Origin of the sequence: Veillonella caviae (genome assembly GCF_003992125.1) — a bacterium.
GTDB classification, from domain to species: domain Bacteria; phylum Bacillota; class Negativicutes; order Veillonellales; family Veillonellaceae; genus Veillonella; species Veillonella caviae.
On sequence record NZ_RQUY01000012.1, the window covers coordinates 1 to 57671 of the forward strand.

Annotated in this window: 48 protein-coding genes and 4 tRNA genes (1 of these 52 running past the window's edge); 46 read left to right on the top strand and 6 right to left on the bottom strand. The window is 39.2% G+C overall.

What is annotated here, in order from left to right:
* Nucleotides 1–19 precede the first annotated feature (19 nt).
* Nucleotides 20–562, bottom strand: coding sequence for a MerR family transcriptional regulator (locus EO120_RS05470; RefSeq protein WP_127134474.1), 543 nt, complete (start codon nt 560–562; stop codon nt 20–22).
* Between the two features lie 313 nt (nt 563–875).
* Here EO120_RS05470 and EO120_RS05475 point away from each other — a divergent pair, with 313 nt between their 5' ends.
* From EO120_RS05475 to mmuM, 14 genes are all read left to right on the top strand, one after another.
* On the top strand, nt 876–2630 hold the full coding sequence (locus EO120_RS05475) for a 1-deoxy-D-xylulose-5-phosphate synthase (RefSeq protein ID WP_127134475.1): 1755 nt from the start codon (nt 876–878) through the stop codon (nt 2628–2630).
* Nucleotides 2631–2907: 277 nt separating this feature from the next.
* Complete coding sequence (locus tag EO120_RS05480) at nt 2908–3597, top strand: carboxymuconolactone decarboxylase family protein (protein WP_127134476.1); 690 nt, start codon at nt 2908–2910, stop codon at nt 3595–3597.
* A 128-nt stretch (nt 3598–3725) separates the two neighbouring features.
* On the top strand, nt 3726–4379 hold the full coding sequence (gene trmB, locus EO120_RS05485; RefSeq protein ID WP_127134477.1) for a tRNA (guanosine(46)-N7)-methyltransferase TrmB: 654 nt from the start codon (nt 3726–3728) through the stop codon (nt 4377–4379).
* A gap of 1 nt (nt 4380) precedes the next feature.
* Entirely contained in the window at nt 4381–5709 is a 1329-nt protein-coding gene (locus EO120_RS05490; RefSeq protein WP_127134478.1) for an FtsW/RodA/SpoVE family cell cycle protein, read from the top strand.
* A 121-nt stretch (nt 5710–5830) separates the two neighbouring features.
* Nucleotides 5831–7114 (top strand): uracil permease, encoded by a 1284-nt coding sequence (gene uraA, locus EO120_RS05495; protein WP_127134479.1) that lies wholly within the window; start codon nt 5831–5833, stop codon nt 7112–7114.
* A 221-nt stretch (nt 7115–7335) separates the two neighbouring features.
* A complete protein-coding gene (locus EO120_RS05500; RefSeq protein WP_127134480.1) occupies nt 7336–7800 on the top strand; it encodes an NfeD family protein in 465 nt (154 codons plus the stop codon).
* A 45-nt stretch (nt 7801–7845) separates the two neighbouring features.
* Complete coding sequence (gene floA, locus EO120_RS05505) at nt 7846–8802, top strand: flotillin-like protein FloA (protein ID WP_127134481.1); 957 nt, start codon at nt 7846–7848, stop codon at nt 8800–8802.
* Nucleotides 8803–8810: 8 nt separating this feature from the next.
* Complete coding sequence (locus tag EO120_RS05510) at nt 8811–9380, top strand: hypothetical protein (protein WP_127134482.1); 570 nt, start codon at nt 8811–8813, stop codon at nt 9378–9380.
* 162 nt (nt 9381–9542) lie between these two features.
* Complete coding sequence (locus tag EO120_RS05515) at nt 9543–10259, top strand: sortase (RefSeq protein ID WP_127134483.1); 717 nt, start codon at nt 9543–9545, stop codon at nt 10257–10259.
* A gap of 145 nt (nt 10260–10404) precedes the next feature.
* The gene (locus tag EO120_RS05520) at nt 10405–11343 is read left to right on the top strand and encodes a hypothetical protein (protein ID WP_127134484.1); all 939 of its coding nucleotides are present in this window, start codon (nt 10405–10407) and stop codon (nt 11341–11343) included.
* A 133-nt stretch (nt 11344–11476) separates the two neighbouring features.
* Nucleotides 11477–12106 (top strand): DNA glycosylase, encoded by a 630-nt coding sequence (locus tag EO120_RS05525; protein ID WP_127134485.1) that lies wholly within the window; start codon nt 11477–11479, stop codon nt 12104–12106.
* Between the two features lie 370 nt (nt 12107–12476).
* Nucleotides 12477–13727 carry an MFS transporter gene (locus tag EO120_RS05530; RefSeq protein WP_127134486.1) on the top strand — a complete coding sequence of 417 codons (1251 nt, stop codon included), beginning with the start codon at nt 12477–12479 and terminating at the stop codon, nt 13725–13727.
* Between the two features lie 389 nt (nt 13728–14116).
* Nucleotides 14117–14899, top strand: coding sequence for a basic amino acid ABC transporter substrate-binding protein (locus EO120_RS05535; RefSeq protein WP_127134487.1), 783 nt, complete (start codon nt 14117–14119; stop codon nt 14897–14899).
* Nucleotides 14900–15078: 179 nt separating this feature from the next.
* A complete protein-coding gene (mmuM, locus tag EO120_RS05540; RefSeq protein ID WP_127134488.1) occupies nt 15079–16098 on the top strand; it encodes a homocysteine S-methyltransferase in 1020 nt (339 codons plus the stop codon).
* 298 nt (nt 16099–16396) lie between these two features.
* Here the strand turns inward: mmuM and EO120_RS05545 are convergent.
* The 3 genes from EO120_RS05545 to EO120_RS05555 all read right to left on the bottom strand — a co-directional run bounded on the left by EO120_RS05545 (nt 16397) and on the right by EO120_RS05555 (nt 21869).
* Nucleotides 16397–16487, bottom strand: a tRNA-Ser gene (locus tag EO120_RS05545).
* A gap of 167 nt (nt 16488–16654) precedes the next feature.
* Complete coding sequence (locus tag EO120_RS05550; protein ID WP_127134489.1) at nt 16655–17890, bottom strand: FprA family A-type flavoprotein; 1236 nt, start codon at nt 17888–17890, stop codon at nt 16655–16657.
* A gap of 235 nt (nt 17891–18125) precedes the next feature.
* Nucleotides 18126–21869, bottom strand: coding sequence for a phosphoribosylformylglycinamidine synthase (locus tag EO120_RS05555; RefSeq protein ID WP_127134490.1), 3744 nt, complete (start codon nt 21867–21869; stop codon nt 18126–18128).
* Between the two features lie 237 nt (nt 21870–22106).
* Here EO120_RS05555 and EO120_RS05560 point away from each other — a divergent pair, with 237 nt between their 5' ends.
* The 25 genes from EO120_RS05560 (at nt 22107) to EO120_RS05680 (ending at nt 52666) form a co-directional block, all read left to right on the top strand.
* A complete protein-coding gene (locus EO120_RS05560; RefSeq protein WP_127134491.1) occupies nt 22107–23012 on the top strand; it encodes a LysR family transcriptional regulator in 906 nt (301 codons plus the stop codon).
* Nucleotides 23013–23225: 213 nt separating this feature from the next.
* Nucleotides 23226–23801, top strand: a complete 576-nt coding sequence (locus EO120_RS05565) for a xanthine phosphoribosyltransferase (protein WP_127134492.1) — start codon at nt 23226–23228, stop codon at nt 23799–23801.
* Nucleotides 23802–23916: 115 nt separating this feature from the next.
* Complete coding sequence (locus tag EO120_RS05570; protein ID WP_127134493.1) at nt 23917–24354, top strand: hypothetical protein; 438 nt, start codon at nt 23917–23919, stop codon at nt 24352–24354.
* A gap of 322 nt (nt 24355–24676) precedes the next feature.
* On the top strand, nt 24677–25171 hold the full coding sequence (purE, locus tag EO120_RS05575) for a 5-(carboxyamino)imidazole ribonucleotide mutase (protein ID WP_127134494.1): 495 nt from the start codon (nt 24677–24679) through the stop codon (nt 25169–25171).
* A gap of 121 nt (nt 25172–25292) precedes the next feature.
* Nucleotides 25293–26021, top strand: a complete 729-nt coding sequence (gene purC, locus EO120_RS05580; protein WP_127134495.1) for a phosphoribosylaminoimidazolesuccinocarboxamide synthase — start codon at nt 25293–25295, stop codon at nt 26019–26021.
* A gap of 14 nt (nt 26022–26035) precedes the next feature.
* A complete protein-coding gene (gene purF / locus EO120_RS05585) occupies nt 26036–27454 on the top strand; it encodes an amidophosphoribosyltransferase (protein ID WP_127134496.1) in 1419 nt (472 codons plus the stop codon).
* Complete coding sequence (purM, locus tag EO120_RS05590) at nt 27441–28502, top strand: phosphoribosylformylglycinamidine cyclo-ligase (protein WP_127134497.1); 1062 nt, start codon at nt 27441–27443, stop codon at nt 28500–28502. The genes purF and purM overlap by 14 nt, the downstream gene beginning before the upstream one ends.
* A complete protein-coding gene (gene purN / locus EO120_RS05595) occupies nt 28495–29184 on the top strand; it encodes a phosphoribosylglycinamide formyltransferase (protein WP_127134498.1) in 690 nt (229 codons plus the stop codon). The genes purM and purN overlap by 8 nt, the downstream gene beginning before the upstream one ends.
* Nucleotides 29185–29194: 10 nt before the next feature.
* Nucleotides 29195–30724: a bifunctional phosphoribosylaminoimidazolecarboxamide formyltransferase/IMP cyclohydrolase gene (purH, locus tag EO120_RS05600; protein ID WP_127134533.1), complete on the top strand. Its 1530-nt coding sequence runs from the start codon at nt 29195–29197 to the stop codon at nt 30722–30724.
* A 96-nt stretch (nt 30725–30820) separates the two neighbouring features.
* Nucleotides 30821–32086, top strand: a complete 1266-nt coding sequence (gene purD / locus EO120_RS05605; protein ID WP_127134499.1) for a phosphoribosylamine--glycine ligase — start codon at nt 30821–30823, stop codon at nt 32084–32086.
* 78 nt (nt 32087–32164) lie between these two features.
* Nucleotides 32165–32950 (top strand): uracil-DNA glycosylase, encoded by a 786-nt coding sequence (locus EO120_RS05610; RefSeq protein WP_127134500.1) that lies wholly within the window; start codon nt 32165–32167, stop codon nt 32948–32950.
* A 463-nt stretch (nt 32951–33413) separates the two neighbouring features.
* The gene (locus tag EO120_RS05615; RefSeq protein WP_241234899.1) at nt 33414–35558 is read left to right on the top strand and encodes a ribonuclease J; all 2145 of its coding nucleotides are present in this window, start codon (nt 33414–33416) and stop codon (nt 35556–35558) included.
* A 221-nt stretch (nt 35559–35779) separates the two neighbouring features.
* Complete coding sequence (locus EO120_RS05620; protein WP_127134502.1) at nt 35780–36739, top strand: DUF2232 domain-containing protein; 960 nt, start codon at nt 35780–35782, stop codon at nt 36737–36739.
* A gap of 16 nt (nt 36740–36755) precedes the next feature.
* A complete protein-coding gene (locus EO120_RS05625) occupies nt 36756–38780 on the top strand; it encodes a DHH family phosphoesterase (RefSeq protein WP_127134503.1) in 2025 nt (674 codons plus the stop codon).
* Nucleotides 38780–39226, top strand: a complete 447-nt coding sequence (gene rplI, locus EO120_RS05630) for a 50S ribosomal protein L9 (protein ID WP_127134504.1) — start codon at nt 38780–38782, stop codon at nt 39224–39226. Before EO120_RS05625 ends, rplI begins: the two co-directional genes overlap by 1 nt.
* Nucleotides 39227–39287: 61 nt before the next feature.
* Nucleotides 39288–40646 (top strand): replicative DNA helicase, encoded by a 1359-nt coding sequence (dnaB, locus tag EO120_RS05635; RefSeq protein ID WP_127134505.1) that lies wholly within the window; start codon nt 39288–39290, stop codon nt 40644–40646.
* Between the two features lie 156 nt (nt 40647–40802).
* Nucleotides 40803–43004: a heavy metal translocating P-type ATPase gene (locus tag EO120_RS05640; protein ID WP_127134506.1), complete on the top strand. Its 2202-nt coding sequence runs from the start codon at nt 40803–40805 to the stop codon at nt 43002–43004.
* A 181-nt stretch (nt 43005–43185) separates the two neighbouring features.
* Nucleotides 43186–44139, top strand: a complete 954-nt coding sequence (locus EO120_RS05645; RefSeq protein ID WP_127134507.1) for a magnesium transporter CorA family protein — start codon at nt 43186–43188, stop codon at nt 44137–44139.
* 281 nt (nt 44140–44420) lie between these two features.
* Nucleotides 44421–45563, top strand: a complete 1143-nt coding sequence (locus EO120_RS05650; RefSeq protein ID WP_127134508.1) for an isochorismate synthase — start codon at nt 44421–44423, stop codon at nt 45561–45563.
* A gap of 144 nt (nt 45564–45707) precedes the next feature.
* Nucleotides 45708–47672, top strand: coding sequence for a 2-succinyl-5-enolpyruvyl-6-hydroxy-3-cyclohexene-1-carboxylic-acid synthase (menD, locus tag EO120_RS05655; RefSeq protein WP_127134509.1), 1965 nt, complete (start codon nt 45708–45710; stop codon nt 47670–47672).
* Between the two features lie 13 nt (nt 47673–47685).
* Nucleotides 47686–48546 carry a 2-succinyl-6-hydroxy-2,4-cyclohexadiene-1-carboxylate synthase gene (gene menH / locus EO120_RS05660; protein WP_127134510.1) on the top strand — a complete coding sequence of 287 codons (861 nt, stop codon included), beginning with the start codon at nt 47686–47688 and terminating at the stop codon, nt 48544–48546.
* A gap of 4 nt (nt 48547–48550) precedes the next feature.
* Entirely contained in the window at nt 48551–49393 is an 843-nt protein-coding gene (gene menB / locus EO120_RS05665) for a 1,4-dihydroxy-2-naphthoyl-CoA synthase (protein WP_127134511.1), read from the top strand.
* 177 nt (nt 49394–49570) lie between these two features.
* Nucleotides 49571–51028 (top strand): o-succinylbenzoate--CoA ligase, encoded by a 1458-nt coding sequence (gene menE / locus EO120_RS05670; RefSeq protein WP_206512470.1) that lies wholly within the window; start codon nt 49571–49573, stop codon nt 51026–51028.
* Nucleotides 51021–52160, top strand: coding sequence for an o-succinylbenzoate synthase (gene menC / locus EO120_RS05675; RefSeq protein ID WP_127134513.1), 1140 nt, complete (start codon nt 51021–51023; stop codon nt 52158–52160). Before menE ends, menC begins: the two co-directional genes overlap by 8 nt.
* 128 nt (nt 52161–52288) lie before the next feature.
* Nucleotides 52289–52666, top strand: a complete 378-nt coding sequence (locus tag EO120_RS05680) for a PaaI family thioesterase (RefSeq protein ID WP_127134514.1) — start codon at nt 52289–52291, stop codon at nt 52664–52666.
* Nucleotides 52667–52819: 153 nt separating this feature from the next.
* Here the strand turns inward: EO120_RS05680 and EO120_RS05685 are convergent, their stop codons facing one another.
* On the bottom strand, nt 52820–53455 hold the full coding sequence (locus EO120_RS05685) for a hypothetical protein (protein ID WP_127134515.1): 636 nt from the start codon (nt 53453–53455) through the stop codon (nt 52820–52822).
* A gap of 244 nt (nt 53456–53699) precedes the next feature.
* Here EO120_RS05685 and EO120_RS05690 point away from each other — a divergent pair.
* From EO120_RS05690 to EO120_RS05705, 4 genes are all read left to right on the top strand, one after another.
* Nucleotides 53700–53775 (top strand) — tRNA-Asp (locus tag EO120_RS05690).
* Between the two features lie 18 nt (nt 53776–53793).
* Nucleotides 53794–53869 (top strand) — tRNA-Phe (locus EO120_RS05695).
* A 12-nt stretch (nt 53870–53881) separates the two neighbouring features.
* Nucleotides 53882–53967 (top strand) — tRNA-Leu (locus EO120_RS05700).
* A gap of 364 nt (nt 53968–54331) precedes the next feature.
* Nucleotides 54332–54544, top strand: a complete 213-nt coding sequence (locus EO120_RS05705; RefSeq protein ID WP_127134516.1) for a hypothetical protein — start codon at nt 54332–54334, stop codon at nt 54542–54544.
* Between the two features lie 176 nt (nt 54545–54720).
* On the opposite strand, the gene EO120_RS05710 is transcribed toward EO120_RS05705, so the two are convergent.
* Nucleotides 54721–55512, bottom strand: coding sequence for a carbon-nitrogen family hydrolase (locus EO120_RS05710; RefSeq protein ID WP_127134517.1), 792 nt, complete (start codon nt 55510–55512; stop codon nt 54721–54723).
* A 147-nt stretch (nt 55513–55659) separates the two neighbouring features.
* Between EO120_RS05710 and EO120_RS05715 the strand changes: the two genes are divergently transcribed.
* The 3 genes in view from EO120_RS05715 to EO120_RS05725 are tightly spaced (at most 11 nt apart) and all read left to right on the top strand, a layout consistent with a single transcriptional unit that may run on beyond the window.
* Entirely contained in the window at nt 55660–56460 is an 801-nt protein-coding gene (locus EO120_RS05715) for a polysaccharide deacetylase family protein (RefSeq protein ID WP_127134518.1), read from the top strand.
* Nucleotides 56461–56471: 11 nt separating this feature from the next.
* Nucleotides 56472–57410 carry a phosphodiester glycosidase family protein gene (locus EO120_RS05720; RefSeq protein WP_127134519.1) on the top strand — a complete coding sequence of 313 codons (939 nt, stop codon included), beginning with the start codon at nt 56472–56474 and terminating at the stop codon, nt 57408–57410.
* Nucleotides 57411–57418: 8 nt separating this feature from the next.
* Nucleotides 57419–57671 carry the beginning of a hypothetical protein gene (locus EO120_RS05725; protein WP_127134520.1) on the top strand. Its footprint extends 710 nt past the window's final position, so 253 of the gene's 963 nt are visible here — the first part of the coding sequence; the start codon lies at nt 57419–57421; the stop codon falls past the right edge of the window.

Sequence of the window (57671 nt, forward strand, 5' to 3'; positions counted from 1 at the left end):
TGGAATGAGCTACATATGTCTACAAATTTTCCAACTTATTGGGATTAGTCACACACACTTTTTGTCCTATAACCCTAAATTGCTTTGGTTTCGTACCTGTTTTAGCAGCTTTTGTATCTTCTTTCCATTTTTTTTCAAAATAAGAGTGATATTTTTTTGGGACTTCTTCTGGTGTTACTGTTTTGTAGAAGAGTGCTGTGCCACGACGTTGGGCTTCTTCGTAATACCATGTTTTGAAATTAAGCATTTCTAAACGCTTTTTGAGGTTTTCGATTTCTTTAATTACTCGGTCTCGTTGGTTGCGGATAATATGCAATCTATCGTCAATACGACTATCGCCTTCTACACAACAGTCGATGAAGTGCTTGATTTCTTTGATAGGCATACCTGTATTTTTGAGGCAGTCAATAATAAGTAGCCATTCCATGTCTTCATCGCGGAACATACGAATGCCCCCTTCAGAGCGTTCCACAAAGGGGAGTAGCCCTTCTTTGTCATAATAGCGAATTGTAGAGGCTGCTACATTCATTTTCTTGGCGATTTCGCCTACTGTATATACCATAGTATCTCCTTTATAAATGTGTTATTAGTATATGTGGGTAATTTATGTGTTATTAGTTTGTGAGGTTATATATGCATTATCACTATATACGAGGTGTTAGGCCTAGGTTTCGTGTACTTGGTGTATATAGTAACTAGATACATATGATATAGATATGAGTTTTAATAATATTTTACTATAGGAAAAAGTTGAATTAAAACCATTGACTTAAATCTAACTTTAAGTTATAGAATATAAACATACTTGAAGTAAGAAAAGTATAACATGCTTATGTATAGAGTTCAATGAGAATTAATATATCAAAGGAGTTATTATGAAATTAATTGATGTTACATCCCCTGCGGATATTAAAAATCTTTCCTTAGAAGAATTACAAGATTTGACAACACAAGCTCGTCAAGCGTTGATGACAAAGGTGTCTGAACACGGCGGACATTTTGGACCACCAATGGGCGTTGCAGAGATGATTGTAGCCCTTCATTATGTATTCAATTCGCCAGTAGATAAAATTGTATATGACGTATCTCACCAATCTTATGTTCACAAAATGCTTACCGGTCGTGCATTAGCATTCCTTGATCATGATCATTATGATGATGTCACTGGTTATACTGATCCTAGTGAAAGTGAACATGATTTCTTTAATATCGGCCATACATCTACATCTATTTCCTTAGCATCAGGCCTTGCTACTGGTCGAGATTTGAAAGGGGATACAGAAAATATCATCGCTATTATTGGTGATGGCTCTTTATCCGGTGGTGAAGCGTTTGAAGGCTTTGACTATGTGGCTACATTGAATAGCAATTTTATTGCTATCGTAAATGACAATGATCAATCTATTGCTGAAAATCATGGTGGCTTGTATACAGGTCTTCGTCAGTTGCGAGAAACGAATGGCGAAAGCCCTAACAATATCTTCAAAGCGATGGGATTGGATTATAGATTTGTTGCAGACGGCAATGATTTAGAAACATTAATCAATGTATTTAAAGAAGTAAAAGATATTGAGCATCCAATTGTATTACACATTGTTACACAAAAAGGTAAAGGCTATAAAATCGCAGAAGAAAACAAAGAACAATTTCATTGGTCTATGCCTTTTGATTTAGCGACTGGCAAACTAAAAGTAGAAAATAATGGTCCTAGTTATGCAGGGAAATTGGCCGATTATTTGATGGAACAAATCAAAGCAGACCCTACAGTTGTAGCTATCAACGCTGGTACACCAAGCGGTTTTGCTATGATGGAAGAGTGGCGCAAAGAAGCTGGTCGTCAATACATTGATGTTGGCATTGCAGAAGAACATGCGGTGGCTATGGCTTCTGGTATCGCTAAAAACGGGGGTAAACCTGTATTTAGTGTATTCAGTACATTCTTGCAACGGACATACGATCAGCTGGTACAAGATTTGTGCGTGAATAACAATAGCGCGGTTATTTTGAACCATTATGCATCCGTATACGGTTTGAATGATGTAACCCATTTGGGCTTCTTTGATATTCCAATGTTAACTAATATACCAAACCTTGTGTATTTGGCACCAACGAACTACGAAGAATTGATAGCTATGACTCATTATGCAGTTCATCAAAATGAACATCCAATCGCTATCCGTGTGCCAGTAGGCCCATTCATCTCTACAGGTCTTGAAGATACCACTGATTACAGCGAAATAAATAAATCTAAAATAACTCGTGAAGGTTCTAAAATTGCATTACTTGGCTTAGGTAATTTTTATCATATGGCTAACGAAGTAGCTGATGAATTGGCTAAACAAGGCATCGAAGCAACCGTGGTGAACGGTGTATTCGCATCTGGTATTGACAAAGAATTGCTTGAAGGTTTGAAAGCTAATCACTCTGTTGTGTTTACATTAGAAGATGGTGTTATCGAAGGTGGTTGGGGTGAACGCATTGCAAGCTTCTATGGCCCTTCTCATATGAAAGTGAAAAACTATGGTATTGCAAAAGAATTCCACGATCGTTACAACCCTGCTGAATTGTTGAAACAAAACGGCACGTCTGTAGAACAAATCGTAGCTGATGCAGTGGCTATGGTGAAATAATTTCCCTAGGAAATTCCATACTATATCAATAATGTTGAGAGATACTATTGTTAATATATAATCCCCGAGGGATGGTAGTTGTATGGTGGCAAACCCAATTCATATCTAATATTCAAAGAGTAGAGCATTGATGGGCACATTGATGCTCTGTTCTTGGTGATTCTTTCAGAAGCTATACTATAAAATTTAGAACAATTATTATATAATAGATAACAGTACACTAAAAAGTAATATTGTATGATGTGAGTTATAGTCTGTTTAAGGGAGATTAGAAATAGTGAAACGAATTGTGTCTGTAGTATTAGGCATTGCAGTTCTAAGCGGTAGTTATGTGTTGGCCGCATATGATGTAAAGGAGCCGATTACGAAAAATACACCATCTATTTCAGAGTTAAATGCCTATGTGCCAAAGGAGCTTAACGATCGTCAAAAGGATTTGGTTGATATTGGTCGTTTTACTGCTGCTGGTGATCAAGAGGCGTTGCGTGAGACCATCGCATCTGCTATTGAAAGAGGCACATTAACGCCTACAGAAATTAGCATTGCTATTCGTCAATTGTATGCTGCAGCAGGGTTAAAGCAAATGAAAGCAGCCCTAGCTACATTTGAGCAATTGCGCGAAGAACGTCCTGAATTTGGTGTTGACTATGATAAATTTATTCCTAAACGTATTGGTCTCAGTAGATTGTTTAGCGATGGCAATAGTAGTGCAGTGGTGACAACCGGTAAGAGTGATGATTCCCAAGAAGTGGTGAAATATAATACATTCCGTATTAAAAAACCAAAACCACGAAACCGCAATCATTCTCGTCTTGATAAATTAGATAAACAACTAGTAGAAGCGGCGGCAGTGGGGACGCGGTCAGGTAATACCAATGTTGTATTTGATTCTTCTAAGAAGAGCCTTGCAGAACTTGGTCTTAATCCACAACAAATTAAATATTTGGAAAATATGCTCAACAATTAACAAGAAGGCTCATGCATCTAGAGTGCATGAGCTTTTGTTATTGACCTACCTTTTTCGTTTTTCTATAATAATAAGGATAGATAAAAGCTAAAATTAAAACTTTTATAAAAGAAAGATAAGGAGTTATGATGCGTCTTCGTAGAAAGCCGTGGATTGATGAAGCCATCCACGAATATGATTCACATATTATTTTATCCGGTCAAGAGGATTATAAGGGAAAATGGCGAGAAGCATTTGCGCATCCTGAACGGCCTCTCTATATGGAATTAGGTACTGGTAAGGGCCGTTTCATTGCAGGTATGTCCGAGAAATATCCAGATGCCAACTTCGTTGGCTTTGAAGTACAAATCGGTGTTATTTATTATGCGGCACAAAAGATTTTTGAAGGGGAGAGAGATAATGCGAAGGTATCCCTATTCGATATTGCTGGCATTGAGGATATTGTAGCACCTGGCGAGGTAGACAGATTTTATATCAATTTCTGCGATCCTTGGCCTAAGGCAAAACATGCAAAACGCCGTTTAACATATCACACATTCCTCGATCGTTATGCGCGTCTTTTGAAAGATGGTGGAGAGGTGCATTTCAAAACTGACAATGAAGGTTTGTTTATGTTTTCCCTCGAAGAATTCCAAAATTGCGGTTGGGAGCTGAAAAATGTAACTTATGATTTACATAGTACGGATTTGCCAAATGTAAAAACAGAATATGAAGAGAAGTTTAGTGCCAAAGGTCAACCAATTTTCCGATTAGAAGCGGTAAAACCTACTAAGGAGGCCTAAAATGGAAGAAAAGGGGGCGCGCCGGCAGGTGTTCAAAAATGATTTGCAAGGCATGCTCTTGCCAGTGTTTATCATTTCTATTATTGGTAGTTTTAATATTTTTAGTGCTACTTATGTGGATTCTATTACTAATGATGCGGGATTGTTAGGCTATTTTCCAAAACATTTATTGTTCTTGGGATTATCGGTCTTTGTAGGCGGGCTGTTGTATCGATTTGATTATCGGAAATTGCAGAAACGCCATATATTGCAACGTATTATGATAGCAACATTAGCCAGCTTAGTGCTAGTTCTTTTGGTTGGTAGCGTTGTCAATGGTGCACGGCGGTGGATTCCAGTGGGGGCTTTTTCTGTACAGCCTTCTGAGTTTGCTAAATTAGCCGCTATCATTTGGACGGCTGCTAAAATTGCAGAAAAACCGTGGAAGAATCCTAAATTTAAATCCTTGTTAGAGCCTATTCGCGGGGCCACTATGGCAGATGTGCTGAAAGGATATTTTAAGGAACGTGGTAAATACATGTTTACCACGTTAGTATGGCCCACCATTTTTGCAGTACTTATTATGAAGCAACCTGATATGGGCACAGCGGTTTTGACGGTAGGTTTTTCATATTTGCTCATATTTCTAGCGGGATTTGATAAAGTGTTTTTCTCTGCTAGTCTTATCATTGCTGGGGTAGGTGGATTCATTCTAGCTAAATCTGAAGATTATAGGTGGGCTCGCGTTATGTCTTGGCTTGATCCTTGGTCGCAAGCTCGTGATTCTGGGTATCAAACAGTACAAGGTCTCTTGGCGGTCGGTTCAGGAGGTTTATTGGGTCAAGGATTCCTTAATGGTACGTCGAAATATTTTTATCTTCCAGAGGCACATACTGATTTTGCATTTGCCGTATGGGCTCAAGAAATGGGGCTTGTCGGTGCGTTAGCAGTAATATTTTTCATAGCTATGTTTACTTATTTTGGATTCCGCATTGCTAACAAGGCGCGTGATGAATTCGGTAAATGGTTGGCTATCGGTATTACCGTTTTGATTAGTGGGCAAGCATTTTTTAATATCGCTATGGTATGTGGAATGTTGCCTGTTACGGGGGTACCGTTGCCATTTATCAGTTATGGTGGTTCATCACTATTGATGAATTATATGGCTATCGGCATTTTGGCAAATATTGCACGTCGTAGTGTAGAAGGTGTAAAAAACATTGGTACAAAAGAACTATTGCCATCACTTCGAGAAGAAACACAAAGTCGTTTTAAACCAGAACGGCAGGTGGAACCGAAAATGCCTGGTCGTTTTGTGCCACCACCATCGAAACGTGTAACGCCATCATAGTATGGGTGTATTATACTTATGGTGTATTCTTGGCGTGAATGGTGTGTTCATCGTTCTCGAATGATAAGGTACATTGTGCTGTAGTGATTTTATTTACTATGACGTATATGGGAGGGATAAAATGAAAGATTATATTGATATTCAAGAGCGTCCATCATGGGGGCAAATGTTACCGCTTAGTTTTCAACACTTATTTGCTATGTTTGGTTCCACTGTATTAGTACCGTATTTGTTGAAAGTAGATCCTGCTACGGCTTTATTTATGAATGGTATCGGTACACTGTTATACCTTTTGGTATGTAAAGGTAAAATCCCTGCATACCTTGGTTCTAGCTTTGCTTTCATCGCTCCTGTAGGTGCTGTATTATCTGCAGGCCTTGGCTATGAAGCGGCAAAGGGGGCCTTCGTTGTGTTTGGTTTATCCTTTGTGTTGTTATCGATTCTAGTGAAATATATTGGTATCGGTTGGATTGATAAATTATTTCCACCTGCTGCGATGGGCGCTATTGTTGCGATTATCGGCTTGGAACTCGCTCCTGTGGCGATGAGCATGTCCGGGCTTATTGGTGACCAAAATCTTGGCATGTCACATCATCAAGCTATCATTATCTCTATGTTTTCCTTAGTTGTTACATTACTCGGTACTGTTGTATTCCGTGGTTTCTTAGCGGTTATTCCTGTTCTTATCGGTGTCGTAGCCGGCTATATATTATCAGCTATTATGGGCGTAGTTGATTTTTCTGGCGTAGAGTCTGCACCATGGTTCTCATTGCCACAATTCTATGGTATGCCTATTTTTGATATTAATGCTATTATTATGATTATGCCTGCTTTGTTTGTTGTGTTTGCTGAACATGTAGGTCATTTAGTGGTAACTAGCAATATTGTGGGCAAAGATTTGATGAAAGAGCCAGGTTTGCAACGATCCTTATTGGGCGATGGTTTGGCTAATGTATTGTCTGGTTTCTTCGGCGCTACACCAAATACCACATATGGTGAAAATATTGGTGTATTGGCAATCACTCGTTGTTTTAGTGTGTGGGTTATCGGTGGTGCTGCAGTACTCGCCATGATTGTATCTTTTGTCGGCAAGGTGGCAGCCCTCATTCACGCTATCCCAGTACCTGTTATGGGTGGTGTATCTATTCTCTTATTCGGTATCATTGCCGCCTCTGGCTTACGTATGCTCGTTGAACGTAAGGTTGATTATACAAATCCTGTTAATATGATTCTTACCTCTGTTATCTTAGTAGTCGGATTGAGTGGCGCAGAACTTGTTATTGGGCCTGTTGTGTTGAAAGGTATGGGCCTTGCCACTGTAGTGGGTATGGTGATGAGTATTGTACTTCTTGTTTTGCAAAAAACAGGTATTGGTAATGATCAATTGAAAAAAACAGAAATATAAGCATCTCCTGCATAGAATTATAAATGGATAGTTATTCCGTATATTTTATAATTCTATTGAAAGATAGCATAGGTATATCAATATTGTATGAGATTATAGAACGCGTAGCTTTCGGGCTACGCGTTTTTTTAAAGGCAATATGGTCACTAGTAAAAAACAAATGTCTATTGTATAATATATTGTATAAAATATAATGCAATATAATAAGGGAGGAGGTACATATGGATTCTATTTTCTGGCTTGTCATTGGCATTCTATTGATGGCTGTAGAATTAGTGATTCCAGGTGGTATTGTAGGACTTATTGGTTACTGCTTATTTATGTGGGGTGTGTTTACTGGACTTGGTGGTGGAGATATAGCAACATATGCTGTTCTAGGGAGCACCATTGTGTTACTACTATTATTAGTTACCTTTTTTAATCATTTTTCCAAGACTTGGATTGGTAAATTATTTACCCTCGGACAACGGTCTACAACGAAACAAGGGTATGTATCGAATGATGTACAAAGCGATTTACAGGGTAAGATTGGAGTGGCTCATACGCCACTAAGACCAGCTGGTATTGCACGCATCGATGATATGCTAATAGATGTTGTAACAGAAGGTGATTTTATTGATGCTGGTGCTACTATCGTAGTCGTTCGTGTCATAGGCAGCCGAAATATTGTGCGCCAACAATTTTAAGTATAATAAAGCTAGTATCTATGTGAATTTTAACAGGAGGAGATTATGGATTTAGGAATTATTATATTGTTACCTGTCTTATTGGTAGGGGTTATGATTTTCTTGTATGTGGTGCCACTGGGCCTTTGGGTATCTGCGTTGGCAGCAGGAGTTAATGTAGGGATTTTTACCCTCGTTGGTATGCGTTTGCGCCGTGTAAACCCATCTCAAATTGTTATGCCTTTGATTAAAGCTAATAAAGCGGGCCTCGATGTAGGGGTTAATCAATTAGAAGCCCATTACCTTGCTGGTGGCGACGTTGACCGCGTTGTAGATGCATTAATCGCCGCAGAGCGTGCATCTATTCCGTTGACTTTTGAACGTTCTGCGGCTATCGATCTTGCAGGTCGCGATGTGTTGGAAGCGGTTCAAATGTCTGTTAATCCTAAGGTGATTGAAACACCTATCATTTCTGCGGTTGCGAAAAATGGTATTGAATTGAAAGTACGTGCTCGTGTCACTGTACGCGCTAACATCGACCGCCTCGTTGGTGGTGCTGGTGAAGCTACAATCATTGCTCGTGTTGGTGAAGGTATTGTAACTACAGTTGGTTCCAGTGAAGAACATACAGATGTGTTGGAAAATCCAGATCACATTTCTCGTACTGTATTGGGTAAAGGGCTTGATGCTGGTACTGCTTTTGAAATCTTGTCCATCGATATTGCAGATGTTGATGTAGGGCGTAATATTGGTGCTCAATTACAAACAGATCAAGCAGAAGCGGATAAAAAAATCGCCCAAGCTCGCGCCGAAGAACGTCGTGCTATGGCTGTTGCTACAGAGCAGGAAATGCGTGCTAAAACACAAGATATGCAAGCAAAAGTTGTAGAAGCTCAAGCAGAAGTACCAAAAGCATTGGCTCAAGCCTTGCGGGATGGAAATTTAGGTGTTATGGATTACTATAATATGAATAATGTCTTAGCGGATACCAAAATGCGTGAAAATTTAGCAGATGGTGAATAGGAGGGGTTATGGGTGATATTGTATCCACAGTCCTATCTACCATCAGCGGTGAACCTATAGTTGTGCTCGTTATTATTTTTTTTGTACTTAGTAATATTTTAAAATCCAATAAATCTGCTGAAGAAGAGCAACAGAAGGATACTTCTGAAGCAACTAGTACGGGTGGCATGACATGGGAAGACATGGAGCGTGCCTATGGAATTAAAATCGATAAAAAAGATGAAGTTGATACAATCGATAACGCTGAATGTGGAGCTGTGCACAATGTACTAGATGAAACTGCTACCATAGATAATTCTGAACCTATAGATGCATATCATACATCAGAGGTTATAGAACCTAAGAAGAAAAAGACGCAGCAATCTACAGAGACAACTTTGGAAGAACGATTAGCTGCGTACAATCGGGAAAGTGCAGCAGCCCTTCAAAAACTAGAATTGGCACAGTCAGAAGAGAATCATGTTACAAAGGTAGAGAAGAAACAACATAGACAACGCCAGCCTATATCTGTAAAAGAAGGGATGCGTTGGTCGATTATATTAGATAAGCCTAAAGCTTTACAAATGAAGTCGCGTTAATAATGGTATCGTGTTTAAAGTGATAATAGTATTTGTATTCACTGAGGTGAATTACAGTTACAGGGGTTCCTAATAGTCACAGGGGTGACTATTAGGAACCCCTTTTTTATTGATTTTTTATGGACGAAGCTTTCATAATAAATATGAAAGGACGGTGATTTTATGTATCGTAGTGTACGGAATATTCCTAAAGAATTATTGCAACAATTGTATGTAGTGGAGCAGTGGACATTACGAGATGTGGCGGATTATTTTGCTTGTAGCGTAGATACTATTGTGCGGCGTATGGAAGAATACGGTATTGAACGTAGAGCTGTTAAAAAAGAAATCAATCGTCGTACCCTTGTATCTTTGTATGGAGAGGGGAGGACCAGTATTGATAAGCTATCGAAGCAATTTAGTGTATCCCCATCTACAATAACGAATCGACTCAGAGAATATGGCATTTATTGTACTGCGCCGTCTATTACTAAGCCTATAGATCCAGACCGTATTAAAAAGGCTTATGAAAGTGGCAATACTACTACTGCTATTGCACAGATGATGGGCATTACAAGATGGAAAGTTCTTCATATTTTACGACATATGGGGGTTAGCATCCGCGGTCAAAAGAGACGGATGCAACCTATTGAGGAAATGGTGTATCTCTATACTTGTCACCAGTTGAGTACGAAAGATATTGGTCTTGCCTATGGATTACAATCGAATACTATAGCGCTCTACTTACGTGAGTCAGGCATTCCTATGCGAGGAAAGACCTTAGCCATTGATGCGGGAGAGATAAAACGATTGCGTAATGAAGGTTTTTCTGTTGCAGCAATAGCCAAAACAATGGAATGCTCTACATCAGCCGTGCGTAGCAGATTAAAAAAACAATAAATTGACTCATTGCGCTATCGTTCTTGGCGAGGATGTATTGATAAGAGCGATATGGTTAAAAATTAGAATAGAACTTTCGGGATTATGTAGTATTTTATACATAATTACTATATACTTAATACTATATGATGATGGGAGGTTTACTATGCTAACTTTTTTTGAATTATTGGCTCCATTTTTATTGCTCGGTATTGTGGCTGCCGGTTTATCTCGTATATCGGGTGTGGCTCTATCCATGATTATCGTACCTACTTTGTTGATTTGGGGCGCTACGCCTCTTGATGTGGTAGCGTTTATGTTATTATTTGTGGTGTACAACAATTTTACTGCTGAAACACAAGATGTACGATTGAACTATAAGGAACTCGTATTATTTCCAGGCTGGAAAATGGCAATTCCGTTGATTTTCACTGTGCTTATAACTATTGTAATGCCCCCTGCAGGAATTGCATTCTTTATGGCTTGTTTTGTATTGGAATTGATGGCTACCGTGTATAAACGGATCCCCGAGAAACAACGTCCTGCGCTGCATCGCGTTGTGGTTTTATCCGTGCTGAGTGCTATTGTAACATCTATTGGTGCCTATGCAGGACCTCGGATTCCTAGTGAATACTATTTTGGTCTCGTTGGCCTCGCTATTTTAGCAATTACTGCATTTGCTTGGTATGCTGGCCGTCATCGCAATGCTTTTAAAGGTATTTGGGAATTTATCTGGGTAGATATGAATGTTTTATTAGGTCTGTTTGGTGTTGAAAGCTCCAATTATCCAGCAGGTTTGACTCGTGATTATCATAGCCCGATGGATCGTATGTTACCGATGATTACTGTCGTTGGAGGTTATGCAGGATTAATGGTGGTCTTTGGCGTGTACAAAATGTTCTCCATTCCGTCCTTTATTACTGCTATTGGTGCAGCGCTAGGGATGCGTATGTTTGGACTTTACGAATTTGACCGTCGTGGTTCTTTCTCCTATTTGGCTATCGGATTGGCCATAGCTGCTGTAGTATGTCTTTATTTGGTATCTCCTGTACCAACTGGTTTTGATGCGGTAAACGCTATTATGACACAACCGATTAATCAGTAAGTTATGCTAATTGATATAGATTGCTGTTTGATTAGGTACACGATGCAAGTAATTTCGATACTATGTATTTAATGAATGGTTGAAAAGGTCTTATAATTTGATCTATAATACGACGATGTAAGGAGTGTTCGATATGAAATATGATGAACTAATTACAATCGGGCCTAATGAAGTGGTGGAAACGAGACCGTTTCCACCATTTTTGCCCTCTAATACAACTGTGATGCTAATGGGTACATTCCCGCCTACATCTGAAAAACGTGCCATGGAGTTTCATTATCCAAACTTTCAAAATGATATGTGGCGCGTTTATGGGTTGGTGTTTTTTCATGATAAGGATTATTTTAGAAAAGGTGATGAAAAGGCTTTTGACTCTGATAAGATTAAGGCTTTTTTAGCAGAACGTGGTATTGCATCATGTCCAACCGTGTTGAAAGCAATTCGAGAAAAGGGGAATGCATCCGATGCATTTTTGAAGGTAGTAGAGCCTGTACCGTTGGCTGAGGTATTGGCACAAATTCCACATTGTAAGCATATTGCCACAACTGGTGGTAAAGCTACAGAAGTGTTGCTTAGTTTATTGCCGAAAAAAGTCAAGTTGCCGAAATCGGGGGAAACCATTCCTTATGTTTTTGAAGGTCGTGAATTAACGTTAACTAGATTACCATCTACATCAAGGGCGTATCCGTTGAGCCTTGCTAAAAAAGTAGATGCTTATCGGCAGTTCTTTGTACAATCTGGTTTAGATGTGTATGGGGAATGATTGACAAGTTTTTTACAATAGAATAGTTGAAGTAGTAAAACCCAGTATCATTGTGGATGCTGGGTTTTCTGTTTATAAGTATCAGGAGGAGTAGTGTTTTCGATTATGTGGCTTGGCAATTGATATAGATTTGCATTGCAGAATATTAAATTATATATGATAAAACATAACTGATTTAGTATTGATAATTAAAATAGATGAGCTTTAAAATACTAAAAATTATCATAATACTTTATTTATTTGGATATTTATTAAAATAATTTATAACTAAATTTACAAAAATAACACTTGATTTTTGCTGTCAGAGGTTTATAATTTATCGTTGTAAATTGATGGTTAACAATAGACAAGAAAATGGAGTGATATAATTATGAGCCAAGTAAAAGACGCCTTATGGACGAAAGCATTTGTCCTTGATACTTTAATTAATTTTTTAGTATTTTTAATTTATTACTTATTAATTGTTATTATTGCAGTTGTAGCAAAAGACACATTACATGCTACTGCTAGTCAAGCAGGTCTTGCCGTTGGTATTTATATTATCGGTACTGTCGTAGCAAGGCTATTAACAGGGCGATTTATTAGTAATCTAGGGTGTCGTAAGATGCTTTATATGGGACTCATCATTTATCTAGTATCGACAGTATTATATTTCTATACACCAAACCTTGCCATTCTAGATAGTGTTCGTTTCTTAAACGGCTTTGCTTACGGTATTACATCAACCGCTACTAGCACAATTATTGCCGCTATTATACCGATGTCTCGTCGTGGAGAAGGAATTAATTATTATGGATTGTCTACATCATTAGCCGCTGCAGTAGGACCGTTCTTGGGTATTTTGATGCTTCATACAATGGGTTATGATTTTATTATCGCTTTTTGTGTAGCCCTCGTTATTCTCTGTATTATTGGCGCTATGAGTATGAAGTTTAAAGAACCAGAATTGAAAATAGAGTCTGAAGCACATAAAGGTATCCGTATTTCCGATTACCTCGAACCTCGTATGAATTCCATAAGCCTTGTATCCGTTTTAGTTGGCTTTGCCTACTCTGGAGTTATTGGCTTTATGGCAGCCTATACGCGCGATCTTGATCTTATCATGGCCGGTACATTCTTCTTCGTTGTTTATGCCGTAGTGATTACTGTAACAAGACCATTATTAGGTATTGTGTTCGATATGAAAGGGGAAAATTTTGTATTATATCCTTGTTTCCTATCTTTAGCATTGGGAATTTTGCTTTTATCAGTAGCTCATTCTACATGGGTGGTATTGCTATCTGCGGTATTTGTTGGCCTTGGTTATGGTACATTTATGTCGAATGGGCAAGCAGTTACTGTTAAAATTGTACCTGTACACCGCATCGGTATAGCTACATCCACATACTTCATCGCCCTTGATATGGGCCTTGGATTTGGGCCATATATTCTCGGTGGTGTAAAAGAGGTGGTTGGTTACTCATCCATGTTTCAACTTACTGCTGTAGTGGCTCTTGTAGCACTAGGGGCATACTATTTCTTTTATGGCCGCTATGTAGGTACTGATAAAGATCTTTCTTTGAGAGCGCGTGCTGAAGAAGAAGAAATTAAAAGTATGAAGCTATATGAAGAAAAAGCATAGTTATAGAAAAAGCAAAGTGATGGCACAATACTATAGTGTTTATTATTATGGTGCAAATCCTTTGTATTGCTTAGTCAGTAATGGTTAGTTTGCGGATAAGGTATCGGAATAAATGAAAAAAGAGAACTTCTACAGATTGTGGTAATCGGTAGGAGTTCTCTTTCGTTATAGTTAAAAGTTATATAGATTTAAAACCTATTTATATAGTCGGAATTATTGACCTTATGAGTCGTAGTTTGTTATTATAACTATAGAAGAAGTATCATATGAGCAATTATTGTATTAAATATGCCTAGTATGATATAGATAATAAGTATTTAGTAATTTATATAAGAACTATTTTAGGTATAGTAGGCTCTGACTGCTCATAAAATAGATATGAGGTATACATGAATTTAAAACGCATTACTGCCGTTGCCGGCACTTTCACATTGATTACGAGTCTATTTATCGCTGGCTGTGGCAGTAACACAACAAATAATGATAAGGTCTGGCGCGTAGGTACAGATGCGACATATGCACCATTTGGTTTTAAAGAAAAGAATACTGGCAAATTAGATGGTTTTGATATCGATATTATTACTGCTATTGCGAAAGAAGAAGGAGCAGAGGTAGACATCCAAAATCTTAATTTTGATGCCCTATTACCAGCATTACAAAGTAATACACTAGATATTGCTATCTCTGATATGACCATTTCTGAAGAGCGTGCTAAATCTGTAGATTTTAGTAATCCTTATTACATTGCTGGTAGTGGTTTAGTAGTCAATACTGATAATACAAACATTACGAGTTTTAAGGATTTAGAGGGAAAACGCATTGGTGTTTCTATTGGATCTACTGGTGCTGAAATTGCAGGGAAGATCCCGAATGCTGATGTTCGCCAATTTAATTTGATTATTGATGCATTCCTAGAATTGCAAAATCGTGGTGTTGATGTAGTTATCAACGATACACCGGTTAATGAGTTCTATGTAGCCAATAAAGGTCGTGGTATTGCTAAGGTAGTAGGCGAAGATTACGATGCAGCACCTTTGGGAATTGCTGTGAAAAAAGGTAATACTGAATTACTAGATAAAATCAACAGCGGTTTAGCTAAGATTAAAGAAAATGGTAAATATAGGGAAATTTATAAAAAATGGTTCGGTAAAGAACCACCAGTTGAGCAGTAATTAGATGATATAATTTAGCAATAGTGGATTAGTCCTTACTCTTTTGGAGTGAGGACTAATATTGTGTCTCCTGTAAGATACGTATGATAGCATATATGGCTATATATTCTTAGGTTAGAGCAGAGTATGGTGAGGGTGTAATGGCTGCTACGGGATAGCGTCATAGAATGGAGATGTATATGACTAAAAGAACGGCTTTTTTAGATATTTTACAAGAACGAGATGGTCTAGTATTAGATGGGGCATTTGGTACTGAGTTAGAACGCCAAGGCTGCGATATTAATGACCCTTTATGGTCGTCTAAGGTGCTCATTGACAGCCCTGAAATGATTAAAAAAGTGCATATTTCTTATTTAGCAGCTGGTGCAGATATTATTGAAAGCTCCGGTTATCAAGCAACAGTAGCTGGTTTCAAGGCGCATGGGTATGGTACGGAAGAGGCCTTAGAGCTCGTTAAGATGTCTGTACGCCTTGCAGTACAAGCGCGCAATGAATTTATTGAGGCAAAAGCAAGTGGTATGCTTACATTGAGGGGAATTACGTTGGGAGAGGAAACAGAAGATGGAATTCGGTATTACTCCGAAGGAGCGTTGGCTAAACCTCTCGTAGCCGCTTCTGTAGGTCCTTATGGGGCATTCCTCGCTGATGGTTCTGAATATCGCGGTGACTATGGTGTTCAAGTAGAGTATTTAGAAGTATTCCATTTTCCTCGTATGGCTTTGTTTGCAGAAGAAAATCCGGATGTATTGGCCTGTGAAACGGTGCCTTCTTATGATGAAGCGATTGCAATAGCTCGCGTACTATCTGATCCGTTTACTACTCGAGGTATTCCGAGCTGGATTTCCTTCTCCTGTAAGGATGAGCATCATATTTCTAGTGGTGAAACTATTATTAAATGTGCTGAAATGATTGATAAGGTGCGCCCTGTAACGGGTATTGGTATTAACTGTACAGCACCAGAATATGTTGAATCCTTAATCAAAGATATCCGTTCTGTTACGGAAAAACCAATTATCGTATATCCCAATCTTGGAGAAGTCTATGATGGTATTACAAAAACATGGTCTGGTGGCCAATCGGGATTTCTTGATTATGTACCAAAATGGCGTGCTGTAGGGGCGAATATTATCGGTGGATGTTGCAGGACTAATCCAGATGTGATCGGCGATGTGGCAACATATATTCATAACACATGGTAAGAGAGTAATTTAAAGAGGCTTATAGAATAAAACATATGCGTTTTACTCTGTAAGCCTCTTTGGTTGTATATAGTTTTTGGGGAACTATTAATGCTATAGTGCTATAACGATTACATCTATAGTGGTTTCAAATTACTGACTCTATAGTTGTTAATTGCAATATGTTTCTATAAGCCGATATTTTTTCTTAAAAGTTTAGATTTATATAGATGAGAATAGGAAGGGGGGGATTGATTATAATATATCTATAGAGGCTGTATATATACAAAAAAAGAACTCCTACGGAGTTCTTTTACTATGGCGGAGAGACAGGGATTTGAACCCTGGGTACGGGATAACCGCACACATGATTTCCAATCATGCTCCTTCAGCCGCTCGGACACCTCTCCATGTATTCTGTTGTTGTGTAACAGGTACTTAATTAGTATACGAGATAGAGGCATTTCTGTCAATATGAAAAATAGTTTTTGTATGATTTTTTTATAGAATGGTTATGGTTGTGAAAATATAATAAAAGCTCGCCTAAAGGCGAGCTTTTCTATGTAGTGCTATGTAATTACATAACTTCTTTGATTTCTTGTGCATCCATAGAAGCTTTGATGTCGTCTGCCATTTTTTCGATTAATGGTAGGTCTTCTTCTTTGAGGGAAGATTTAATATCGAGAGGTTCGGATACGATTTCGATGTCTTTAAAGTCGTTTTCAAAGTGAGATACCATAGTTTTCATCGCTGCAGATGCCCAAGAATGGTTACCGATAATAGATACCTTATGGTTTTGGAAATTCAAGGCTTTTAATTCGTGAATGAAGTTTTCCATAGTAAGGTATAAGTTTAAATTATATGTTGGTGCAATGGTTACAAGATTTGTATATTTCCATGCATCAGCGATGATGTAGGAAGCATTTGTTTTAGATACATCGTAGATTTTAATATCTGTTACACCGCGTTTAGATAACTGTTTTGCCAATTGTTGCGCAATGTCACGAGTGTTGCCATACATGGAACCAAAAGCGATAACTACGCCTTTTTCTTCTGCAGTATAGCTGGACCAGTGCAAGTATTTATGTAAGATATATTGAATCGTTTCAGGTGTACGCCAGATTGGGCCATGTAATGGAGCAATGCGTTTGATATCGAGGCCTGATACTTTGCGGATTGCATTTTGTACTTGTGGGCCGTATTTACCAACAATGTTAGTATAGTAACGACGAGCTTCATCTTCATAAGTGCGAACAAAATCGGTTTGGTCAGCGAAGATGCCGCCGTTGATAGTTCCGAAGGTACCAAATGCGTCAGCAGAGAACAATGTACCTGTGGATTTTTCGTATGTACAAGTTACTTCTGGCCAGTGAACCATCGGCATAGTATAGGATACTAATGTATGTTTACCAAGAACAATTTCATCCCCTTCTTTTACTAAATAGTAGTTGTCAGGTTTTGGCGTGCGATAGAATTGTTCAAACATGCGGAATGTTGTAGCATTACCAACCATTTTACAATTTGGGTAACGTTCCAATGTTTCTAAGAGTGTTTGGCAATGGTCTGGTTCCATGTGGTTTACGATGATGTAATCAAGATCGCGACCGTTTAATAGGTGAGTCAAGTTATCGAAGTACTCTTCGCGAATTTCTGCATCTACACTATCTACGACGCAAGTTTTCTCGTCGTCGATGAAATAACTATTGTAACTAACACCATTTGGAATAGGGAATAGGTTTTCAAAACGTTCAGTTGTCCAATCATTACTGCCAATCCAGTAGATGTTATGGGTCATTTTCTGAGCACAATGCATAATTAAATCCTTTCTTACTCACAATAGGAATTGTATTACTCATGAATGTATAATGAGTACATTATATTGACACTTAATATTACTAATTTTTTCGATAAAAAGCAATATGTAACTGATTGTGAAAGCTATAATTTAGTGATAACTTTCATAAATATAATTGATAGATAATTTATATATACTATATATAGTATATATAGTAGTATAGCCTACTCGGTAGAATAGGCTATACTATAGCTTATTTGAAATATTTCACACCAGATGTGAAGATAGGCATTTCTAAGTTTCCAGGAATATTTTTGCTAATACCTTGACCACAACGTTCGGAATGAGCCATTTTACCAAATACGCGACCATCAGGACTATAGATGCCTTCAATAGCAGCTACAGATTGGTTTGGATTAAAACGACCATCCATGGATGCAATACCGTCAAAATCTACGTATTGAGTAGCAATTTGACCGGATTTATTGAATTCCAATACTTGCTGAGGACTAGCGATGAATCGACCTTCGCCATGGGAGATAGGCACAGTATAAATTTCGCCAGCTTTAGCTTCGCTCATCCACGGGGATTTTGTGGAAATCACCTTAGTTTGTACCATGTGGGATAAATGACGGCCGATTGTGTTGAATGTTAATGTTGGATGATCTGCTGTCAATGTTTCTACATGGCCACTAGGCAATAAACCGAGTTTGATTAACGCTTGGAAACCATTACAAATACCGAGTACTAGACCGTCTTGTTTGTATAACAGGTTTTCTAATCCTTCTGTTAAAGCAGGATTGCGGAATAGGGTAGCCATAAATTTACCGGACCCATCTGGTTCATCACCGCCGCTGAAGCCACCTGGGAACATGAGTATTTGCGATTCTTTTAATTTTCGTTGAATGACATCGATAGATTCTTGCAATTGTGCAGGCGTTTGGTTGCGAATAACAACGATATCCGCTTCTGCACCAGCCCGTTCAAAGGCACGGGCTGAATCAAATTCGCAATTCGTACCAGGGAATACAGGGATGAGTACTTTCGGTTTTGCACCGAATGGATTAGAACGAGGTGCTGATTTTTGATCGTGAATATATGCTACTGCTTCTCCAGTACCAGATGTTGCTTGTAATGGGAATATATCAGCTAATGGCGCTTCGTAAGCTGCTTGCACTTCTTTGAGGGATACTTCTTGACCATTCCACTCGATAACAGGCTTTTCTTGGGTTACGGCAATAACTTTTACATCTGGTAGTTCAAGTAATGCATTCACTGCTGTAATATCTACTTCCACGATGAAGGCGCCGAGAGCAGGTTGGAAAATAGCACGTTCTGCATAGGTATCGAATTTTACACCTATATTGTTGCCAAGGGCCATTTTTGTTACTGCTTCTGGAATACCACCTTCATCTACTACATAGGCAGAGTAGACGCGACCTTTTTCGATTTGTTCTTGCAATAAATCGCAGTTTTCTTTGAATTTATCCCAATCAGGTGTGTCGTTATATGTACGAGGTACATCAAAGAATACGAGACGGTGATCAGCTCCTTTAATATCTTGGCTCGTAATATTTTTGATAGGCGCTGTTACCGCTGCAAAGGATACGAGGGTTGGAGGGACTGTGAGGTCCATAAAGGTGCCACTCATAGAGTCTTTGCCGCCAATGGCGCCGATTTCCAATTCTTTTTGTGCTTTGTAGGCTCCGAGCAGGGCTGCCACTGGTTTACCCCAAGACTCTTTGGAACCTAATCGTTCAAAATATTCTTGCAATGTTAAATATGCATCTTTACGGCAGCCACCGAGAGCGACTAATTTAGCTACGGACAAGAGCACTGCGTATTGTGCTCCATGATATGGGCTCCAAGCCGATAATTCTGGTACGAAACCATGTGTCATGATGCTCGTTGTGGTTGTTTCGCCGTGAAGGACTGGTAATTTAGCCACCATACCTTGTGTCGGTGTTTTTTGGTATTTTCCGCCAAATGGCATGAGAACTATATTGGCACCTACAGTACTATCAAAACGTTCTGCAAGGCCTTGTTGAGAGGCTGTATTTAATGTAGACACAGCGCTGATCCATTGGTCTTTGAAATTATCTACACTAATAGATCCGCGACGGAAATATGATGTGTCAGCAGGCGCTGTTATTATTGCCTCTTGTTGTTGGCTAGCGCCATTAGTATTTAAGAAATCACGGCTAATATCTACGATGGTGTCACCGCGCCAAGTCATAATAAGGCGATTTGTATCCGTTACATCAGCGACCACAGTACATTCAAGATTTTCTTCATCACAGAATTTCGCAAATGTTTCTACATCTTCCGAGGCGATGACGCAAGCCATTCGTTCTTGGGACTCAGAAATAGCCAATTCTGTACCGTTAAGGCCGGCGTATTTTTTAGGTATTAAATCGAGATTAACGGTTACACCATCGGTTAACTCGCCGATCGCAACGGACACACCACCAGCGCCAAAGTCGTTACAACGTTTGATAAGGGTTGTTACTTCGGGACGACGGAATAGGCGCTGAATTTTGCGCTCTGTAAGGGCGTTGCCTTTTTGAACTTCTGCACCGCAAGAGGAGAGGGAATTTACGGTATGTTCTTTAGAAGAACCTGTAGCACCACCGCAACCGTCACGACCTGTTTTGCCGCCTAATAGCACGATAACGTCACCAGGGGTAGGCACTTCACGGCGCACAGCAGAACGAGGCGCAGCGCCGATAACAGCACCAATTTCCATGCGTTTAGCTACATAACCAGGATGGTAGTATTCTTTTACTTCCCCGGTAGCTAAACCGATTTGGTTGCCATAAGAGGAGTAGCCGCGGGCTGCGTCTTGAGTAATTTTCTTTTGTGGTAATTTACCAACTAATGTATCGGCTAATGGCGTATGCGGATCACCACTGCCTGTAATGCGCATCGCTTGATATACATAGGAACGACCGCTCAATGGGTCGCGGATACAGCCGCCAAGGCATGTGGCTGCACCGCCGAATGGTTCAATTTCTGTAGGATGATTGTGGGTTTCGTTTTTGAACAACAATAACCATTCTTCTTCTTGACCGTCTACATCGACAGGTACGATAATGGTACAAGCATTGATTTCCTCAGATTCATCGAGGTTTTGTAATCCTCCTGCATGGCGCAACTCTTTTACTGCTAAAGTAGCCATGTCCATAAGGGAACGAGCCTTTACCTTAGTTGTATATAAGAGGTTACGTCCTTCTGTATATTCTTCGAGGGCTTCTATTATCGGTGCGGTGAAACGGTTTTCTTCGATGGTGATATCTGTTAATTCAGTCGTAAATGTAGTGTGACGACAGTGGTCAGACCAGTATGTATCGAATAAACGAATTTCTGTAATCGTTGGATTGCGTTTTTCCACATTGGCATATTGCTCTTGTACGAGCTTGATGTCCGCCAATGTCATAGCGAGGCCATAATTTTTGATTACGCTTGTTAATTGTTCATCCGTCATGGATGTAAAATTGTCGATGGATGCAATGGCTTGTGGCTCATCTAAATCTAGGGCCAATGTGCTTGGCATATCGAGATTGGATTCACGAGAATCAACTGGATTAATGTAATAGGATTTGATGGCCCGTTTCTGTTCTTCTGTGAAAGTCCCTTCTAATACATATACGCGAGCGCAGCGTACCGTATGACCTGTTGTGAGGGTGAGCATGGAAATACACTGTTCTGCACTATCTGCACGTTGATCATATTGACCAGGTACATATTCCACGGCAAAGGTGAAAGCCTCTGCTGGAATCTCTAATGTATCTGTAATAATATCTACAGGTGGTTCGGAAAAGATTAAATGCTTGGATGTTTCAAGTGCGTTAGAATTAAGATTTTCTACATCATAACGCTCATAAATAGTCACTGCTGTAGCAGGGATGTTGAGTTCTTGTTGTAATGTAGTTAATACCTGATTCGCTTCGTGAGCGAAGGCATCGCGTTTTCTGACAAATAATCGATTGATAGCCATATATCCTCCTGTAATATGTATAATAAATTAGTCGCTGGAGTTGACAAGATAAGTATAGTCGGTCTAGACTTATAAGTAAAGATAATCTTACTTATATAAAGATTAAAAAAGCTAATGGATGTGAAGTTTTCATGAAGGTTATAGGATTAACTTTCATCAATACAATTTATATTAGCAAAAGTCATATAACAATTCGAACTATACTACTAATATAAGTATATAACAGAGGAGGATAAAATGGCAGTATCAGCAGATCTATATAGAGCATTTTTAGGGGTAGGTTTATATTTATCATTCTCTCGTGCCGCAAAAGAATTGGGCGTATCCCAATCTGCCATTAGTCAAAGCATTAAACAATTAGAAGGGGAACTCAATATGCCTCTGTTTGTGCGTACTACGAAATCCGTAGCGTTTACCCCAGAGGGCAAGGAGTTGTTTGATACTGTAGCGAAAGCATTTTCTATTTTAGATAATGGTATAACCCAATTGCAAGAGCGAGTGAATCAAGCTTATGAAAGTTTAAATCTAGCTGCTACAGACACATTGTGCCGGCACTTCTTGCTGCCTTATTTCCATAAATGGCAACTACAAGAAAGTGAAATTGGACTGCAGATTATCAATAAGCCATCTCCTGATTGTGTAGATTTAGTCATTAAAAAAGAAGCGCAATTAGCCGTAGTTAATGACTATGAAGGCTTGCGTAACAATCCGCAATTAGAGGTAACTACTTTGGCGAGCATTCAAGATATTTTCGTTGGTGGTCATGAATATAAAGGTGCTGGTTTCTATGATCAGGGACGATTGTTAAATGAACCGATGTTATTATTACAAAAGGGTACAGCTAGTCGTACTTTCTTTGATGAGGTTACTCATGGTGCTTGTAGTAAACCGCGTTTTGAATTGAGCAGTGTCGATGTATTGCTTGATTTGGTGGAAATTAACATGGGGATTGCTATGCTACCAAGTAATGTGGTGCAAGAAAAAATGCAAGAAGGTTCTATTGTACGAATTGACACAGATATACCTGTACCAACGCGTGATATCGTTCTCGTTAGATCACGACTCGTCCCTCAATCAGAAGGTGCTGCTCGTTTTACATCTTTATTGGTGAATAAGGATGATAAACGAGATAAAGTCCTGTAATATTAAATTGATATATGTCGTGTACCTTTCTATTTAGAGAAAGAATTTGGCTTCGATAATGTATATACTACGGTATCTAATTTGTATTATTAATGATAAGTATATAGAGCAATAACACACTTTATGCTTTTTTAGGATAAAGTGTGTTTTTAGTTGACCCTAAGGGGGAGTATAGGATAAAATTTAATAATAGTTATGCGGAGGTAGAACGAAATGGAATTATTAAAACAGCGCATTCGTGAAGAGGGGATTGTCTTAAACAATCGTGTGTTGAAAGTGGATAGTTTTTTGAACCATCAAATCGATCCACAATTATTCAAAGCCATTGGCAAGGAAATTGCCAATCGCTATCGCGATGCAGGCATTCAACGTATCGTGACGATTGAAGCGTCTGGGATTGCTTTGGCATTGATGGCTGCTCTTGAACTTGATGTACCATTGGTATTTGCACGCAAGAAAAAATCAATTTTGATGGTCGATGATGTATATCATTCTGTTGTGTATTCTTACACAAAAGAAGAAAACTATGACATTACGATTTCTAAAAAATTCTTACCAGCAGGGGAAAAAGTTCTTATCATTGATGACTTCTTAGCAAGTGGTGAAGCCGCTATGGGGCTTGCAAAACTGGTTAAAGATGCAGGTGATGAAGTAGTGGGTATGGCTATTGCTATCGAAAAATCATTCCAACCAGGTCGGGAACGCTTGGAAAACGCTGGTTTCCGCGTGGAGTCTTTAGTTCGTATTAAAGAATTTAAAGATAATTCTTGTGTATTTTTAGAAGATTAAGTATTTGACATCTTCGTAATAATGGTTGTTTTGATATTTGAAGTCATTCAACTTTATTTAGTAGAAGTGCGTCAAGAAATCCTCGAAGTAGCAGGTCAAAAATTAAGAGGTTATTATGAATCCAAAAGCGTTATCTTTTGATAAGTTTTTAAAGGAAGAAGAAATCATTGCCTTTGAACGTAAAGATTTCGATGACGAAGACGGTACTGTAGTGTATCGTTCGTATATTAAATCTCCATTGTGGGATATGCCATTGTTCGTTATTTTAGACAATAGTATTTATAGTGTTATCCGTTTGGTGGTAGGTCCTGAAAAGGTGAATGCTCAAAATCTACAAGCTATTAATGCTTTTATCAATCGTGAAAATGCGACTTATAAAAACTATAAATTATATGTAGATGAAGATAACAGTCTATATTTAGACTGTATCTATATGTGTGCTGATGATGCCTTTGAGCCAGCTTTGATGTATGCTCTGATGACATCTATTGTAGATTATATTCCTGAATCCATTGGTGATTTGAAATCGGCTTTTGAAAGCGTTATACAATAATTATATCGCCCATACTTGTAAGAGTGTGGGCGATTTTTGTATTAGTAGCCTAGCAATGTTTTGATTAATTTAACTTGCCGTAAAAGTTCGGAATAAATCGAACGATTATTAAAATTAATATAAATATTATTCGAAAATTATATTGACCAAAGTAGCGCTCTTTGTTACAATTTAAATAACGATAGGAGGGCAATCTACAATGACTACATGTTCTAATCAAGAATTAATAAATGTATATGGTTTTGAAATGAATATGTTTGTGGACGCTATCTGTGTGTAAACTCGGCTGTTTTTGAGCTGAGTTTTTTTGTTAGGAGGAATAATGAAAGTTGGCATTATTATGGGCAGCAAGTCTGACCTAGAAACGATGAAAAAAGCATCTTCTGTATTAGATGAATTCAAAATCCCTTATGAAATGATTATTGCATCTGCTCATCGTACTCCAGAAGCAGTTAAATCTTTTGTGGAAAGATTAGAAGAAGAAGGTGCTATCGCATTTATTGCAGGCGCTGGTGCAGCGGCTCATTTGCCAGGTGTGGTAGCAAGCTTTACAACTTTACCGGTCATTGGTATTCCTTTAAATGCAACGGCTTTAAAAGGAATTGATTCCTTGTTGGCAATCGTGCAAATGCCATCTGGTATGCCGGTAGCGACTATGGCGGTAGATGGTGCTAAAAACGCAGCCCTATTTGTAGTACAAATAGGCGCAGCTTTCAATAAAAACATAAAAGCGCAATATAAGGCATACCGTCAAGACATGGCAGATAAAGTACTGGCTGACAATGATGCACTGCAAGCATCCTTGCAAGGTGAATGATTCATATATAATCGGATTTTATTATTGTAAATATTGTAAGTATACAGAGATTATACGTAGATATATGCGTTGATATAGATTCACGCATGGTGTAGTTTATATAACAAATGGAGGCACTATCATGGCACAAATCGATTTGAATAAATTGGAACTTTTATACGAAGGTAAAGCAAAACAAGTATATAAAACAGGAAATGCCGATGCGTATATCGTACATTACAAAGATGATGCTACGGCATTTAATGGGGAAAAACATGATGTTATTTTCGGTAAGGGCGTATTGAATAATAAAATTTCCTCTTTCTTCTTTGAATTGTTGAAACAAGAAGGCGTACCTACTCATTTCATCCGCCGCGAAGATGATCGTAATCAATTAGTATTAACGCTAGACATTGTGCCATTAGAAGTTATTGTTCGCAATATTGCAGCTGGTTCTATGGCAAAACGCTTTGGCGTACCAGAAGGAACGCCATTGGTGCACCCAATTTTGGAGTTCTGCTATAAAAACGATGAATTAGGCGACCCATTTGCTAATGAATCTCAAATTACTGCACTTGGTTGGGCTACGCAAGAACAATTAGATAAAATTTCCGAAATCACTATGAAAGTAAATTCTATTTTAAAAGATTTTTTAGCTACTAAAAATGTAACCTTAGTAGATTTTAAATTAGAATTCGGCACTCACAATGGGGAAATCTTATTAGGCGATGAAATTTCTCCTGATACTTGCCGTTTCTGGGATAGCGAAACTGGTGAGAAGCTCGATAAAGACCGTTTCCGTCGTGATTTAGGTAATATCGAAGATGCATATAAAGAAATGTTGTTCCGCTTAACAGGCGAGCGTGCATAACCTGGGGGTTATTGATGAATTACGATTCGATTTTTGATAAGTGGCATGAAGAATGTGGCGTTTTTGGTGTGTTTGATCGCACCATTGACGTTGCACGATATGTATATTGGGGGCTGTTTGCGTTGCAACATAGGGGCCAAGAAAGCGCTGGTATTGCAGTAACAGATGGCAACAAGGTAGAACTAAAAAAAGGTATGGGGCTTTTAACAGAAGCCATCAAGGAACTACCAAGCTTACAGAGTCATATGGGTACAGGTCATGTGCGCTACTCTACAACAGGTTCTAATAATCCGCGTAATATTCAACCTTTAGTTATTCATTACCAAGGTGGTCAAATTGCAGTAGCTCATAATGGTAATTTGACGAATGCTCTTGCTATTCGCCGTCGCCTCGAAGCGGATGGGTCTATTTTCCAAACTACTATGGACTCCGAGGTTATCGTGAACCTCATTGCTCGCTCTAAAGAAGATTCCCAAGAGGCGCGCATTGCTGATGCAGTGCGACAAATTGAAGGGGCGTTTTCTTTGATTATTACTACTAATGATTCCCTTGTTGGCGTTCGTGACCCACAAGGTTTTAGACCGCTTTGTTTAGGAAAAACTAAAAATGGCTATGTATTGGCTAGTGAAAACTGTGCTTTTGATGCTATTAAAGCGGAGTTCATTCGCGATATCGACCCTGGTGAAATGGTAATTATCGACGATAATGGTGTACGCAGTAGTATTTATGCAGAACCAGAGAAAATCGACAAAAAACTTTGTGTTTTTGAATATATTTATTTTGCACGCTCGGACAGTAATATAGACGGTCAATCAGTATACCAAGCGCGCCTTAATATGGGCCGTGAATTATATAATGAAACAAAATACGATGCAGATATCGTTATGTCTATTCCAGACTCTGGTACTACGGCAGCACTTGGTTATGCTCGTGCATCGGGCATTCCATTTGCAGAAGGTTTGATTAAAAACCGTTATAGCGGTCGTACCTTCATCAAACCAAATCAAGAAGAACGGGAATTGGCGGTGCGCATGAAATTAAATGCATTGCCGAACGTAGTAGGTGGTAAACGTATCGTTCTCATCGACGATTCTATTGTGCGTGGTACTACAAGTGGTCTTATCGTCAATATGTTAAAAGAAGCGGGAGCCAAAGAAGTATATATGTGCGTTAGCTCTCCAGCTATCGAGTATTCCTGCCATTATGGTATTGATACATCGGTGCGCAAGGAATTAATTGCTGCTACGCACACAGTAGATGAAATTAGAGATTATATTAAAGCCGATAAATTGCATTATTTATCTAGAGAAGGTCTATGCCGCGCCGTAAGTGGTGTACCAGAAGCAGACTTGTGCTTCGCTTGCTTTAATGGTGATTACAGAGTCAATGTACCTACAGAACAAGAAGAAGGAGTTAAATATGTGCTCGAATAAAACTGGATTAACCTATCGTGATGCAGGTGTAGATATCGATGCAGGTAATAAAGCCGTAGAATTGATGAAAGAGTCTGTAAAACGTACTTATACTCCTGGCGTTGTGGGAGATTTAGGCGGATTTGGAGGATTATATTCCTTAGCAGGTCATTCTATGCAAGACCCTATGCTCGTATCTGGTACCGATGGGGTGGGTACTAAATTGCGCCTCGCTATTATGATGGATAAACATGATACAATCGGTCAAGACTGCGTGGCTATGAGTGTAAATGATATTCTCGTACAAGGTGCAACACCTTTATTCTTCCTCGATTATGTAGCAGTAGGTAAACTTGACCCTGTACAAGTAGCTGATATAGTGCGAGGCGTAGCTAATGCGTGTGAAGAGTCTGGTTGTGCATTATTAGGTGGAGAAACAGCGGAAATGGCTGGTTTTTATGGCGATGGTGATTATGATGTGGCAGGCTTTGCCGTAGGTATCGTAGATCGTCCAAAGCTCATCACTGGTGAACATATCAAATCTGGAGACGTGATTCTCGGATTACCATCATCTGGTGTTCATTCTAACGGTTTTTCCTTAGTGCGTAAAATCGTTTTCGACCATAAAAATCTTTCTATTGATGAACAGATTCCTGAGTTTGGCAAAACATTAGGTGAAGAATTACTAACACCTACCCGTTTATATCCAAAAGCAGTATTGCCATTAATTCAAGAAAACTATATTAAAGGTATGGTTCATATTACTGGTGGTGGTTTTTATGAAAATATTCCTCGTGTATTGCCGAAGGGTGTTACTGCAGAGATAAATGTATCTACATGGCCACGACTTCCTGTATTCAGTAAATTGCAAGAATGGGGCAATGTAGCATGGCCTGAAATGTATCGTACTTTCAACATGGGGATAGGTATGATTCTCATCGTTGATGCTAATCATGTAGCAGATGTGAAAGCTAATCTTGAAAGTCGCGGTGAAGCTGTATACGAAATCGGTTGCATCATCGATGGCGATGGTCCTGTTGTATTAAAAGGGGCTGAGTTCGATGCATAAAGAGGCGAGCATAAGTGCATCGAATGGCAATCTCCATTGTGTTGAACACCGAGGCAATTCTAATGGCGAAGGCCGTAAGAAACGATTAGCCTTATTTGCCAGCGGTCGCGGTTCTAATGGAGAGGCCTTATATAAGGCGATGCAAGACGGCATTATTAATGGAGAATTTGTCATTATTATTACTGATCATGGCGATGCCGGTATTGTAGAACGTTCTAAAGGATGGAATATTCCTATCGTAGTAATAGAACGTAGTGATTTCCAATCTAAAGCTGATTTTGAATTAGCTCAATTACAAGTTTTGGCACCCTATGATGTGGATGGTATCGTATTAGCTGGCTATATGCGTATTGTAGGGGCACCTCTTATTGAGGCATATGAACATAAAATCTTGAATATTCATCCTGCTCTATTGCCATCTTTCCCAGGATTGCATGGACATCAACAAGCTATCGATGCAGGTGTAAAAATTACAGGTTGCACAGTCCATTTTGTAGATGCAGGCATGGATACAGGACCTATTATTATGCAAAATACAGTACCTGTTTTTGCTGATGATACAGAGGATACATTGAGTGAACGACTATTGCCTGTAGAACACGCTACCTATCGTGAGGCACTAGCTCTATTTTGCAATGATGCATTATGTATCGATGGTCGTATTGTAAGTTATAAGGAATAAGGGAGAAATGATGATTCAAAACGCACTTCTTAGTGTTTCTGATAAAACTGGTATTGTAGATTTTGCCAAAGGTCTTGTGGATTTAGGTGTTACCATTTATTCCACAGGTGGCACGTTGAAAGCTATTACTGATGCGGGCATTCCTGCTACAGCAGTAGAATCCTTAACAGGATTTCCAGAAATGATGGATGGCCGTGTAAAAACATTGCATCCTAAAGTGCATGGCGGTATTTTGGCGATTCGAGATAATAGGGAACATCAACAAGCTATGGCGGACCATGGTATTTTGCCTTTAGATCTTGTGGTAGTTAATCTCTATCCGTTCCGTGAAACCATTGCAAAACCAAATGTATCTTTAGAAGAGGCTATTGAAAATATTGATATCGGTGGCCCTACAATGGTTCGTTCTGCAGCGAAAAATAATGCCTTTGTAGGTATTGTGGTTAATCCTAATCACTATTCTGAAATTTTAGACATGCTCAAAGTAAATGGTGAATTGACTCAAGAATACCGTTTTGCATTAGCAAAAGAAGCATTTGCACACACAGCGGCATATGATACAGCCATTGCTAATTACATGAGTGGCGTTATCGGTGAAGGACCTACACCGCCAGAATATTTGAGCGCTTATGAAAAGGTAGCAGACCTTCGGTATGGTGAAAATCCTCACCAACAAGCCGCTTTTTATAAAGAAATTGGCACTGCCCATGGTATGGGGGCGCTCAAACAATTGCATGGTAAAGAATTATCCTATAATAATATTGTAGATATGGAAGCGGCTTGGAATATGGTATGGGAGTTTAATGACCCTGCAGCATGTATTATCAAGCATACAAACCCGTGTGGTGCTGCCGTTGCTGCCAATTTGCACGACGCCTATGTAAATGCTTATGAAGCAGATTCGCTATCTGCTTTTGGTGGTATCGTTGCATTGAATCGTGAAGTAGATGCTGCTACAGCAGAAGAAATGGCTAAGATTTTCTTGGAAGTCATTATGGCACCAGCTTTCACACAAGACGCACTAGATATTTTGACGGCGAAAAAAAATATTCGTCTCATTGAATTGACAAAACCTGAATCGGGTCAAGTGACTGTAAAGAAAGTGTCTGGTGGTTTATTGGTGCAAACGGAAGATGACATCGTTGAAGATCGTGCTAATTACAAGGTAGTGACAAAAGCACAACCTACTGAAGAACAATGGAAAGCCCTTGAATTTGCGTGGAAACTTGTAAAACATGTTAAATCTAATGCTATTTTGATTTCTAATGAAAAACGTACACTCGGTGTTGGCGCCGGTCAAATGAATCGCGTTGGCTCTGCCAAAATCGCTCTTGAACAAGCCGGTGAAGCCGCAAAAGGCGCTGTTCTTGCATCCGATGCATTCTTCCCATTCGGTGACACTGTAGCTACCGCAGCAGAACACGGTATTTCTGCCATTATTCAACCAGGTGGATCTATCCGTGATGAAGAATCTATCAAAGCTGCTGACGATGCAGGTATTGCTATGGTATTCACAGATATTCGCCATTTTAAACATTAAAGTAATGCAATCTACATCGCTTTTGGGGTGGTGTAGATTGTTTTCTATACGGTAGATTTTACGATGACGATTTTATATATGCCGAAGGAGATTAGTATGAAAGTATGTGTAATCGGTAATGGCGGTCGTGAGCACGCTATTGCATGGCGTTTATCCATATCCCCAAGCGTTGAAAAAGTGTATGCTGTACCTGGAAGTGCGGCCATGGGTGGCGTTGCCGAATTAGTAGGTATTGACTGGACACAAACAGATTTACTCATTCGTTTTTTGAAAGATAATAAAGTAGACCTTGTTGTAGTCGGACCTGAGGCGCCGCTGGTAGCTGGTCTTGCGGATGATTTAAATAAGGCTGGCATCCCTGTATTTGGCCCTTCTAAAGCGGCTGCCCAATTAGAAGGCTCTAAGGTGTTTGCAAAAGACTTGATGAAAAAGTATAATATCCCTACTGCTGCTTATGGCGTATTTTCTGATGTGGATGAAGCAAAACAATTTATTGCTCACACCGGGGCGCCTATCGTTGTGAAAGCAGATGGCTTAGCAGCTGGTAAAGGCGTAGTGGTAGCCATGACTGTAGAAGAAGCCAATGTAGCCGTAGAAGATATGCTTAGTGGTAATCGTTTTGGTGATGCAGGCAGTACCGTTGTTATCGAAGAATTCATGGCTGGTGAAGAGGCTAGTCTGCTCGCCTTTGTTGATGGTAAAACTGTTGTGCCTATGATTGCATCTCAAGATCATAAATGCATCTTTGATGGTGATAAAGGGCCTAACACAGGCGGTATGGGCACTTATGCGCCAGCACCAGTATTGACGGATGCATTGCGGGATACAGCGATGAAAACTATTTTACAACCTATGGTAGATGCATTGGCAGTAGAAGGTATGCCTTATGTAGGTTGTTTATATGCAGGTCTTATGATTACTGATCAAGGTCCTAAAGTAGTAGAATTTAATGCCCGTTTTGGGGATCCAGAAACACAAGTGGTGTTGCCACTATTAGAAGGTGATTTAGGACAAATTATGTTGTCTTGTGCTACAGGTTCTTTGGAACCAAAACAGGTAAAATGGAAAGACTCATCTGCTGCTTGTGTTATTTTGGCATCTAAAGGCTATCCTGAAACATCTTCTAAAGGCGATGTTATCCACGGTGAGTTAAAACAATATGACACTACGATTATATTCCATTCTGGTACAAAATTAGAAGGCGAGCACTTTGTCACCAATGGAGGACGTGTGCTTGGTGTTGTAGGATTAGGAAAAGATTTGCGCACCGCATTAGACCGTGCGTATGAGCGCGTGAACCACATTGAATTTGAGGGGATGCAATACCGCACAGACATTGGGGCTAAAGCGTTTAAGAATTAAATTATCATGATTGGTAACGTCGTGATTATAGCCAATAGAGGATTATTGAAGAATCGATATACAATGGGAATACAAGATATGAGTTTATTTAACTATAATACGATGTGGTTGCATTATATTAATAATCAATCGGCACACAAAAAATCTATGATAACCGATTTTCTAACTAGTTTGAAATCTTACAAAAAAGAAATGGTATTTAATCCGTGGGGGGATTTTGATGAACAGTTAGAATGTGATAACTCCAGTCCTTCCATTCGCTGCAATAATCTGTTAGCTTATTTACTCCCTCGTTTAGGACGGGCAAAGATTTTTATTGTTGCCGAAGCCGTAGGATATCAAGGAGGTCGCTTCTCTGGCATTGCTATCACTTGTGAAAGAATGCTTTTAGGGAAACATAAAACAATTAAATCTAGTGATGTAGCAGAGGTGCCATTACTTCGCACTAGTTCTCCTGTTAGCCCTTTATTAAAACGGACACAACAAGAGTTAGGATTTAACGAACCTACGGATACAGTGGTGTGGAATGCAATCGTTGAATTGGGTGTGAATCCTTATGATACTTTGTTGTGGAATATTTTCCCTTTTCATCCCTATAAGAGTGGGGCTCCTTTAACAAATCGTACCCCTACGGAAGAGGAGCAACGGATTGGGTATGAGTATACGAAGCAACTATTAGATATCCATCGTCAATTGGGTGGACCGGACCCACTGGTGTTTGCGGTAGGGCAGAAATCGGCTCAAACATTGGAGCGATTCGGGTTACCTGCTATAGGGCTTAGACATCCTGCAAATGGTGGGGCCAATCTCTATCGTGAAGGATTTAAGGGGGCACTAGAAAATTATGGAGGGCAGGATTTATAAGGATGCTGATTTCTATTTGTAAATGACAATAGCTGTAGTATCTAGGGAATATGCTTTTGTTTGCTTATGAAGAAATAAGATATCTATTATATAATTTGCATAATTAGTGGCGTTAACAATACACTTTTGTTAACGCCATTTTTGTGGTATACTAAACGTAACGTATGAAAGCAGGGCTTTCATCAAAACGATCGGAATTATATTGGTCATCAAGCAGTAATAAATTGAACGTAACGTAGCGGCTGCACGTGTTTGATGATGCACTATATTCATTTGCATGAGGCGAATGAACAAGCGAACTAGAACGGTAACAATTGAGTAGCGCTATTTTTGCGCCTTTTTTCGTGAGACGCTAGTAATTAGCGCCTTTTTCGTTTGTATCTTTTCCTCTGTAAAGATCAATTCAAGTGATAGGTGAGAATATATGTTAAACAAATTAATGAACAAAATTTTAGGAGGAACTGTGAATACAACAGACAATCAGGTTGCTGCACAAGTGACTGTAGAACCAACTGCAACGGCTGCGCAAGGTGAACAAAGACCGCGCTATCGTACAAATACACGGCGCTTATCCGGCGATTCTCGTCAAGGTGAGCAACGGAATGGAACGGAACGCCGTAATACTGGCGATGGTCGTCAGCGTCGCTATACAAACACGAACAGACCTACTACACGCCGACCACGTGCAAATGGGGAACAAGGTGAAGGTCAACAAATGGAACGTAGACCTCGTCAGACACGGACCAACCGTAATGGTACACAAACTCGTAATAGCGAGAACGCAAGAAATACACGAAATACTACACGGCGTAATTTCGATAACAACCGCAACAATGACAGAGATTCTGATAACAATCGTCGTATGCGTGTTAATAATCGCCCTATGACGCGCAATCATGATAAAAACCCTTATGAACAGGCGGATTTAATTGGGCGCCAACCAAATGGGGCTAATAAAGGTAAGTTCCAAATCATCCCATTAGGTGGCCTTGGTGAAATCGGCAAAAATATGACTGTATTTCAATACGAAGATGAAATTATCGTATTAGATGCAGGGCTTGCATTTCCTAGTGAAGATATGCTCGGCGTAGATATTGTTATTCCCGATATGACATATCTCATCGAAAACCGCGACCGAGTTAAGGCTGTCGTTATTACTCATGGTCATGAGGACCATATCGGATCCTTGGCATACCTTATGAAAGAAATTAATTGTCCCGTATATGCTACCAATCTAGTATGCGGACTGATTGAAGGTAAATTAAAAGAGCATAAAGTATCTAACAAACCGCTTCGTTTAGTGGAAGCAGGCGATGAAATTCAAATCGGTCAAGTGAAGGTTGGCTTTATTCAAACAAACCATTCTATACCTGATTCATGTGCTGTATATTTTGATACGCCAATCGGCACTATCGTTCATACAGGGGACTTTAAAATTGACCAAACTCCAGTAGATGGTAAGTTGATGGATATGCACAAATTTGCAGAGCTCGGTAACAAAGGTGTACTAGCATTGATGTCTGATTCTACAAATGTTGAGAAATCTGGTTTTACAGGCTCTGAAAGCTCCGTTGGACCTGCTATTAAACAAGCTGTAGGTGAGGCTCGTGGCCGTGTTGTGCTTGCTACATTTGCGTCCAATGTATCTCGGATTCAACAAGCTATCGATGCTGCTGTTATGTACAAACGCAAAGTTGTAGTTATGGGCCGTAGCATGGTGAATGTAACAGAAATCGCACAAGAACGCGGCTATTTGAATATTCCACCAAATACGATTATCGATGTAGATGTTATGCATAACTACACAGATGATCAAATCATGATTTTAACTACTGGTTCCCAAGGTGAACCGATGGCGGGTTTGTCTCGTATGGCTACGAATAATCACCGCACCGTAGAATTGGCACCTAATGATACTGTTATTATTTCTGCTACGCCAATTCCGGGCAATGAAGGGGCAGTAGGTAAAACTATCGATAATTTGTTGCGCCTCGGTTGTCATGTTGTGTATGGTAAAGACCGCGGTATTCACGTATCTGGTCACGCTAGCCAAGAAGAATTAAAAACTATGCTTAACCTTGTGCGTCCTGAATACTTTATTCCTGTTCACGGTGAATATCGTATGCTACGTCGTCACGGTGAATTGGGCGTTTCTATGGGCGTAGATCCTAAGAAAATTCTCATTGGTGATAATGGTCAAATTTTTGAATTTGATAAAGATGGTGGTCGTAAAGGTGGCCGTGTCCAAGCTGGTGCTATCTTCGTAGATGGACTTGGTGTAGGTGATGTAGGTAACATCGTTATCCGCGATCGTCAACAATTGGCACAAGAAGGTATGGTAATCGTAGTTATGGCTATGGAAAAACACTCTGGTACCATCGTATCTGGTCCAGACATCGTATCTCGTGGTTTCGTATACGTCCGTGATGCAGAAGAACTTATGATTGAAGCAGAGCGTCGTGTACATCAAGTCATTGATGATTGTGAATCACAGCGCATTAAAGATTGGACAACGATCAAACAAAATGTTCGCGATGCATTGGGTAAATTCTTCTACGAAAAAACTCGTCGTAGACCTATGATTTTGCCAATCATTCAAGACGTATAAGATGATAAAGAGCTATCGCACTAGGGGTGTCCCTTGGGCGATAGCTCTCAGTGTTTTATACATAATATATTCGTTTTCAGCAGTAATTGTAATTGAAAATTAGAAATTACTTTTTTATTAAGGTAGTATCAATTCCCTGATATGGGGGATTTGAAGTTAAGTTTTCAAACTGATATAATTAAAAAATACTACTTGTCCTGTTAGTTGATGAATGGAGTATTATGAATCAAACAAATACACGGGCTATGGTGGAAACGGCATTTTTGTCAGCCATCATAGTGATGTTAACTATTGTAGGTGCCAGCGTGCCTCTATTATCGTTGTTAGCTACTATTGTAGCGCCAGCTGCCACTGCGTTAGTCGGTATACGATGGGGCACTCGATATAGTTGTGCCGCTGTTGTCGTATCATTTGTATTAGTATCCATTATATTAGGTCCGCTTACGGCGTTGGGCACTGTATTGATGTATGCGGTGCCAAGTATTTTTCTTGGTATGGGATTTAGAAATTATTGGAATCCAACAAAGTTGATTTTGTTGCCGACTATTGCTCTTTGTTTAACTACAATTGCAACGGTGTTAGTTACATTTAGTGTTACATCTTTTGATGTGTCTACTGCATGGCAATCCTTTGACACTGAGTTAAGAGATTCGTTAATGACTGCTGTTCAGCAACAGCAATTACCACCAGAACAGGTGGAAGCATATATGCAACAAGTTGGTAAGAGTTTTGAGCAAATCAAACGGATGATTGTAGCCTACGGATTTTGCGCTATGGCAGTTGTATCTTATATTATGGCTCGTTTTACTGCTTTCATGGCGAAACGCACTAATAATCCAGTACAATCTATACCATCTATTTCTACATGGCATATGCCTATTTGGAGCGCAGGTGTCTTAGCTGTGGGACTCATCCTCGTATATGGTTCTTCTTATTTAGGTATTAATAATTACATTATTACCACCATCGGTATGAATTTAGGTTTGTTTGGAGCCTTTGTTTGTGGTTTAAATGGCATCGCCTGTTTGCTCGGTATTTTAAATGCCTATAAGATATCTCGATTTATTAAGATTCTTATTCTAGGTTTTTTGTATGTAATGACTCCTATCGGGTTAATCATTTTTGGGATTATGGATATGTTTATGGATTTACGATCCCGTTATCAGTCACGGAACCAGTAATAGAAAGGAGGCCCCTATGAAATCCTTTCAACGCAGATGGGAGATTATAGAAATTTCCATTATCGCTGTGCTAGGCATGTTGTTGTTAATTATTGCCTATTTAAATTGGGCAATTGCTGTATTAGCATTGATTATTGTGGGTGCAGCCTATTTAGTGAACTATAACACTATTCACAATAGACGACGTTTGGCACGAGAACAATTTAATGTAATGGGAAAAAATGTAACACAAGCACAGAATTTTGCATTGCAAAATTTACCAACTGCTATTGCTCTTGTTAATAAGCAAGGAACATTGGTATGGAACAATAGCGTGTTTGCTGATTGGGTAGAGGTTGATTGGAATAAATTGCAAAAAATGTCGACCTTGATTCCCGGTTTCAGAATCGACAAGATTTGGGGAAAGTCGGGATTTTTAAAAGAGCATTACGGAAATCGATATTTTCAAGTTGTGTATAAATTTATTAATCCTAGAGATACACGTATTACTGTCAATTCTGATGATGAATTAGCCGAACATGCAGTGATGGCTCTTTATTTCAAGGATATTACAGATATTGAACGAGCTCGTATTCAGGCAGAAGAAGAACAACCTGTATGGGGCATGATTCAAATCGATAATATTGAGGAACTAACAAAGGGGCTTGGGGACCGAGAATATACGAATTTATGGGCGGAAATTAATAATGTTGTAGTTGATGAAATCGATAAACATGATGGCTTTGTTCGCAATTTTCAAGACGATATGTATACCTTTGCTATTTCCCGTGGTGCATTGCAGGCTATGGAACAAGATGGGTTCAGGATTTTGGAAAAAATCCGCAAATTGCCTTCTCCACGTCAAGTGCCGGCCACTATCAGTATTGGAATTGGCGAAAATGCAGGTAGTGTTAAAGAAGTGTCTAGCCGTGCTCGTGCAGCTCTTGATATCGCATTAGGTCGCGGTGGCGATCAGGTTTGTATTATGGATGGTGAAAGCACTCGCTTCTTTGGGGGAAATACAGCAGGGATTGAAAAAAATACTCGTGTTCGTGCTCGCGTAGTAGGACAAGCTATTCATGAATTGATGAATGATTCTGATAAAATCCTTGTTATGGGACACCAACGAGAAGACTACGATGCATTAGGTGGCGCTATCGGCGTCGTATCTATTGCGAGAGCCCTTGGTAAAGATGTGCGATTGGTGCTTTCCAAAGAAACAAGTGCTATTATTAAAATGGTAAATATCCTGAATGAAGATGAATTTTGGCACACCCATATCATCACTCCTACAATGGCAAAGGATTGGGTAGATTCTAATACATTAGCTATTGTATGTGATACACATCGTATTGAAATGGTGGCAGCCCCTGAGGCCCTTAACATTGCAGAACGACGTATTGTTATAGATCATCACCGTCGTGCAGCCGATTTTATTGAAAATCCACTATTAACCTATTTAGAACCTGCAGCATCATCTACTAGTGAGCTTGTTACAGAACTAGTTCAGTATGCAGGTGCTCCAGTGAAACTTTCAAAACAAGAAGCAACGGGTATCTATGCAGGTATTGTATTGGATACAAAGAATTTCTTTCAACAAACAGGGGCTCGTACATTTGAAGCAGCGGCGTTTTTAAAACGCGGTGGAGCAGATATTGAATTGGTACGACAATTGTTTATTGAAACCTTCGATTCTATTCAATTACGTGCTAAAATAGTATTCGAAGCTAGTCGTACCGAAGGGGTGGCTATTGGTGTAGCCCCAGAAGGTGTGAAAGATATGATGGCATTGGCTGCACAAGGGGCGGACATGCTCATCAGTAACGAAGATATTGAGGCTGCATTTGTACTATATACATTAAACGATGGTGCTATTGGTGTGAGTGCTAGATCTAAGGGTAAAGTCAATGTTCAAGTTGTAATGGAAGCCTTAGGTGGAGGAGGTCATCGCACGGTGGCAGGTGCTCAATTACAAGGCATGACTATAGACGAGGCGAAGAAGGCTATTTTAGAACATGCACTAGTTGCTCTTCACTCGGCAGAAACAGAGGAGGAATCATAATGAAAGTAGTATTATTAGAAGATGTAAAAAAAGTTGGTAAAAAAGGTGAAATCGTAGAAGTAAGCGATGCATATGGTCGCAATGTACTCATCAAAAAAGGGTTAGGCCTTGAAGGTACTGCTACGAATGTAAACAATGCTAAACAAAAACAAGAGTCTGTACAGCATCACAAAGCGGTGGCAAATGATGAAGCTAAAGTCTTGGCAGCACAGCTTACAAAAGTGGAAGTGACTGTCAAGGTTCGCATGGGCGCAGATGGCCGCGTATTTGGCTCCGTCACCGCCAAAGATATTTCCGAAGCGGCTAAAGAACAATACAAGGTGGATATCGATAAAAAGAAAATCGAAATCAAAGACCCATTGAAAACATTAGGTGTACATGAAGTATTAGTTCGTGTACATCCTGAAATTACAAGCACTATTAAGGTCAATGTAGTAGCAGAATAATTGATATCACCATGCTCAAAGAGTGTGGTGATTTCTTTTCTAGTTTTGGGGGGAGGGCAACATGGACGTACGTATACCGCCGCACAATGAAGAAGCGGAAAAAGCCGTATTAGGCGCTTTATTAACTGATGGATCGAGCACGGGTATCGCTGTAGATACGGTAACATCTATCGTTCAACGTGATGATTTTTATCGCGACACACATCGCATTATCTATGATGCTATTTTAAGTTTAGTATATGCTAATAAAACCATCGATTTCATCACTCTTAGCGAAGAGTTGGAACGCCGAAAAAAACTTGATACTATAGGCGGCATTGCGTATATTACATCCCTTGCCAATGAAGCAACAGGTTATAATATTGAAGAACATGCTCGTATTATTTCTGAAAAAGCACAAATGCGTCGACTTATCGATGCAGGAAACAAAATCGTAGGTATGACCTATGCAGGTGAAGAGGAACCGTCGGAGATTATGAATCGAGCGGAGCAAATGATATTAGATGTAGGAGGACAAACGCGATCGGAATCATCGTTCTCTCCTATTGGAGAAGCTGTATTAAGCAGTATTGAACGATTAAATCTATTACAACAACAAGATGGTGTATTAACAGGTGTGCCTACAGGTTTTAGAGATGTGGACCATATATTCAATGGTTTACAAAAATCGGATCTAATTCTTGTCGCAGCTCGGCCTGCTATGGGGAAAACGGCGTTTACCTTGAATATTGCTCAAAACGTAGCGATGCTAAATAATTTAACTGTAGCTTTCTTCTCCTTAGAAATGGGGACCGAACAATTAGTACGCCGTATTTTAGCATCTGTATCTGGTGTTAATTCTAGTAAATTAACTCGTGCTGATATGGACAACGAAGATTGGGCAAGAGTCATTAAAGCTGCAGAAGAAATGAGCCAATCTAAACTGTTTATCGATGACACACCTGGTCTTACGGTACAAGATATGCGTGCTAAATTACGACGGCTCAAGGTAGAACATGGTCTTGACCTCGTCATCGTTGATTACATTCAGCTCATGCAAGGTCGCAATGGTGGTCGCAACAGTGAAAATCGTCAACAAGAGGTATCGGAGATTTCTCGTAACCTTAAATTAATCGCTCGAGAGTTTAACGTGCCACTTATCGCATTATCTCAATTATCGCGTAGCGTTGAGAGTCGCCCTGATAAACGCCCTGTATTGTCCGACCTTCGTGAATCTGGTTCTCTTGAGCAGGATGCAGATATTGTAATTTTCTTGTATCGAGATAAATATTATGATGAAAACTCCGAAAAAGGGGATAATGCAGAAATCCTTATTCGTAAACATCGTAACGGTTCTGTTGGTACCGTAGAACTCCAATTCGTTGGTGAACTGACACGATTCAGAGATGTGGAATATCGAGATTTGGGACCGGAACAATAATTGAAATAATGAATCCATTTAATGGATAATTTTTATTGACAAGGAATCTCCTTTTTATTAAAATAAACATATGAACAAATATTCATATAATATGTAAAACATAAAATAAATAATTATAAGATGATATGATTACATATGTGTATAAAAGGAGGCTCCATGGAAGAAACACTACTCTTAAAAGACTTAAATTGTGCGAATTGTGCAGCGAAAATTGAAGATCGTATCCGCAAAATGGCTGGTATTGAATCGGCTGATTTTGCCATTGCTACGCATCAATTGCGATTAACTGGTGCTTGGGAAGATAGAGAGGCTTTAAAATGCGAAATTCAAGCTATTTGTGATGCTATCGAAGAAGGTGTAACCGTAACAGATTACGAACGTCCATCGAAAGCCCTAATGGATGATCACAGCCATGACCATGGTTCTGATGCGGTAACTATCGGTATTATCGGGGTAGGGTTGATTTTCATGATTTATGAAGCATTAACCACCATTGTACCAGGTATAGGCATGCCTGAATCTATTGAAACAGCTATTTACTATATTGCCTATGTATTGTTGGCATTCCCTGTATTAAAAACAGCAGGTCGCAATATCTTAAAAGGTGAAATTTTTGACGAAAATTTCCTTATGTCTATTGCTACATTAGGCGCCATTGTAATCGATGCATTGCCAGAAGCGGTAGGGGTAATTTTATTCTATCGTATTGGTGAATTCTTTGAACATAAAGCAACCGATCGTAGTCGTACTGAAATTATGAATGCTGTTGATATGCGTCCTCAAGAGGTGCGTGTAGTTGACGAATGCTGTGGTGGTGAAATCATCGTTATGGCACCTGAAAGAGTAGAAGTAGGCTGGACTATCGAAGTGCGCCCTGGCGATTTAATTCCTTTGGACGGCACTGTATTAGATGGTAGTACGCGGGTCAATACTGCACCTGTTACAGGTGAACCAGTACCAATTCGCGCTGAGAGGGGGACTCAGCTATTATCTGGTTGTATTAATGAAAGCGGTCGTATTACTATGCGTGTGGATAAACCATTAGGGGAATCGATGGTTACAAAAATCCTCGATGCTGTAGAAAATGCGGCATCTTCCAAACCGAAAATTGACCGTTTTATCACACGTTTTGCTCGCGTGTATACTCCCATTGTTGTAGGCTTGGCATTGATTGTTGCCATTATCCCATCCTTGCTCACAGGGGAATGGCACAAATGGATTTACACGGCCTTAACATTCCTTGTTATTTCCTGTCCTTGTGCCTTGGTACTTAGCGTTCCATTGGCATTTTTCTCTGGTATTGGCAATGCGTCTAAACAGGGGATCTTGTTAAAAGGTGGTCGTGTTATCGAGGCTTTGGCAGGGGTGAAAGCTGTAGCACTTGATAAAACTGGTACTATTACATCAGGTGAATTTAAGGTGCATTCTGTAGAACCAGTGAATGACTCTGTTTCTGAAAGCGTCTTATTAAGTGTAGCTGCTGCTGTAGAATCAGTATCTACACATCCCATTGCGCAATCTATCGTAGAAGCTGCCAATGCTCAAAATCTTACTTTTACAGTATCTAGTGATGTACAAGAATTAGCTGGAGAAGGTATTGTGGGCAGAGTCATTGGTGTGCAAGGATTAGATGGAGCGGTTACAGCAGACAAAGTGGCAATCGTACAAGGACTGGCTAGTAGAGGAGAAGACGTACAAGTTCTAGTTGGTAACCGTCGTTTGCTCGAACGTTATGATGTAACTGGTTATTCTGCTGATGCCTCTGTATACGGTACAGAAGTGCTTGTCGCTGTAGGGAAACAATATGTGGGGCGTATTATCATTTCTGATGAGCCTCGTGTTGATTCTGCCACTGCTATTCAAAAACTCAATGCTAATGGTATTAAAACTATTATGTTAACTGGTGATGCACTAGCTAGCGCAGAATATATTGCAAAACAAACTACTGTTAGTGAAGTTCATGCCAGCTTGTTGCCACAAGATAAATTATTTGTTGTACAAAATACTCGTGCTGTGTATGGCCCTACTATGTTTGTAGGCGATGGTATTAACGATGCGCCTGTATTAGCAGGTGCTGATGTAGGTGGTGCTATGGGCAGTGGTGCTGATGCGGCTATTGAAGCATCCGATGTTGTCTTCATGCGTCCGTCTTTGCAATCTATTGTTCACGTTATTGATTTAGCTAAAGCTACACTTAGTGTGGCGTGGCAAAACGTAGTATTTGCTATCGTTGTAAAAGTCATCATCATGGTACTTGGCCTTATGGGTTATGCATCTATGTGGTGGGCGGTGTTTGGTGATACAGGTGTATCTATCCTTTGTATTCTTAACTCTATCCGCATTTTAAATCGTAAATAACCTAGCATAGTGGACTTTACGTACAATAAAACCCTCCCGCGGGGACTATACTACCCATTCTGATTGTCGGTCAAGATATAGTCATCCAAACAGGAGGGTTTTATTTGTATTTGAATAGGTGACTTAAATAGTATATAATTTTAAGGTAATATTAGTTCTTATTTCTGGAAGGAGGGATAGCATGATTACGGTGTACAAGCATATAGAAGAAGAATTAGTTGCAGATTACACAGTATCAGATGCCACAAAGGGTTCATGGGTAAATTTGGTGAATCCAGACCCCGATGAATTGTCCCTCATTAATATTCTCACAGAAATTCCTACGGATGTATTAAAGACTGCTCTCGATATGGAAGAACGTTCTCACGTGGAATTAGAGGATAACTATATATTCGTGGTTATCAACATTCCAGTTATCCGCGGCAGTGATATGTATGATACGGTACCGCTTGGTATTTTTTTGACGCCAGATTTCTTTATTACCGTGTGCCTTGAAGAATCAGAAGTATTATACCCATTTATTTCTAATCAACTATCGACATTCTATACCTTTAAAAAGACGCGGTTTTTATTTCAAATTCTCTATCGTACAGCTACATTGTTTTTGCGGTATTTGCAACAAATTAATCGCCGTACGGACGATATTGAAATCCAATTACGCCATACTACGAAAAATAAAGATTTTTTCCAATTATTGGAATTACAGAAATCCATGACTTACTTTACATCTGCTTTGCGCACTAATGGTACGGTTATGGAGCGTTTGCTACGCTTGCATGGTCATAGTACATATAAACATTTGCTCAAGATGTATGAAGAAGATGAAGATCTCTTAGAAGATGTTATTATTGAGAACAAACAGGCTATTGAAATGGTTGAAATGTACTCCAACATCTTGATGAATATGATGAACGCATTTACGTCTATCATCTCAAATAACCTTAATATGGTCATGAAAATGTTAGCAGCCTTGACCATTACTTTGGCGGTACCTACAATTATCTTTAGCTTGTGGGGCACAAACGTAGCCTTGCCATTTCAAGATAACCCACAAGGTTTCTTTATTATTATCGGTATATCTGTAGTATGTTCGATTATAGCGATTATCGGTATGTGGAAGAAAGACTTGTTCTGATAAACTTTGATAGGTCCATCGCGAGAATCATGGAAGTTGTATAATGAGAGTTAAAATCGAATAATGATTTGCTGATATAGAGAATAGTTAGTTCATTGTGACTAGCTATTCTCTATTTTTATATAGATTCTATGCTAGCGATAATTCTTTGCTGTATTGGTGAAAATTTTACAGAGAATTATCAATATACTGCACACAATCAGTGCTATACATGGTACAATAATAGATATGGTTAATCAGAAAATAATGCGATTTTACAACTCGAATGGATATAATAGAACATGAACTATACTAAACAAGATTTGCAATTAGACAATCCTATAGAGTTTTGGCTCAATTTCCCTAATGAGGAACGGGTATTTTGGGTGGATAGACAAAGTGACCGTATCGTGGTAGGGGCGAAGCGTTTAGCTACAGTGCAAGATGACGAAGGCCGTAAACAATACGCTTATGTATTTTATGGAGGCACATTTTTTGATCATTCTAAAGACCCTAAATGGGCTAATATGGGCCATGAAATGATTGCTTTCACCCACTACTATATTGTGGAAAATGGGCAGTCTTTTTATCTCTATGCAGGAGAGCCACAGGCTATACAGCGTTTTAACGTACCACGTGTAGAGCATGTATATAGAGAAACTTCAGATGATAAAGCAGATTGGAATCAGTTGATGCGCGCCATAGATGCATCGATTAAGAATGGTACAGTAACCAAAGTAGTATCCTCACGAGAGGTTGAATATACTAGTGATAGTGATTTTAATGTGCCTAGCATATTAGATAATTTGGTCGAACATAATCCAAACTGTTTTATCTTTGCTTATGAAAAAGAAGGTCGTACATTCTTAGGGGCATCGCCAGAAATTTTAGTGCGCCATCGAGGAAATCAAATCTTAAGTTATGCTTTAGCTGGGACGGCACCAAAGCTTGGACCTACAGCATGGACAAAAGAGCAACTGTTAAAGGACAAGAAAAATAGATTTGAACATAATATTGTGCGGGATCGTATTGTAGAAATTATGAAAACCGTAACACCTCATATAGAAATAGGAGAAACAGAGATTATGGAACTGTCTCGGTTGTACCATTTACGGACAATTATTACTGCTACAGATTCTACAAAGTCTCTTGTGGAATGGGGACAATTATTACATCCTACCCCAGCATTAGGCGGCGAACCACGAACTACGGCGTTAGCGCTATTGCAGCAATATGAAGCGCATGAACGAGGTATGTACGCTGCACCATTTGGATTTATGAAAGATATGGGGGACGGCATTCTTGTCGTTGCCATTCGTTCTGCTCTCGTTATAAGTAATACACTTTATGCTTATGCAGGATGTGGTGTTGTAGATGGTTCTGACAGTGATGCGGAGTATGAAGAAACGAATCAAAAAATGCGGACTATATTAGACGCATTATAAAACTAATATTAGAAATGGTACTGCAGTAGTCAAAAATGCACTTTACTCGAGTAGTGACGTCGCCCAACTTAGGTTGGGCGTATTTCTGACTATAGAGTGTCTGCCATATAAAACTATAGCAGTGCCATGCAAAAGAGGAATTTTATGAACGAATATGTAGCTGCATTTGTAGATGAATTTGCAAACCTCGGTGTTACACATGTTGTTGTTAGCCCTGGTTCGCGGTCTACAACAGTATCCATGTTGTTTATGGAACATGGTAATTTTACAACCTATATGAATGTAGATGAGCGTTCTGCTGCATTTATGGCTCTTGGTATTGCCAAAGGAATTGGACGTCCCGTCGTTCTCGTGTGTACCTCTGGATCGGCGATGGCCCATTATTTGCCGGCTTTGTTAGAAGCTCAATATAGCGGTGTACCTCTTATTGTGCTTAGTGCGGATAGACCTCATACATTACATCACGTAGGGGCACCGCAAACTATAGACCAACATAAATTGTTTGGTGCAGCTGTTAATTATTATGAAGAATTAACCGTGCCTCAAGAGGAGCATTATTATACATACCCACGGTTGGTAGCTCGTAAAGCGTATATGAAGGCAATAGATATTAAACAAGGACCTGTACATATCAATGTGCCTTTGTTTGAACCGTTGGTGCCAGATCTTGATAGGAAACATTTTGAAGCTGGTGGCAGTCAATTTACTATTACTAGGCCTAGGGATTTAAGTCTAGATTTTGATTCTATGATGGAATGTATTCGACTTTTTAAGGGTAAATCATTTCTCGTTTTGGCAGGTCCTAATATTCCATTACAAGAGCGGGAGGCAATATTGCGCTTTGCTAAACAAGTAAAGGCGCCTGTATTAGCAGATCCTTTATCTAATATGCGGTATACATGCGATTCTGTACATAGTGATTCGCATGTATATAAACATAAGCAAGGTGTGGATGATATTCGCTCAAGATTTACAGAAGTGCATACAACTATGTCTGATGGTCTTAGGGGCTTGCCGTTTTTGGAACAAACTATAACATCGTATGATGCATTCCTAAAAAACAAGGAGCTATGGGATATCCTAGTACCAGACGTTATTGTGCAATTTGGCGATATGGTGATATCAAAACGAGTGCAGCAGTTCCTTGCACATTGTAAAGATGCATTTTATATAGTAGTTAATCCTACTATGGATTATATGAATCCTTTAGGAACTGCGAATTGGCATATTCAAGGTACTGCTGTTGCCTTTAATGAAGCATTTAGTAAAATGATTACATCCTATGTGCCAGAAGAATTTTATGAACCAAATGAATCGAATAAATTCAATAAATCCAATGAATCGTATGTGTCAAATGATACGCTCTTTGCCCGTTGGAAATATATGGATGTAGCAATGCGCAAACAACTAAATACGGCACTACAAGAACCTACAAACTTTGAAGGTCGCACCATTTGTGAATTGCAGAAATATATGCCAGAAGGTGGTCAAATCATGATAGCTAATAGTATGTCTATTCGTGATTTTGATTATTTTTGGGATGCTAATTGCAGTGATTCATTGCTTTATGGTAATCGTGGCGTTAATGGCATTGATGGCACCATCTCTACTGCTTTGGGATTGGCAGCGAATGGGAAACCTACGGTACTAGTGACAGGTGACCTATCTATGTTCCACGATTTGAACGGTCTTGCTGTAGCTAACACACATCAGTTACATCTCACTATTATTTTGCACAATAATGATGGGGGTGGCATTTTTGAATACTTGCCGCAAAAGGGAACAAAGCATTTTGAATATCTATTCTCTACAGCGCAAGGATTAGATTATCGTAGTGCTTCCACATTATATGGTTGTGGATACACAAAAATTAATACACCTCATGAGTTTTCTTCTGTATTTAGTAAGGTTGTGACACAAGAGGGGGTTCATATTATTGAAATACCTACCAATAAGAATCATAGCTACCAATTACATCAAACTTATACATCATTCCCGATAGATATACAGGTCGTATTGAGAAACTGTAAGGGTTTATATACTTGGTGCAAAGGTGATGGCTACGAATATGAAGATACCCATATAGGCACATTTTATTTTAGTGAGTGACTAGAGGATTATTATGAGCATACATGCATGTAGTATTATTGATACATTTCAACATCACAGCGCTCAGCGCATGTACGTAGATCTCGGCGACTATCGCTATGGTTTGACTATGGTAGGTTATGGAAAACCCTTGATATGTCTGCACGGATTTTCAGAGTCTGGCTATACTTGGGATGGTATTGTCGTTCCTGGGTATCAGTTAATTCGTATCGATACTATCGGCCACGGAGATTCCGATATTCCAGAGGATACAGATGTTTTCAGCATCCCTCGTATGCTCCATGATTTGCATACCGTTATCACTGCTGTTGCTGGTGAAAGCTACGCTCTTATGGGGTATTCTATGGGGGCTCGCTTGGCACTGCTTTATGCATTACAGTATGGAGATGACATTAAACAACTCATATTGGAAAGCGGTTCTGTGGGTATCGAGAATGATATGGAAAGAGAAGAACGACGACTCAAAGATGAGGAACTAGCTTGTCAAATCGAGAATCATGATGGGGGGTGGTTTGCTACAAAATGGGCAAATATACCTATATTTGAGTCTCAAAAAAGATTATCTCTAGATGTTCAAGAGCGTATTTACAAACGTCGTGCCCATAATAGTACTTACGCATTAGCAGAAACATTGCGTTGTTCTGGGCAGGGCGTGATGCCCTATGTGGGGACTAGACTAACAGAATTATCTATGGATTGTGTATATATTAGTGGCGCATTAGATACAAAATATACTACAATAGGGAGAGATGTATTTGGTGTATTGCCAAACTTTTACCATGTCTGTGTAGAAAATGCAGGTCACAATGTACATGTGGAAGCGCCAGGTCAGTTTATGACGGCTTTGGCAGAGTTTTTATATAAGAAAGGTTAAGTTCATGAGTCAATTTGATTGGAAAGTACTAGATCGCAATTATGAAGATGTTATTTATGAAACCTATAATGGTATTGCGAAAATTACCATTAATCGTCCAGAAGTGCGCAATGCATTCCGCCCTAAAACGGTAATGGAATTGATTGATGCTTTCACCATCGCTCGTGATGATGCAGAGGTAGGCGTTATCGTGTTGACCGGTGCTAATCATGGTCAAGGGGAAGATAAAGAAGCATTCTGTTCTGGTGGTGACCAACGAGTGCGCGGCAATGGCGGCTATGTAGGGGATGACAATATTCCTCGTCTTAATGTACTCGATTTGCAACGCCTCATTCGTGTAACACCAAAACCTGTTATTGCTATGGTTAACGGTTTTGCTATCGGTGGCGGTCATGTATTACATATCGTATGTGATCTTACTATTGCATCTGAAAACGCTAAATTCGGTCAAACTGGTCCTCGTGTAGGTTCTTTTGACGCTGGTTATGGCGCTGGCTATTTAGCTCGTATGATTGGTCACAAACGAGCTCGCGAAGTATGGTTCCTTTGCCGTCAATACACAGCAGCACAAGCCTATGAAATGGGCATGGTCAACTGCGTAGTACCATTCGATAAATTGGAAGAAGAAACAGTGCAATGGTGCAACGAAATCCTTGCGTTATCCCCAATGGCTTTGCGTATGTTAAAAGCTTCCTTCAATGCTGATACAGATGGTTTAGCTGGTTTACAGCAGTTTGCTGGTGATGCTACCTTGATGTACTACACTACAGACGAAGCCAAAGAAGGGCGCGATGCTTTCAAAGAAAAACGCAAACCAGATTTTGGTCAATTCCCTAAATTCCCTTAATCGAAATACGCTATAATTGTATATAATTGAAATAAGCTATATATTGTAATAGTAAGATTGAATTTTGATTTTTCAAAGGGGCAGTCGATATATAATTACATATATGGAATACATAAGATTGAGCGCCTCTTGGGGCGCCTTTCTTATACTTAGATAGGATAGAAAGGGAGGTGAATTATGGACTGGTTACGATATAATGCACAACAGTATCCGCATCGGTTGTGTATTAATGAATATAGTTATGAACAAGTATATCACTGGGCTATATATACTGCTCAATGGTTGCAACCGCAGTTAGAAAATACACAAAGAATTGCGGTATTATCTGACAATTCGGCTGCTATGGCTATTCATATGCTGGCGGCCATGTTATTGCATAAGGAGATACTGTTGCTCAATGTGCATTTAAAACAGAATGAGCTAGAAAATCAACTACAACAATTAGGTGTTAATATTGTTTTGTGTAGTGAAAAACGACAACATCAGTTGCCAATGTCTGTACATATAATTCCTTTTATGGATGTAGTAGAGTGGACAGAGGTGACTGCTATTGGTGGTGATTGCCAAGAAATTGAGGCGGTAGCCGACATATTTGAGTGGAATTTCGCCGATACTGATATAGCAGCCATTATGAATACTAGTGCTACTACAGGACAATTTAAATCAGTACCGCTTCGGTGGGGGCAAATCAAAGCTCATGTAACCGCATCGCAAGAGGTGTTAGGCAAAACAGATGATGATAATTGGCTTATGGTATTGCCACTATTCCATGTGAGTGGATTATCTATTTTGATGCGGTCCTTGTATAATGGAACGGCTATGAATATTATGGCATCTTATGATGAGGAGGTAGTACTCAAACTCATCGAGGAGAAGCGCATCAATATGATGTCTTTAGTACCTACTATCTTGCAACGGCTGGAACCGCGTATTGTGCACCATCAATTGCGTGTCATTTTATTAGGTGGCGAGTTTATTCCACGTCCTTTGGTCGATGCGTGCGTGGCAAAGGAGTTGCCTATTTATAAAACCTATGGCATGACGGAGACTTTTAGCCAAAGTGTAACTATGTCGGTGCTGGATAATTTAGATAAAATCGATTCCGTTGGTACACCTCTGCCGGGGATGAAAGTGCATATTGTGAATCCCGATATAGATGGTATTGGTGAAATTCATCTCAATGGGCCCATGCTCATGACTGGTTATATTGGGAAAGAACCAATTCACGGAGATTTTAATACCGATGATATAGGTTATATTGATGATGAAGGCTATCTCTATATATTGAATCGCCGTACAGATCTCATCATTTCTGGAGGCGAAAATATTTACCCTAAGGAAATTGAAGATTTGCTCTATGCCCATGAACTTGTGAAAGAATGTGCTGTATTGCCTGTGACTGATTTGAAATGGGGACAAGTACCTGTGTTGTTTGTGGCTTTGCAGAATAAATATGTTAGTGAAAGTGCACATACTATACTATCTGAATTATATCAGTATATGCTAGATCGTTTAGCAAAATACAAGGTGCCTAAAACGATTCATATACTAGATAGGTTACCACGAAATGGAACAGGGAAAATCGTACGCCGAGAATTGCAAGAATTAGCAGAACAAGGAGTCGATCATGAATGATATACTGAATTTCAAATCTATCACGGCATATCGAGTGGCATTACCTTTGAAATTTGAGTTTAAGACTTCCCAAGGTTCTGTACGCATTCGTGAAAGTATCATTATTCGTATTGAAGATCAACAGGGGTATGTGGGCTATGGTGAGTGCGTAGCTTTCAGAGATCCATTTTATACGGCGGAAACAGTAGATACATGTTGGATAAAGTTAGTAGATGACTATATATTCCATCTCCGTTTGATGCGACCAAAGCCACTTATGACTTATGTGAAGCAATTACAGTTTTGGCTCAAAAGAGATGCGATGCCTATGACTATAGCAGGTCTAGAAAATGCGCTGATTCATTTACACTGTAGTCGCATTGGTGTTAATTCTGTATCATTTATGATGGGGCAACCGTTAATTGATACGATTCGAAGTGGTGTTGTCATCGGTGATGTGCCTATAGACGAGCTTTTGCCATTAATAGATACACATGTAGCTAATGGTTGTAATCGCATTAAATTAAAGGTGTCACCTCGCGATGGTTATGAGCGAACCCAGTTGGTTCGACAGGCCTATCCAAATTTAGATTTAGCAGTAGATGCCAACCAAAGTTATACATATGACCAAATTTTGGAGGTTGCTGCTTATAATGATTTGGGATTGCTTTGCATAGAGGAACCATTTCAAATTACGAATTTAGTATCCTACAAAAAATGGCGGTTAGATTCTGATTGGACTATTACGACGCCTATATGTTTAGATGAATCTGTTTTAGGTTATGATGATCTATCCTATGCAATTGAGCATAATCTCCTCGATGTACTCAATGTCAAGGTGGGGCGCCTCGGTGGCTTAGTACAAACCCGTGCGGCTATTATGTTGTGTCGTGAGCATCAAATACCGTATTGGATTGGTAGTATGGTAGAATCAAGCATTTCTAAAATGATGCATGTTCAGTTAGCTGCATTAGGTGATTCCTATATGCCTGGTGATTTATCTGATTCATCTCGTTATTTTGAATGTGATTTAACAGATCCAGATATTCAATTTGTTGATGGGAGCATGCTTGTACCTAAAGGGGCTGGACTAGGTATTTCGGTTCTAGATAATCGAATCGAGGACTATGCAATACAAAAGAGAGTATTATAAAACTGGTACGTAACTATTTATTTTGATATATAGGTACACAGATGCCGTCTTGTTTGATAGTATATGGTTTTTAGATTATATAATAGTGTGGAGTCGCTACTACTCATGAACCAAAAGGAGGTGCTACGATGACTATGATAGAAGATTTGCAAATTGATTCTATTGTATTAAACAGCGAATTATCGGGCCGTGGTGTAATGCATTTATCCCAATATCATGCACAGCCACAAGGCTATTTGAACGGCGGTGCCACATTGGCATTTGGTGAAATATTGGCAGGCATGCTGAGCAATATGATATTACCTGATGATGCCTTTGCTGTAGGTCAATCAGTAACTGCTAATCATCTAAGACCTATGAAATCTGAAGGTGTTTTAATCGGTCATGGTGAGTTGCTGTTAAAAGGTAAAACCTCTCATGTATGGAAATTTGATATGCGTGATAAAGAGGACCGTTTGATTTCACAAGTAACTGTTACCTGTGCAGTGGTACCGAAGAATAGATAAAAAAGACTCGTATATAGAATTGTGCTGATTCCCAGTATTAGACCTTAAGAATCTAATACTAGGGAATTAGCAAACTATATACGAGTTCTTCTGTTTTCCTGTGATTTGTTATAATGTTTTGATGTCCAGAATATTGTAGATAACCCAAAAAGTTTATTTTCGTGTGATTTTGTATAATGTTTCAATATCTGGAATATCGTAGATGACCCATATACCATCGCCAAGGTGGCGCATGAGGATACGGATGTCTTCTGTTATATGTAATGTGTTGTTTTGTATAGTTATTGTTACTGTGGCGGTATCGTCACTTTCACTAGAAGTAATATTTTTAACTTCTAGATTGTGTTGTTTAAATAATTCACCTCGTTGAATGCGATCAATCATAGAATAGGTATTGTGAGTATTTTCGTCGTAGTTGATGGTATTTGTAGTTGAATTCGTAGGGGGTGATTTAAAGCTTTCTGGATTTTCTACGTATTTCCGAATTACATCGTCTAAAAGGGCAGGTCCAAAGGTTTTGGTTGCTGCCACAGCTGCTTTTCCTAAAGGCGAAGAGGTATCCACATAGGTGCTGCCTTCGCGGGTAACGATATTTTTTACTAATGATGTAGTGTCGATATGTTGTAATACAGTATCTGCATCTCTATTTTCTACACCTTGGCGAATGATTTGCAGTGTATATATTGGTGTATGAGGAAGGTACCACAAAAAATACCATGCTGCACCTAATGCTGCAATGATAACTATGATGAGCACTGTCCATATAGCAGTTGAGTTTTTTTGGTTCATCAGTGTATCTCCATTATTTTGTAAAACTATTTATATTGTAGCATATATTTCTTGTACAATGTATATGTATGGCAATGAATATAAGAGGTTTATAGCGATATATTAATATAATAGATGTTTTTTAACGTATATAAAATAAGATTCGAATATTTAGAAAAAAAATCATCAAAAAACGTTAAAAAGTACTTGCGTAAGAAAAATATTCGTGTTATTATATACAAGTAGTCAACGAGAGTTGATATGCGGCCCCGTGGTGTAGCGGTTAACATGTCGCCCTGTCACGGCGAAGATCGTCAGTTCAAATCTGATCGGGGTCGCCATTTTTTTTTACAAAAAATGCCTCGGTAGCTCAGTCGGTAGAGCAACGGACTGAAAATCCGTGTGTCGACAGTTCGATTCTGTCCTGAGGCACCATTTGTATTCCATGCGGTTGTGGTGGAATGGCAGACACGCCATCTTGAGGGGGTGGTGAGCGTACGCTCGTGAGGGTTCAAGTCCCTCCAACCGCACCAATATTTTTATATACTGTAATGAATTATAAAATATATAATGTATTTTATTCATTTATGATAGTTAAACCACTGCTTGTTGCGGTGTTTTTTTTGACTTTATAATAAATTTTACTTTATAGAGGGAAAACAGGAAGGGAGAACCTTATAAGCCTGTATTAGGTGAGCTTTGTCTGGTAATATTCCAAATAGCGCCATAACGGCCACGTTCTTGTTTTGGATACCATTTAGCGATAGTAATAAAGGATGGTCCTACGCCAAAACCTTGAAAAATTTTGGTTGTTGAAGTAGGTCATGAGAAAATATATACTTATAACATGATTTAAATTTTCTGTATTAAAAAATACTGATTATAAAAGGAACATATATGAAATACTTACGCCGTGAACTTTATCAAGTAGAAAAAGAATACTTAAAGCATTTTGGAGAAGATTCGTTGAATCGTATTATTTTGCATGACCCCAATACAAAGGATAAACAAGAGGTGCAAGATACCATCGATATTTTGCGTCAAGCCATAGTTGATAACAAACCATTGGAACAAGTGCCGGAAGATATGTGGAATCTCATACAGTTTTAATTTTTACCGTCTATTTGTTGCTTCTGGTAAAACAAAAAAGACACTTAACCTTACTGTGTAAAATATACTAGTTCTTAATATTAGATTGCTCTAAGTCTAATATTAAGAGCTAGTATACAAAGGTTTGGTGTCTTTTTCTATTATTATAGTTTGTCAAAAGTAACAAATAATCTATGTTATAAATGATATAGTTCTGGTCGTCTATCTTTAAATATATTAATTTTGTTGCGTATATCTGCTACTACATCAAAATCGATATCGACGGTGGCGATGTCTTCATTAGTATCCATTTCTAATAAATTGGTTCCCCATGGATCATATACGGCGGAGTGGCCTGTGCTTTGGACTCGTCCTATAGCGCCACAACCATTAACAGCGCATAGGAATAATTGGTTTTCGATAGCTCGTACTTCGTTGAGGACTTGCCAATGGCGTAGACGCATCGTAGGCCATTGGGCAGGCACAAACAGTAGCTCTGTATGAGGTAGTGCAGCCATGCGAACGAGTTCTGGAAAGCGAATGTCATAACAGATGACTGTGCTACATGGTATACCATCTAATTCAAAATGAGTTGTTTTTGTACCACCTGCAAAATAGATTTCTTCTTTGGCAGGGCTGAAACCGTGTATTTTAGAATATTCACCTACTAATGTACCGCTCCGATTGAAGGTATATGATGTATTGTATACTTTGTTATCTATTGCAACGGCTACTGAACCGCCCACTATATTGACTTCGTGTTCACGTGCAAAGGTGCTGAGCAATGAGAGGGTTCTTTCCCCATTGGCATCAGCATAATTGATGAGTTCTGTAGATGGATAAAATCCAGTATTCCACGTTTCTGGCAATACGATAATATCTGGATTGTGCGATAACGATTTATGTAATAATTCAGTAACGCGATTATAATTGTATTCTACATCTTTTACATGTACATCTAGTTGGATGAGGGTAAGTCGTTTATTCATAGGGGTTCTCCTAGTCATTAATAGTGACGTATATCAATTATATCTATTATAATGGAATTGTTAGAACAATTATACTAAGTTTTTACTAATTTAGGCATAAATGATATAATGTATTTTATAAAATTATGTCTACTATAAGGAGGACCTATGAAGCAATTTTCATTGATGGGACTCATTGTAATTGTGCTTATCGCATTGTTGGCAGGTTGTGGTCTACAAGGGAGTAGCGAAACTGAAAGTAAACAAAATGCGTCATCGCCAGTGACGATGGTACATCCTAAAGGGATTCCTGTTCTGATGTATCATAAAATTGGTGAAGATAAAGATAATGATGCAGTCGTTCGTGAAGATTTGTTTAGAGCACAAATGAAGTTTTTAAAAGACAATGGCTATCATCCGCTTACCATGAATCAATTGTATGATTATGTTAAAAACGGTGCAAGCGTTCCTGAAAAGCCCGTGGTTCTCACCTTTGATGATGGGTATGCGGATACTTATTCTATCGTATATCCAATTATGAAAGAATATAATTTTGCTGCTACTGTTTTTATCAACCCTGGTGATATGGGAACACGACTTACTTGGGAGCAAGTGAAGGAAATGAAGCAAGGTGGCATGACCATTGCTAATCATGGTTTTCAACATATCGAAATGGGGCAACTTTCACAAAAGGAACAAGTAGAAAATATTAAAAAAGGCCAAGAGGCATTGGAACGCGAATTGGGCATCAAAGATAATCCATGGTTTTGCTATCCCTATGGTGATAAGAACGAATTTACCGATGTAGCTGCAAAAGAGTCAGGCATTAAAATGGCGATGGCTATGAAATCTGGATGGGCTCACGAAGGTGATAATCCATATAATATTTTGCGCGTATGGGTTGGGAATGCCGTTGATATTAAGCATTTTGAAGAACGTATTAGCACTGAATATTTCAGTGATTTATAAGGAGAGGTACATTGTTTAAGAAAAATTGGGTGAAGTTCATTATTATGGTGTTTCTATTCACCGTTGTTACATCGCCACTTGTGGTGCTGTTTGGACCTTTCAATAATGTAAAACGTGCCGTTATTGGTGCTATATTACAATCTCGTCATCCTCAATATATTACATGGTTATTTAGCCCTGATGAATTACAAAATATTTTAGGTACTGTTGGGGCTGTAAAAAGTCAAGATTTGTTTAAATTTAATGCTCGTGAAGACCAATCGTTAAATCTTGAGAGAATCGAGTCTCCTCGTTATATAGGGTATATCCTTGAAATTCCAGATCCACGTCGCATTCAAGTGGCTACGGCTGCCAACATTCAAGAAAAAGGGGATACCACAAGCAATATTGCTAAAATGAATGGTGCTGTAGCAGCCATCAATGGTGGTGGTTTCCACGATCCAAATGGTACTGGTACAGGTCGTTTGCCATATGGTTTTATTTTGCATGATGGGGAATACATTATTGGTAAGGACGTAGGCCCTGATGAAGACGTAGATTTTGTAGGCTTCTCCAAGTCTGGTAATCTTATTGCAGGCAATTATGATAAAACAGAACTTGGTGATATGAATGCTATGGAAGGTATTACCTTTGGCCCACCGCTCATCGTAGATGGTAAAAAAATGATTACCGAAGGTGATGGTGGTTGGGGCGTAGGCCCTCGTACGGCTATCGGTCAACGTAGGGATGGTACTGTGCTGTTCCTTGTTATCGATGGTCGTCAACCGGGATATTCCTTGGGCGCTACATTGCGTGATGTACAAGATGTACTTTATGAAAAGGGCGCATATATTGCGGCCAATCTCGATGGTGGATCCAGTTCTACATTGTATCTCAATGGTAAGGTTGTAAATAAACCGGCCGATTTATTAGGGGAACGTATGATTCCTACTGCATTTATCGTGAAATAGGAGGGGTTATGAAACCATTTACCCGCGTATTGAGCGCTTTTGTTGTAGGTATTCTCCTACAAGGAGGCGTTTATTTGTACTTAGATCAATATGTGTTTGCACCTACTACGGAATTTAACGTGGCCGGTGCATCCAAGGATGACACAAAAAATTTCCCTGATGTCAAAGAAGGGCGCAAGTATGTGTCCTATGATCATCAATTTATGGCTGTTATTACCGATGAATCCTTGCGGATTTATAAGGCTGGTGAAAGCACACCGA

What these genes read in the sequence shown, in the direction of transcription:
- menH (WP_127134510.1), top strand. Translation starts at nt 47,686, where the DNA reads ATGAGCATACATGCATGTAGTATTATTGATACATTTCAACATCACAGC.
- EO120_RS05555 (WP_127134490.1), bottom strand. Translation starts at nt 21,869, where the DNA reads ATGGCTATCAATCGATTATTTGTCAGAAAACGCGATGCCTTCGCTCAC.
- trmB (WP_127134477.1), top strand. Translation starts at nt 3,726, where the DNA reads ATGCGTCTTCGTAGAAAGCCGTGGATTGATGAAGCCATCCACGAATAT.
- EO120_RS05510 (WP_127134482.1), top strand. Translation starts at nt 8,811, where the DNA reads ATGGGTGATATTGTATCCACAGTCCTATCTACCATCAGCGGTGAACCT.
- mmuM (WP_127134488.1), top strand. Translation starts at nt 15,079, where the DNA reads ATGACTAAAAGAACGGCTTTTTTAGATATTTTACAAGAACGAGATGGT.
- EO120_RS05650 (WP_127134508.1), top strand. Translation starts at nt 44,421, where the DNA reads ATGAACTATACTAAACAAGATTTGCAATTAGACAATCCTATAGAGTTT.
- EO120_RS05680 (WP_127134514.1), top strand. Translation starts at nt 52,289, where the DNA reads ATGACTATGATAGAAGATTTGCAAATTGATTCTATTGTATTAAACAGC.
- uraA (WP_127134479.1), top strand. Translation starts at nt 5,831, where the DNA reads ATGAAAGATTATATTGATATTCAAGAGCGTCCATCATGGGGGCAAATG.
- purH (WP_127134533.1), top strand. Translation starts at nt 29,195, where the DNA reads ATGATTCAAAACGCACTTCTTAGTGTTTCTGATAAAACTGGTATTGTA.
- purE (WP_127134494.1), top strand. Translation starts at nt 24,677, where the DNA reads ATGAAAGTTGGCATTATTATGGGCAGCAAGTCTGACCTAGAAACGATG.
- purM (WP_127134497.1), top strand. Translation starts at nt 27,441, where the DNA reads ATGTGCTCGAATAAAACTGGATTAACCTATCGTGATGCAGGTGTAGAT.
- EO120_RS05525 (WP_127134485.1), top strand. Translation starts at nt 11,477, where the DNA reads ATGAAATATGATGAACTAATTACAATCGGGCCTAATGAAGTGGTGGAA.
- EO120_RS05640 (WP_127134506.1), top strand. Translation starts at nt 40,803, where the DNA reads ATGGAAGAAACACTACTCTTAAAAGACTTAAATTGTGCGAATTGTGCA.
- EO120_RS05530 (WP_127134486.1), top strand. Translation starts at nt 12,477, where the DNA reads ATGAGCCAAGTAAAAGACGCCTTATGGACGAAAGCATTTGTCCTTGAT.
- EO120_RS05560 (WP_127134491.1), top strand. Translation starts at nt 22,107, where the DNA reads ATGGCAGTATCAGCAGATCTATATAGAGCATTTTTAGGGGTAGGTTTA.
- rplI (WP_127134504.1), top strand. Translation starts at nt 38,780, where the DNA reads ATGAAAGTAGTATTATTAGAAGATGTAAAAAAAGTTGGTAAAAAAGGT.
- purD (WP_127134499.1), top strand. Translation starts at nt 30,821, where the DNA reads ATGAAAGTATGTGTAATCGGTAATGGCGGTCGTGAGCACGCTATTGCA.
- menD (WP_127134509.1), top strand. Translation starts at nt 45,708, where the DNA reads ATGAACGAATATGTAGCTGCATTTGTAGATGAATTTGCAAACCTCGGT.
- EO120_RS05715 (WP_127134518.1), top strand. Translation starts at nt 55,660, where the DNA reads ATGAAGCAATTTTCATTGATGGGACTCATTGTAATTGTGCTTATCGCA.
- EO120_RS05475 (WP_127134475.1), top strand. Translation starts at nt 876, where the DNA reads ATGAAATTAATTGATGTTACATCCCCTGCGGATATTAAAAATCTTTCC.
- EO120_RS05570 (WP_127134493.1), top strand. Translation starts at nt 23,917, where the DNA reads ATGAATCCAAAAGCGTTATCTTTTGATAAGTTTTTAAAGGAAGAAGAA.
- menB (WP_127134511.1), top strand. Translation starts at nt 48,551, where the DNA reads ATGAGTCAATTTGATTGGAAAGTACTAGATCGCAATTATGAAGATGTT.
- EO120_RS05500 (WP_127134480.1), top strand. Translation starts at nt 7,336, where the DNA reads ATGGATTCTATTTTCTGGCTTGTCATTGGCATTCTATTGATGGCTGTA.
- EO120_RS05565 (WP_127134492.1), top strand. Translation starts at nt 23,226, where the DNA reads ATGGAATTATTAAAACAGCGCATTCGTGAAGAGGGGATTGTCTTAAAC.
- EO120_RS05470 (WP_127134474.1), bottom strand. Translation starts at nt 562, where the DNA reads ATGGTATATACAGTAGGCGAAATCGCCAAGAAAATGAATGTAGCAGCC.
- EO120_RS05710 (WP_127134517.1), bottom strand. Translation starts at nt 55,512, where the DNA reads ATGAATAAACGACTTACCCTCATCCAACTAGATGTACATGTAAAAGAT.
- EO120_RS05705 (WP_127134516.1), top strand. Translation starts at nt 54,332, where the DNA reads ATGAAATACTTACGCCGTGAACTTTATCAAGTAGAAAAAGAATACTTA.
- menE (WP_206512470.1), top strand. Translation starts at nt 49,571, where the DNA reads ATGGACTGGTTACGATATAATGCACAACAGTATCCGCATCGGTTGTGT.
- EO120_RS05625 (WP_127134503.1), top strand. Translation starts at nt 36,756, where the DNA reads ATGAAATCCTTTCAACGCAGATGGGAGATTATAGAAATTTCCATTATC.
- EO120_RS05515 (WP_127134483.1), top strand. Translation starts at nt 9,543, where the DNA reads ATGTATCGTAGTGTACGGAATATTCCTAAAGAATTATTGCAACAATTG.
- purF (WP_127134496.1), top strand. Translation starts at nt 26,036, where the DNA reads ATGAATTACGATTCGATTTTTGATAAGTGGCATGAAGAATGTGGCGTT.
- EO120_RS05645 (WP_127134507.1), top strand. Translation starts at nt 43,186, where the DNA reads ATGATTACGGTGTACAAGCATATAGAAGAAGAATTAGTTGCAGATTAC.
- dnaB (WP_127134505.1), top strand. Translation starts at nt 39,288, where the DNA reads ATGGACGTACGTATACCGCCGCACAATGAAGAAGCGGAAAAAGCCGTA.
- EO120_RS05620 (WP_127134502.1), top strand. Translation starts at nt 35,780, where the DNA reads ATGAATCAAACAAATACACGGGCTATGGTGGAAACGGCATTTTTGTCA.
- floA (WP_127134481.1), top strand. Translation starts at nt 7,846, where the DNA reads ATGGATTTAGGAATTATTATATTGTTACCTGTCTTATTGGTAGGGGTT.
- EO120_RS05550 (WP_127134489.1), bottom strand. Translation starts at nt 17,890, where the DNA reads ATGCATTGTGCTCAGAAAATGACCCATAACATCTACTGGATTGGCAGT.
- EO120_RS05490 (WP_127134478.1), top strand. Translation starts at nt 4,381, where the DNA reads ATGGAAGAAAAGGGGGCGCGCCGGCAGGTGTTCAAAAATGATTTGCAA.
- menC (WP_127134513.1), top strand. Translation starts at nt 51,021, where the DNA reads ATGAATGATATACTGAATTTCAAATCTATCACGGCATATCGAGTGGCA.
- purN (WP_127134498.1), top strand. Translation starts at nt 28,495, where the DNA reads ATGCATAAAGAGGCGAGCATAAGTGCATCGAATGGCAATCTCCATTGT.
- EO120_RS05520 (WP_127134484.1), top strand. Translation starts at nt 10,405, where the DNA reads ATGCTAACTTTTTTTGAATTATTGGCTCCATTTTTATTGCTCGGTATT.
- purC (WP_127134495.1), top strand. Translation starts at nt 25,293, where the DNA reads ATGGCACAAATCGATTTGAATAAATTGGAACTTTTATACGAAGGTAAA.
- EO120_RS05610 (WP_127134500.1), top strand. Translation starts at nt 32,165, where the DNA reads ATGAGTTTATTTAACTATAATACGATGTGGTTGCATTATATTAATAAT.
- EO120_RS05535 (WP_127134487.1), top strand. Translation starts at nt 14,117, where the DNA reads ATGAATTTAAAACGCATTACTGCCGTTGCCGGCACTTTCACATTGATT.
- EO120_RS05685 (WP_127134515.1), bottom strand. Translation starts at nt 53,455, where the DNA reads ATGAACCAAAAAAACTCAACTGCTATATGGACAGTGCTCATCATAGTT.